Annotated in this window: 56 protein-coding genes and 2 tRNA genes; 43 read left to right on the top strand and 15 right to left on the bottom strand. The window is 43.3% G+C overall.

Features of this window, described 5'->3' with window-relative positions:
• Window positions 1–46 precede the first annotated feature (46 nt).
• The 7 genes from ftsY to L1271_RS11845 all read left to right on the top strand — a co-directional run bounded on the left by ftsY (window position 47) and on the right by L1271_RS11845 (window position 7,519).
• Window positions 47–1,846: a signal recognition particle-docking protein FtsY gene (ftsY, locus tag L1271_RS11875; RefSeq protein WP_235367940.1), complete on the top strand. Its 1,800-nt coding sequence runs from the start codon at window positions 47–49 to the stop codon at window positions 1,844–1,846.
• Between the two features lie 113 nt (window positions 1,847–1,959).
• The gene (ftsE, locus tag L1271_RS11870; RefSeq protein WP_017218471.1) at window positions 1,960–2,637 is read left to right on the top strand and encodes a cell division ATP-binding protein FtsE; all 678 of its coding nucleotides are present in this window, start codon (window positions 1,960–1,962) and stop codon (window positions 2,635–2,637) included.
• On the top strand, window positions 2,634–3,620 hold the full coding sequence (ftsX, locus tag L1271_RS11865; RefSeq protein WP_010607197.1) for a permease-like cell division protein FtsX: 987 nt from the start codon (window positions 2,634–2,636) through the stop codon (window positions 3,618–3,620). Before ftsE ends, ftsX begins: the two co-directional genes overlap by 4 nt.
• 298 nt (window positions 3,621–3,918) lie before the next feature.
• Window positions 3,919–4,776, top strand: a complete 858-nt coding sequence (gene rpoH, locus L1271_RS11860; protein WP_010374102.1) for an RNA polymerase sigma factor RpoH — start codon at window positions 3,919–3,921, stop codon at window positions 4,774–4,776.
• A 194-nt stretch (window positions 4,777–4,970) separates the two neighbouring features.
• Entirely contained in the window at window positions 4,971–5,684 is a 714-nt protein-coding gene (locus L1271_RS11855) for a 1-acylglycerol-3-phosphate O-acyltransferase (protein WP_235367939.1), read from the top strand.
• Window positions 5,684–6,019 (top strand): ribonuclease E inhibitor RraB, encoded by a 336-nt coding sequence (gene rraB, locus L1271_RS11850; RefSeq protein ID WP_010374098.1) that lies wholly within the window; start codon window positions 5,684–5,686, stop codon window positions 6,017–6,019. Before L1271_RS11855 ends, rraB begins: the two co-directional genes overlap by 1 nt.
• Before the next feature lie 225 nt (window positions 6,020–6,244).
• Entirely contained in the window at window positions 6,245–7,519 is a 1,275-nt protein-coding gene (locus tag L1271_RS11845; protein WP_211867054.1) for an HD-GYP domain-containing protein, read from the top strand.
• Here the strand turns inward: L1271_RS11845 and L1271_RS11840 are convergent.
• Window positions 7,516–7,833: a hypothetical protein gene (locus L1271_RS11840; protein ID WP_010374094.1), complete on the bottom strand. Its 318-nt coding sequence runs from the start codon at window positions 7,831–7,833 to the stop codon at window positions 7,516–7,518. The genes L1271_RS11845 and L1271_RS11840 overlap by 4 nt on opposite strands.
• Window positions 7,834–8,206: 373 nt before the next feature.
• On the opposite strand from L1271_RS11840, the gene L1271_RS11835 reads away from it, so the two are divergent.
• A complete protein-coding gene (locus tag L1271_RS11835; protein ID WP_102057547.1) occupies window positions 8,207–9,463 on the top strand; it encodes an outer membrane protein transport protein in 1,257 nt (418 codons plus the stop codon).
• 46 nt (window positions 9,464–9,509) lie between these two features.
• Here L1271_RS11835 and mutS read toward each other — a convergent pair whose 3' ends face one another.
• Window positions 9,510–12,101 carry a DNA mismatch repair protein MutS gene (gene mutS / locus L1271_RS11830; protein ID WP_206473685.1) on the bottom strand — a complete coding sequence of 864 codons (2,592 nt, stop codon included), beginning with the start codon at window positions 12,099–12,101 and terminating at the stop codon, window positions 9,510–9,512.
• Between the two features lie 24 nt (window positions 12,102–12,125).
• Here mutS and L1271_RS11825 point away from each other — a divergent pair, with 24 nt between their 5' ends.
• The 4 genes from L1271_RS11825 to L1271_RS11810 all read left to right on the top strand — a co-directional run bounded on the left by L1271_RS11825 (window position 12,126) and on the right by L1271_RS11810 (window position 16,276).
• Window positions 12,126–12,617, top strand: a complete 492-nt coding sequence (locus L1271_RS11825) for a CinA family protein (RefSeq protein ID WP_102057545.1) — start codon at window positions 12,126–12,128, stop codon at window positions 12,615–12,617.
• A gap of 66 nt (window positions 12,618–12,683) precedes the next feature.
• Window positions 12,684–13,739, top strand: coding sequence for a recombinase RecA (recA, locus tag L1271_RS11820; protein WP_095729681.1), 1,056 nt, complete (start codon window positions 12,684–12,686; stop codon window positions 13,737–13,739).
• 339 nt (window positions 13,740–14,078) lie between these two features.
• On the top strand, window positions 14,079–15,395 hold the full coding sequence (locus tag L1271_RS11815; RefSeq protein WP_010378944.1) for an adenylosuccinate synthase: 1,317 nt from the start codon (window positions 14,079–14,081) through the stop codon (window positions 15,393–15,395).
• 242 nt (window positions 15,396–15,637) lie between these two features.
• Window positions 15,638–16,276, top strand: a complete 639-nt coding sequence (locus tag L1271_RS11810; protein WP_010378945.1) for a tetratricopeptide repeat protein — start codon at window positions 15,638–15,640, stop codon at window positions 16,274–16,276.
• Window positions 16,277–16,625: 349 nt separating this feature from the next.
• On the opposite strand, the gene L1271_RS11805 is transcribed toward L1271_RS11810, so the two are convergent.
• Complete coding sequence (locus L1271_RS11805; RefSeq protein WP_235367938.1) at window positions 16,626–18,497, bottom strand: cation:proton antiporter; 1,872 nt, start codon at window positions 18,495–18,497, stop codon at window positions 16,626–16,628.
• A 565-nt stretch (window positions 18,498–19,062) separates the two neighbouring features.
• Between L1271_RS11805 and proB the strand changes: the two genes are divergently transcribed.
• Together proB and L1271_RS11795 are read left to right on the top strand one after the other, a co-directional pair.
• Complete coding sequence (proB, locus tag L1271_RS11800; RefSeq protein WP_026001031.1) at window positions 19,063–20,169, top strand: glutamate 5-kinase; 1,107 nt, start codon at window positions 19,063–19,065, stop codon at window positions 20,167–20,169.
• Window positions 20,170–20,172: 3 nt separating this feature from the next.
• On the top strand, window positions 20,173–21,420 hold the full coding sequence (locus L1271_RS11795) for a glutamate-5-semialdehyde dehydrogenase (protein ID WP_206473687.1): 1,248 nt from the start codon (window positions 20,173–20,175) through the stop codon (window positions 21,418–21,420).
• 152 nt (window positions 21,421–21,572) lie between these two features.
• Here the strand turns inward: L1271_RS11795 and L1271_RS11790 are convergent.
• Window positions 21,573–21,648 (bottom strand) — tRNA-Ala (locus L1271_RS11790).
• 129 nt (window positions 21,649–21,777) lie between these two features.
• On the opposite strand from L1271_RS11790, the gene L1271_RS11785 reads away from it, so the two are divergent.
• Together L1271_RS11785 and L1271_RS11780 are read left to right on the top strand one after the other, a co-directional pair.
• Entirely contained in the window at window positions 21,778–22,173 is a 396-nt protein-coding gene (locus tag L1271_RS11785) for a hypothetical protein (RefSeq protein WP_206473689.1), read from the top strand.
• Window positions 22,170–22,682: a prolyl-tRNA synthetase associated domain-containing protein gene (locus L1271_RS11780; RefSeq protein WP_235367937.1), complete on the top strand. Its 513-nt coding sequence runs from the start codon at window positions 22,170–22,172 to the stop codon at window positions 22,680–22,682. Before L1271_RS11785 ends, L1271_RS11780 begins: the two co-directional genes overlap by 4 nt.
• On the opposite strand, the gene L1271_RS11775 is transcribed toward L1271_RS11780, so the two are convergent.
• Window positions 22,641–23,774, bottom strand: a complete 1,134-nt coding sequence (locus L1271_RS11775; protein WP_102057540.1) for an MFS transporter — start codon at window positions 23,772–23,774, stop codon at window positions 22,641–22,643. The genes L1271_RS11780 and L1271_RS11775 overlap by 42 nt on opposite strands.
• A gap of 188 nt (window positions 23,775–23,962) precedes the next feature.
• Here L1271_RS11775 and L1271_RS11770 point away from each other — a divergent pair, with 188 nt between their 5' ends.
• The 4 genes from L1271_RS11770 (at window position 23,963) to L1271_RS11755 (ending at window position 26,968) form a co-directional block, all read left to right on the top strand.
• Window positions 23,963–24,499 (top strand): DUF2058 domain-containing protein, encoded by a 537-nt coding sequence (locus tag L1271_RS11770; protein ID WP_010378951.1) that lies wholly within the window; start codon window positions 23,963–23,965, stop codon window positions 24,497–24,499.
• A gap of 72 nt (window positions 24,500–24,571) precedes the next feature.
• Window positions 24,572–24,895, top strand: coding sequence for a c-type cytochrome (locus tag L1271_RS11765; protein ID WP_010607213.1), 324 nt, complete (start codon window positions 24,572–24,574; stop codon window positions 24,893–24,895).
• 121 nt (window positions 24,896–25,016) lie between these two features.
• Entirely contained in the window at window positions 25,017–25,784 is a 768-nt protein-coding gene (locus L1271_RS11760; RefSeq protein ID WP_102057539.1) for a class II aldolase/adducin family protein, read from the top strand.
• Window positions 25,785–25,792: 8 nt separating this feature from the next.
• Window positions 25,793–26,968, top strand: coding sequence for a mandelate racemase/muconate lactonizing enzyme family protein (locus tag L1271_RS11755; RefSeq protein ID WP_039493039.1), 1,176 nt, complete (start codon window positions 25,793–25,795; stop codon window positions 26,966–26,968).
• An 81-nt stretch (window positions 26,969–27,049) separates the two neighbouring features.
• On the opposite strand, the gene L1271_RS11750 is transcribed toward L1271_RS11755, so the two are convergent.
• Window positions 27,050–28,597 (bottom strand): hypothetical protein, encoded by a 1,548-nt coding sequence (locus L1271_RS11750; protein WP_235367936.1) that lies wholly within the window; start codon window positions 28,595–28,597, stop codon window positions 27,050–27,052.
• Between the two features lie 240 nt (window positions 28,598–28,837).
• Window positions 28,838–29,641, bottom strand: coding sequence for an inositol-1-monophosphatase (gene suhB, locus L1271_RS11745; RefSeq protein ID WP_010607217.1), 804 nt, complete (start codon window positions 29,639–29,641; stop codon window positions 28,838–28,840).
• 215 nt (window positions 29,642–29,856) lie between these two features.
• Between suhB and trmJ the strand changes: the two genes are divergently transcribed.
• The 16 genes from trmJ (at window position 29,857) to L1271_RS11665 (ending at window position 43,625) form a co-directional block, all read left to right on the top strand.
• Window positions 29,857–30,585 (top strand): tRNA (cytosine(32)/uridine(32)-2'-O)-methyltransferase TrmJ, encoded by a 729-nt coding sequence (gene trmJ, locus L1271_RS11740; protein WP_010607218.1) that lies wholly within the window; start codon window positions 29,857–29,859, stop codon window positions 30,583–30,585.
• Between the two features lie 291 nt (window positions 30,586–30,876).
• Window positions 30,877–31,368, top strand: coding sequence for a Fe-S cluster assembly transcriptional regulator IscR (gene iscR / locus L1271_RS11735; RefSeq protein WP_010378960.1), 492 nt, complete (start codon window positions 30,877–30,879; stop codon window positions 31,366–31,368).
• Window positions 31,369–31,391: 23 nt separating this feature from the next.
• On the top strand, window positions 31,392–32,606 hold the full coding sequence (locus tag L1271_RS11730; RefSeq protein ID WP_010378962.1) for an IscS subfamily cysteine desulfurase: 1,215 nt from the start codon (window positions 31,392–31,394) through the stop codon (window positions 32,604–32,606).
• Window positions 32,607–32,666: 60 nt separating this feature from the next.
• Window positions 32,667–33,050 (top strand): Fe-S cluster assembly scaffold IscU, encoded by a 384-nt coding sequence (iscU, locus tag L1271_RS11725; protein WP_010607219.1) that lies wholly within the window; start codon window positions 32,667–32,669, stop codon window positions 33,048–33,050.
• Window positions 33,051–33,059: 9 nt separating this feature from the next.
• Complete coding sequence (iscA, locus tag L1271_RS11720; protein WP_010378967.1) at window positions 33,060–33,383, top strand: iron-sulfur cluster assembly protein IscA; 324 nt, start codon at window positions 33,060–33,062, stop codon at window positions 33,381–33,383.
• Between the two features lie 60 nt (window positions 33,384–33,443).
• On the top strand, window positions 33,444–33,968 hold the full coding sequence (gene hscB / locus L1271_RS11715) for a co-chaperone HscB (RefSeq protein WP_235367935.1): 525 nt from the start codon (window positions 33,444–33,446) through the stop codon (window positions 33,966–33,968).
• Window positions 33,969–34,009: 41 nt separating this feature from the next.
• A complete protein-coding gene (hscA, locus tag L1271_RS11710) occupies window positions 34,010–35,872 on the top strand; it encodes a Fe-S protein assembly chaperone HscA (RefSeq protein ID WP_235367934.1) in 1,863 nt (620 codons plus the stop codon).
• A gap of 1 nt (window position 35,873) precedes the next feature.
• Window positions 35,874–36,212, top strand: a complete 339-nt coding sequence (gene fdx, locus L1271_RS11705) for an ISC system 2Fe-2S type ferredoxin (RefSeq protein WP_102057534.1) — start codon at window positions 35,874–35,876, stop codon at window positions 36,210–36,212.
• Between the two features lie 88 nt (window positions 36,213–36,300).
• Window positions 36,301–37,734, top strand: a complete 1,434-nt coding sequence (locus L1271_RS11700) for an NAD-dependent succinate-semialdehyde dehydrogenase (protein WP_235367933.1) — start codon at window positions 36,301–36,303, stop codon at window positions 37,732–37,734.
• A 99-nt stretch (window positions 37,735–37,833) separates the two neighbouring features.
• On the top strand, window positions 37,834–38,715 hold the full coding sequence (locus tag L1271_RS11695) for a nucleotidyltransferase family protein (protein ID WP_199539665.1): 882 nt from the start codon (window positions 37,834–37,836) through the stop codon (window positions 38,713–38,715).
• Between the two features lie 46 nt (window positions 38,716–38,761).
• Window positions 38,762–39,835 carry a phosphotransferase enzyme family protein gene (locus L1271_RS11690; protein ID WP_010607225.1) on the top strand — a complete coding sequence of 358 codons (1,074 nt, stop codon included), beginning with the start codon at window positions 38,762–38,764 and terminating at the stop codon, window positions 39,833–39,835.
• 141 nt (window positions 39,836–39,976) lie between these two features.
• Window positions 39,977–41,353, top strand: coding sequence for a Gfo/Idh/MocA family protein (locus L1271_RS11685; RefSeq protein WP_235367932.1), 1,377 nt, complete (start codon window positions 39,977–39,979; stop codon window positions 41,351–41,353).
• Between the two features lie 80 nt (window positions 41,354–41,433).
• Complete coding sequence (locus tag L1271_RS11680) at window positions 41,434–41,934, top strand: nuclear transport factor 2 family protein (RefSeq protein WP_235367931.1); 501 nt, start codon at window positions 41,434–41,436, stop codon at window positions 41,932–41,934.
• A 29-nt stretch (window positions 41,935–41,963) separates the two neighbouring features.
• Window positions 41,964–42,230 carry a YkoF family thiamine/hydroxymethylpyrimidine-binding protein gene (locus L1271_RS11675; protein ID WP_017218496.1) on the top strand — a complete coding sequence of 89 codons (267 nt, stop codon included), beginning with the start codon at window positions 41,964–41,966 and terminating at the stop codon, window positions 42,228–42,230.
• Window positions 42,230–42,850, top strand: a complete 621-nt coding sequence (pnuC, locus tag L1271_RS11670) for a nicotinamide riboside transporter PnuC (protein ID WP_039493061.1) — start codon at window positions 42,230–42,232, stop codon at window positions 42,848–42,850. The genes L1271_RS11675 and pnuC overlap by 1 nt, the downstream gene beginning before the upstream one ends.
• A complete protein-coding gene (locus L1271_RS11665; protein WP_235367930.1) occupies window positions 42,813–43,625 on the top strand; it encodes a phosphotransferase in 813 nt (270 codons plus the stop codon). Before pnuC ends, L1271_RS11665 begins: the two co-directional genes overlap by 38 nt.
• A gap of 66 nt (window positions 43,626–43,691) precedes the next feature.
• Here the strand turns inward: L1271_RS11665 and L1271_RS11660 are convergent, their stop codons facing one another.
• Window positions 43,692–43,874, bottom strand: coding sequence for a helix-turn-helix domain-containing protein (locus L1271_RS11660; protein WP_010607231.1), 183 nt, complete (start codon window positions 43,872–43,874; stop codon window positions 43,692–43,694).
• A 197-nt stretch (window positions 43,875–44,071) separates the two neighbouring features.
• On the opposite strand from L1271_RS11660, the gene L1271_RS11655 reads away from it, so the two are divergent.
• Window positions 44,072–44,146, top strand: a tRNA-Arg gene (locus tag L1271_RS11655).
• 14 nt (window positions 44,147–44,160) lie between these two features.
• Here L1271_RS11655 and L1271_RS11650 read toward each other — a convergent pair.
• Complete coding sequence (locus tag L1271_RS11650) at window positions 44,161–45,126, bottom strand: zinc transporter ZntB (protein WP_235367929.1); 966 nt, start codon at window positions 45,124–45,126, stop codon at window positions 44,161–44,163.
• Between the two features lie 283 nt (window positions 45,127–45,409).
• Here L1271_RS11650 and L1271_RS11645 point away from each other — a divergent pair, with 283 nt between their 5' ends.
• Genes L1271_RS11645 through L1271_RS11635 form a run of 3 tightly spaced genes read left to right on the top strand, consistent with a single transcriptional unit; the run spans window position 45,410 to window position 47,761 of the window.
• Window positions 45,410–45,844, top strand: a complete 435-nt coding sequence (locus tag L1271_RS11645) for an ATP-dependent zinc protease family protein (protein ID WP_235367928.1) — start codon at window positions 45,410–45,412, stop codon at window positions 45,842–45,844.
• Entirely contained in the window at window positions 45,841–46,746 is a 906-nt protein-coding gene (gene rimK, locus L1271_RS11640; RefSeq protein ID WP_010378991.1) for a 30S ribosomal protein S6--L-glutamate ligase, read from the top strand. The genes L1271_RS11645 and rimK overlap by 4 nt, the downstream gene beginning before the upstream one ends.
• On the top strand, window positions 46,733–47,761 hold the full coding sequence (locus L1271_RS11635; RefSeq protein ID WP_088531787.1) for a succinylglutamate desuccinylase/aspartoacylase family protein: 1,029 nt from the start codon (window positions 46,733–46,735) through the stop codon (window positions 47,759–47,761). Before rimK ends, L1271_RS11635 begins: the two co-directional genes overlap by 14 nt.
• On the opposite strand, the gene L1271_RS11630 is transcribed toward L1271_RS11635, so the two are convergent.
• From L1271_RS11630 to recQ, 4 genes are all read right to left on the bottom strand, one after another.
• Window positions 47,751–48,314 (bottom strand): mechanosensitive ion channel domain-containing protein, encoded by a 564-nt coding sequence (locus L1271_RS11630; RefSeq protein WP_010607234.1) that lies wholly within the window; start codon window positions 48,312–48,314, stop codon window positions 47,751–47,753. The genes L1271_RS11635 and L1271_RS11630 overlap by 11 nt on opposite strands.
• A 58-nt stretch (window positions 48,315–48,372) precedes the next feature.
• Window positions 48,373–50,040, bottom strand: coding sequence for a POTRA domain-containing protein (locus L1271_RS11625; protein ID WP_130127004.1), 1,668 nt, complete (start codon window positions 50,038–50,040; stop codon window positions 48,373–48,375).
• A gap of 151 nt (window positions 50,041–50,191) precedes the next feature.
• On the bottom strand, window positions 50,192–50,479 hold the full coding sequence (locus L1271_RS11620; protein WP_039493070.1) for a DUF3630 family protein: 288 nt from the start codon (window positions 50,477–50,479) through the stop codon (window positions 50,192–50,194).
• Window positions 50,479–52,302, bottom strand: a complete 1,824-nt coding sequence (gene recQ, locus L1271_RS11615; RefSeq protein ID WP_416348739.1) for a DNA helicase RecQ — start codon at window positions 52,300–52,302, stop codon at window positions 50,479–50,481. Before recQ ends, L1271_RS11620 begins: the two co-directional genes overlap by 1 nt.
• A gap of 184 nt (window positions 52,303–52,486) precedes the next feature.
• Between recQ and rarD the strand changes: the two genes are divergently transcribed.
• Complete coding sequence (gene rarD, locus L1271_RS11610; RefSeq protein WP_266070687.1) at window positions 52,487–53,377, top strand: EamA family transporter RarD; 891 nt, start codon at window positions 52,487–52,489, stop codon at window positions 53,375–53,377.
• Here rarD and L1271_RS11605 read toward each other — a convergent pair.
• Window positions 53,366–54,601: a GGDEF domain-containing response regulator gene (locus tag L1271_RS11605; protein ID WP_199539664.1), complete on the bottom strand. Its 1,236-nt coding sequence runs from the start codon at window positions 54,599–54,601 to the stop codon at window positions 53,366–53,368. The genes rarD and L1271_RS11605 overlap by 12 nt on opposite strands.
• 229 nt (window positions 54,602–54,830) lie before the next feature.
• Window positions 54,831–55,202 carry a DUF413 domain-containing protein gene (maoP, locus tag L1271_RS11600; RefSeq protein ID WP_010607241.1) on the bottom strand — a complete coding sequence of 124 codons (372 nt, stop codon included), beginning with the start codon at window positions 55,200–55,202 and terminating at the stop codon, window positions 54,831–54,833.
• Window positions 55,203–55,289: 87 nt separating this feature from the next.
• Here maoP and L1271_RS11595 point away from each other — a divergent pair, with 87 nt between their 5' ends.
• Both L1271_RS11595 and L1271_RS11590 read left to right on the top strand, forming a co-directional pair.
• Window positions 55,290–56,135, top strand: coding sequence for a LysR family transcriptional regulator (locus tag L1271_RS11595; RefSeq protein WP_010607242.1), 846 nt, complete (start codon window positions 55,290–55,292; stop codon window positions 56,133–56,135).
• Between the two features lie 148 nt (window positions 56,136–56,283).
• Entirely contained in the window at window positions 56,284–57,213 is a 930-nt protein-coding gene (locus L1271_RS11590) for a porin (RefSeq protein WP_010607243.1), read from the top strand.
• Window positions 57,214–57,671: the final 458 nt, after the last annotated feature.

The following is a 57,671-nucleotide window of genomic DNA, read 5'->3' as shown; positions in this document are numbered from 1 at the left end:
TTTGCTTTGGGTTTATGCAATTTATCTAACACGGTCATAAGTGAATATGGGAAAGAAAAACAAATTTTTATCTTGGTTGGGCTTTGGTAAATCCGATAAAGAGCAACAAGAAGCTGAGCGCCAAGAACAGTTAGCAAAAGAACAAGCTGAGCGTGAGGAAGCAGAACTTCAGGCACAACTTGCGAAAGAACAAGCTGAGCGTGAGGAAGCAGCACACCAAGAACAGTTAGCGAAAGAACAAGCTGAGCGTGAAGAAGCTGAACGTCAGGCACAATTAGCAAAAGAACAAACTGAACGTGAAGAGGCCGAACGTCAGGCGCAATTAGCGAAAGAACAAGCTGAACGTGAAGAAGCAGAGCGCCAGGCGCAACAAGCGAAAGAACAAGCTGAGCGTGAAGAGGCAGAACTTCAGGTACAACTTGCGAAAGAACAAGCTGAGCGTGAGGAAGCAGAACGTCAGGCGCAACAAGCAAAAGAACAAGCTGAGCGTGAGGAAGCAGCACGCCAAGAACAGTTAGCGAAAGAACAAGCCGAGCGAGAGGAAGCCGAACGTCAGGCACAATTAGCGAAAGAACAAGCCGAGCGTGAAGAGGCAGAACGTCAGGCACAATTAGCGAAAGAACAAGCTGAGCGTGAAGAAGCGGAACGTCAGGCGCAATTAGCGAAAGAACAAGCTGAGCGTGAAGAAGCGGAACGTCAGGCGCAATTAGCGAAAGAACAAGCTGAGCGTGAAGAAGCAGAGCATCAGGCACAATTAGCAAAAGAACAAGCTGAGCGTGAAGAGGCCGAACGTCAGGCACAATTAGCAAAAGAACAAGCCGAGCGTGAAGAATCAGAACGTCAGGCACAACTAGCAAAAGAACGAGCCGAGCGTGAAGAGGAAGAGCGTCAAGCACAATTAGCTCAAGAACAAGAAAAGCCGAAAAAAGAAGGTTTCTTCTCCCGCCTTAAAAAAGGCTTGTTGAAAACCAAGGCCAATATCGGCTCAGGCTTTGCTTCGGTATTCAAAGGCAAGAAAATCGATGATGAGCTGTTCGAAGATCTAGAAACGCAATTGCTAACGGCTGATATTGGTGTTGAAACCACGATGAAGCTAATAGATAACCTGACTGATGCCGCTGATAGAAAGCAGTTAAAAGACGGTGAAGCTTTATATGATCTAATGAAAAAAGAAATGTCAGAGATCTTAAAAACGGCTGAGCAACCGCTTGAGATCCCTACCGATAAGAAACCTTTTGTTATCTTAATGGTCGGCGTAAATGGCGTTGGTAAAACGACAACAATCGGTAAGCTTGCCAAACAGTTTCAAAGCGAAGGTAAATCTGTCATGTTGGCGGCTGGCGATACTTTCCGCGCGGCTGCGGTAGAGCAGTTGCAGGTATGGGGTGAAAGAAACAGTATCCCTGTTGTTGCCCAGCACACAGGTGCTGATTCTGCGTCGGTGGTATTTGATGCCTTCCAAGCCGCTAAAGCGAGAAATATCGATGTATTAATAGCGGATACAGCGGGTCGATTACAAAATAAAGATAACCTAATGCAAGAGCTTGAGAAGATAGCTCGAGTAATGAAAAAGTTAGACCCAGACGCGCCACATGAAGTGATGTTGACGATTGATGCCGGAACTGGTCAGAATGCGATTAGCCAGGTAAAACTGTTTAATCAAGCGGTTGGCTTAACTGGTATCACGTTAACTAAGCTTGATGGTACAGCCAAAGGTGGGGTTATCTTTGCTGTGGCGGATCAGTTTAAGGTGCCAATTCGATATATCGGTGTAGGTGAAGGCATTGATGACTTACGCACCTTTAAGAGTGATGATTTTATCGAGGCATTGTTCAGTCAAGAATAAATAGAGACATCAGTTGCAATAAAGCGGGCAAATTTGCCCGCTTTATTCGATTGCCGAATTGCTACAATGCCACGGACTGAGTGTCATGGTTAAAATAAGTATAAGAGGCCAACATGATTAAATTTGAGCAAGTGAGCAAAACTTATCCTGGTGGGCACAAAGCACTGGAAAAAGTGAGCTTTGAACTTGCAAATGGAGAACTCGCATTTTTAACCGGCCACAGTGGCGCTGGTAAAAGTACATTATTAAAGTTGGTTAGCGTGATGGAAAGGCCATCAGCAGGCCGTGTCTACATTAATGGTGTCGATCTCAATACGGTATCTAACCGGCAAGTTCCTTTTGTTCGCCGAGATATTGGGATTATTTTTCAAAACCACCGCCTACTCGAACGTTACAGCGTATTTGATAACGTCGCACTACCTTTAGTTATTGAAGGTACTCACCATAAACAGATCACCAAAAGAGTACATGCCGCTCTGGACAAGGTGGGTTTGCTTGATAAAGCAAAGTGCCATCCGAGTGTGTTATCTGGAGGTGAACAGCAACGTGTTGGCATAGCAAGAGCGATTGTTAACTCGCCGCCTTTGCTGCTTGCAGATGAACCTACGGGGAACTTAGACCCAGAACTATCGATGGAAATTCTGAACCTATTTGAAGAATTTAATCGCCGTGGTACATCCGTTCTTATCGCTACTCATGATTTGGGGTTAATAGCACGTATGAAATACCGTAGCTTCACGCTTAATCAAGGACGCATGCTACAAGATCCGCTAGCGGAGGACACGCTATGAGTTTGCTGTTTAAAGGACGGGGAAATCAGGCTGAACAGAGTAAAAAGTCGATATTTCATCATTTTTACTTTTTTTGTTTGATGATTATTCGTCAAGGTGTACAGAGCCTTGGGGAAATGTGGCGTACGCCAATGGCCTCTTTAATGACTATTCTAGTTTTGGGGCTCAGCCTGACATTGCCCGCGACGCTTTATGTGGTAGTGAAAAATGTACAGCAGGTAAGTAGCGGGTTTAAAGAGGCATCTGAAATATCATTGTTCGTTAAAGATGAAATGACTGAGGCACAGACACAAACTCTGGTGAAGCGACTTGCACTCTATCCAGAAATAGAAAAAGTAGTACTGATAAGTAAAAGCCAAGCTTTGGATGAATTTAAGTCAATGTCAGGCTTCGGTCAGGCGCTTAACTATTTAGAAGAAAACCCGCTGCCTAATGTTGTGCTGGTAACGCCTGTTAGTCGTTTTAGAAAACCACAAGCCGCAACAGAGCTTCTTACTAAACTTGAAAAAGAGCGCGAGGTCGAGTTTGGTAAGCTGGATATTGAATGGCTAGAGCGCCTAAATGCACTACTGGGGTTACTAAAAGAAAGTGTGATCACCGTGGGGTTTCTATTGCTTAGCGCCGTTATCTTGATTATTGGAAATACCATACGCTTATCCATCATGGACAAGAAAGAAGAAATTCAAGTGCTAAAACTGGTGGGAGCGACCAATACCTTTATTCAGGCTCCGTTTCTTTGGACTGGTGTATGGTATGGCATAGTCGGTGGTTTGGTTGCCTTTATCTGTGTTGGCCTTATGTTGTGGTGGCTGGAGTCAGCTGTATCTACAGTTGTTGGGGTATATCAAAGCAACTTTGTGCTTCAGGGAATGGCAGGGAATGAACTTTTAGTGCTACTTGGCACTGCAATTACTTTAGGGTTTGTAGGCTCTTTTCTTTCTGTACACCGTTATATCAAAGAGATTGAACCTGAAAAGGTATGATTTAACGCTACAAACACCAATCGACTGCTAAAGTGTAGCAGTCGGTTGCCAATTACTATCAGATTTTAGCACTCAAACAATCAGAACTAATTAAATTTAGCACTGTCATAAAAAAATAATATCGTAAAAAGAAGCCTAGTTAATTCAATATTTTTAATATTATTCAGTAGGTTATATTTTATTTTTGAAGTTCTTCTAAAAAGGTTGATTTTAAAAATCAGATAAAGTAGATTGCATTTAGCACTCTAGATGTTAGAGTGCTAAATATACACGAAACGGTTTATCACTGAGGTGAAACATGACTAAAGATTTATACGCATTAGCACTAACTGGGCAGCAAAGCGCAAGCGTTGAAGGTTACCTTCAATCTGTAAGCACAATACCTATGCTTGGCGCTGAGGAAGAGAAAAAACTTGCGACACGTCTTCAGGAAGAAGGGGATCTTAACGCGGCTAAGCAACTCATTATGTCTCATTTGAGATTTGTTGCTCACATCGCAAAAAGTTATTCGGGCTATGGCCTACCTCAGGCTGATTTAATCCAAGAAGGAAATATTGGGTTGATGAAAGCAGTAAAGCGTTTTGACCCAAGCGTGGGTGTGCGCCTTGTTTCTTTTGCGGTACATTGGATTAAAGCAGAAATCCATGAATATGTATTAAAGAACTGGCGTATTGTTAAAGTTGCGACGACAAAAGCGCAGCGTAAATTATTCTTCAATCTACGCAAAAATAAAAAGCGTTTAGGTTGGTTTAACCAAGACGAAGTGACAACGGTTGCAAACGAGCTTGGTGTAAGTGAGAAAGAAGTTCGCGAGATGGAGTCTCGTATGGCAGGCCAAGATATGGGCTTTGACCTATCTGCTGACGATGATGAAAGCCAAGCGGGTAACTTCTCTCCAGTACAGTATTTAACAGACACAAGTAGCGACCTTGCCGAAGAAGTTGAGCAAGAACAGTGGCAAGAGCAGTCACATAATCGCCTATTTGCAGCACTGAAAACGCTTGATGAACGCTCTCAAGATATCGTAAGTGCACGTTGGCTTGCTGACGAAAAAGCAACATTACAAGATCTTGCTGAGAAATATAGCGTGTCGGCAGAGCGTGTACGCCAGCTAGAAAAGTCAGCAATGAAAAAGCTGCAAAACGCAATGAGTTAAATTTTGCAAAAATGATAAATCGTGTGTCAAATGCCGCTACTCAGCGGCATTTTTATTTTCTATAAATAGATCAGTACCTTAACTATCATACTCTGAGATTCCTCTGGCAGCCTCTAAACTATCATCATTTTGAGCTTACAAGTGTTCGCTTATTTTACTATAATGCGCAAGATTTTAATTCTGGAGTGGTTAAATTGATTGCCATTATACGAATTCTCTTATTAACAGTGTTTATCATTGTTAGTGGTATTTGCGGATTGTTATTGTGCATTGTGCGCCCTTTTCATGCTAACAATGTGCACACGATAGCCAAATGGTATGGCTATATGTCAAAGTTGATAGGCGTTGAGTTGGTGATAACGCAGCATGAAAATGCCAAGCATGTTGTCCCCGCGATGTATGTTGCAAATCACCAAAATAATTATGATCTCTTTACGCTGCCGGCCGTGGTGCCAAAAAACACCGTCAGCATGGGGAAAAAAAGTTTAAAGTGGATCCCGTTTTTTGGACAAATGTATTGGCTATCTGGCAACATTTTGATTGATAGAGCCAATCGTTCTAAAGCCTTAGGAACACTGACCAAATCAGCAAAAAAAATCACCGAGTCAAAACTATCGGTTTGGATGTTCCCTGAAGGGACCAGAAGCTATGGTCGCGGTTTGTTGCCATTTAAAACCGGGGCATTTCACACCGCAATGAGCGCCAATGTGCCTATTATCCCAGTATGTATGAGTTCAACGCATGAGCAGATAAAGCTCAATCGTTGGAATAATGGTAAGGTTTATATCGACATGCTAGAACCGGAATATTTAGACTCTGAAGTGCCAGCAAGGGATCACGCTGCTCAGATCCATGCTAAAATGGCTCAAAGAATAGCTGAATTAGATGCAAAAGCGAGATTAAAATAATGGAAAACTGGCGTGAGATAAGTGAAGACATCGTTTCTTCATTGCTAGAAGACGGTTCAAACCCTGAAACGCTTTATGAAGTAGAACATCACTTTGTAAGTGAGGATTTTGACAAGCTGGAAGCAGCTGCATTAGCGGCATTTAAATTGGGCTATGATGTTGAAGAACCAGCAGAGCTTGAGCTCGAAGACGGCGGTAAAATTTGGGGCTTTGATGTTGTAGTAGAAGCCGAACTGGATACCGACGTTATCATGGAAGACGTAGACAAGTTAGAAAAGGTTGCACTAGACGCTGGCGTTGAATACGACGGCTGGGGAACTTATTTCCAAGAATAGCAACTGTATAAAACCCAGCATGTATATGGTGTTGGGTTTCCCCTTCTGCAACACTTCATAAATACCTCAAATTAAATCACTTAATTAAGTAAACTGGTATAACAAGCGTTTCTGAGTGGTTGTAATTTCACCATACCTTTGTGTGAATTTAATCTGAATAGATGGTGTTTCACCTCATTCAATGGTATTAATATTCATTGGCTAACTACGTAGTGTAAGCGATTCATGCAGATTGTCCTCCCCATTGAAGATCTTAGACCTGGCATGTTTGTGGATAATGTTCACAAGCATAAGTCTGACGCGGGTATTAAGATCAAATCTCGGGGAATGGTCAGAGATGAAGCCATCATTCAAAAGCTGATTGACAAAGGAGTACTTGAGCTCACTATAGACTTTACGCAGAGCGATATTCCTGTACCACAGAAATACCAGCAGCCAGCAGAACCGGTCACTGAAGCACCACAAGCCCCTGAAGAACCTGCCGCCAAAAATGGCATGGATGGCAGTCTTTCCACCGCTCGCAGCAAACCAAAATCCAAAGCCAAAACGGTGAGTAAAGAACAAACTTTGCAGCAAGAATTTGCGGTTGCGATGCAAAAGTTTGAAAAGAATAACCGTCAGATCCAAAGCCTCTATGGAGATGTAACATCGGGTTTGAAGGTCGATATGAGCCTCATCAATGAGGTAAGTAAAGACATCGTCGATTCGGTACTGCGTAATTCAAATGCGATGGCGATTTTAACTCGGATCAAAGACAAAGATGCCTACAATTGGCGTCATATGACCAACTGCGCAATTCTGATCACCGTATTTGCCAAGCACCTTGGTTTGCAACATCACATTATTGAACAGTTAGCCATGGGGGCGATGTTGCATGACATTGGTCACGCTAAGTTACCCCAGGGGTTGATCAATAAGCCGGGTAATTTTACCGATCTTGAGTATCGTGCGGTCAAAAAGCACGTGGCGCAGTCTTTAGGGTTGAGCAAAGGTGAGTCTGGGATCACGCCTATTATGCTGGACATGATCATCAACCATCATGAACGCTTAGATGGTACAGGTTATCCGAGAGGGATTAAAGACGACGCACTCAGCACCGCGGCAAGAATGATGGCGATTGTGGATGTATACGACGCCATAACCTCAGATCAGCACCACAAAGAGGCTGATGAACCAATTAATGCGTTACGTTTTTTACTGTCGAGTAAAAAGCAATTTGATCCTATTTTAGTGCAGCGTTTTATTAAGTGTATGGGAGTTCACCCCGTAGGAACTATTGTTAAACTGACCAACGAGCGATTAGGGTTGGTACTCGAGGGCAATAAACATGCACCCACGGCGCCTCTTGTACGAGTGTTTTACAATACCAAACATCTCCACCATGTTACGGCAAAAGATTTGGATTTAAGCGAGTCAGAGATAAAAGTGATCGCAAGTGTCAGGCCGCTTGATTATCAAATTAACCTCTCACGATTGCTAAGAGATCAATTACTGATTTAAGGTTTGGATTGCGCGACAGGGAAGAAAGCGTTTTTACAGCGTCTTTTGAGATTTTGCCATCTAGCAGAGAGCATCGCGCCAGTCATACAGCTTGCCATCATTAATATCCACAGTAATGTTCCCTTTTCCGAATGTAACGCCGCACAGCTTAACAGCAGTGATAGCAGCGCTGCAACAATAGCACCTAACCAGTATTGACTGACCGGGTTATCGCACTCTCCCGCGTGGCGACAGGCACAGTAGTTTGCTTTACACAGGCAATATACGCTGAGACCGCAAAATACCAATGCGCAAACGATTAATGCTATCGACATGTTGTTCTCCTTAGCACGATTAACACACTGAATGACTCATACTCAGATTGAAGAGTGTATATAAGGGATGAAGGTACGTCAATGATATTGGTAATTATTATCATTTGATAATTTATCTCATCCGATGAGTTTACAAAGTGCGTAATTTGTTCGTTATATGTTCACTTAATCAACGAAAAGTCGCAAAAAAGGAGATTTCTACTCCACTTTTAGGTAGGGTGTCATGAATTTATTATTCTGCCAATTTGGTGGGTGTGTGGCATAGCTGGATATTGGCTAGGTGAGCAAGGTCAAAGTGAGGCTGCGCAGTGTTACTCGAATTGGTTTTTTTAACCATTACTCAGGAAATGGTTAGTTCACAGGGGATTAGAGTATGAACAAAGTATTATTAGGTCTTATCGCATCAGGTGCGATTTTATCGTCATCACAAGCACTAGCTGCCGCCTTCCAACTTGCGGAACAAAACGTCTCTGGCCTTGGTCGTGCTTATGCGGGTGAAGCATCTGCAGCCGACGATGCGTCAGTGGTTGCACGTAATCCAGCATTGATGGGTAAGCTATCAGGCACGCAATTATCAGTAGCAGCTATGTATGTTCAACCGGACGTAAGCCTGACGGGAACAGGTACTAGCAATGGTATCCCTGCTTCAGCGTTAAATGACAACAGCATCGCACCAAGTGCTATTATTCCTGCTATTTATGCAACGCACAAATATAACGACCAATGGTCGATTGGTGCTGGTATCTATTCACAGTTTGGTCTATCTACAGAATTCGATAAGGATTATGTTGCAGGTCAAATCGCGGGTGAAACTGAAATTAAGACCGTTAACTTAGGTATTTCTGCTGCTTACCAAATTGATGAGCAATGGAGCGTAGCGTTTGGTATTAATGAAGTTTATGCCGATGCTAAAATCGTTCGTAACCTTGGTGCGACAACGACAGGTTTGCCAGCCAGTACTCAGGCGGTACACTTAGAAGGTGACGATTATGGCTTTGGTTGGAACCTAGGCGTTGCTTATCAAATCGATGAAAACAACCTAATCGGCTTCCATTACCGCAGTGAAACAGATATCACATTTGATGGTCACTTTAGTAACGACTTACCAGCAGCGATGGGCGGCTTGAATGGCGCGTCACTACCAGGTTCAGTGGATGTAACGTTACCTGCGATTGCTGAGATCTCAGGTTCTCATAAATTAAACCAAGAAACCTCACTACACTACAGCGTACTTTGGACAGGTTGGAATAGTTTTGATGAACTTGAAGCTGTAGTTGGTAACGCAGGTTCAGTATTCACTAAAGAAGAGAATTTCTCTAATTCATTACGTTTTGCAGTTGGCGCTGACTATCAGCTTAGTAATGCGGTGAAACTACGTGCAGGTATGGCATATGATGAGTCACCAGCGGATGAAAACCATCTATCTATCTCAATTCCTGATACAGACCGTACTTGGTACTCATTTGGTGCGGAGTATACACTTGCTAACCAAGCAACTGTAGATTTCGGGATCAGTGTTTTAAGAGGTAAAACACAAACTTTCACTGAAGCTGACAGATTCAGTGAGTGGGGCTATCGCTCTAAAGGCCATGCGATGATCTTTGGTCTTCAGTATAACCACAAGTTCTAATTATGAGAGAACATTAAAAAAGCGGCTTTTGGCCGCTTTTTACTTTCTATAGCATAGATTTAAGTTGATATAGCAAAGCATGAGCTTGCTTTGGTGTCATATCATCGGGATCCATATCTGCAAGTAGCGCTTCAACCTCAGAAGGCTCATTGGCAAGCATTAAGCTCTGCTGTACAGGTGCAGCTACATGAACAGGCTTATCGCCAACGACACTCTGATGTTGCTCTAACAAAGCGAGTTTCTGTTTCGCTAACTTAATCACTGCTTTTGGCACGCCGGCAAGACTTGCTACCTGTAAACCAAAACTCTTACTTGCAGCCCCTTCCATCACTGTGTGTTTGAAGGCAATAGTATCGTTATGTTCAACGGCATCCAAATGCACATTAACAAGGCCTGCTTGCTGCTCAGCCAATTCGGTTAACTCAAAATAATGAGTAGCAAACAGTGTTTTTGCTGCAATTTTGCTGGCGAGATAATCCGCTGTCGCATAAGCGAGTGATAAACCGTCATAGGTGCTTGTCCCACGACCAATTTCGTCCATTAGCACCAATGATTGGGCGGTTGCATTGTTTAAAATGGTTGCAGTTTCGGTCATTTCAACCATAAAGGTTGAGCGCCCAGAGGCAAGGTCATCACTGGCACCAATGCGAGTAAAAATACGATCGACAATTCCGATGGTGGCTGCGCTTGCCGGTACATAGCTGCCAATATGCGCCATCAACACAATTAACGCGGTTTGACGCATATAGGTCGATTTACCACCCATATTTGGTCCAGTAATAATGAGCATTTTACGTTCATCGTTGAGTTTTACTGGGTTGGCAATGAATGGTTCTTTACTTACTTGTTCTACGACTGGGTGGCGACCATCCACTAAATCAATTTCAGTGCCCTCGGTAAGCGTGGGCTTGCAATAGTCTAGTGTCTGAGCACGTTCGGCTAAGGTGTTTAATACGTCCAGATCGGCAAGCGCTGCAGCCATGACTTGCAATTGTTCAATATAAGGAGCGATGAGTTCAAAGAGCTCTTCATATAGGCGCTTTTCAAGTGCTAGTGCTTTCGATTGGCTACCAAGCACTTTGTCTTCATGTTCTTTTAGCTCAGGAATAATGTAGCGTTCGTTATTTTTCAGTGTTTGTCTGCGAATGTATTCCGCAGGCACTAAGTGCGAATTGGCCCGGCTGATCTCAATATAAAATCCGTGAACGCGGTTATACCCAATTTTTAATGTCGAGATCCCTGTGCGTTCGCGCTCTCTTTCTTCAAGTTTTTCTAAAACATCCGTGGCACCTGCGCTTAATGCGCGTAGCTCGTCAAGCTCTGCATTGTAGCCCTGTGCTATTACTCCACCATCACGAATGAGAACAGGGGGATTGTCGATAACCGCTCGTTCTAACAAATCTTGTAACTTAGGTAATGCAGGTGAATGGCTAATAATAGACTGAAGTCTCGTATCCGTCGCATCTTGTAAAATATCATGCAGTGGCGGTAACGCTTGTAATGCACTTCTTAAGCGCGTTAGATCACGCGGACGAGCGGTAAATAACGCTAACCGGGCTACGACTCGTTCAATATCGCCAATGTGTTTTAGTGCATCGTAAACTTCCATGCATAGTTGTTGTTCGATAAGGCTCGCAATCGCATTGAGTCGAGCATTGAGCTCTTTGCGTTCGCGCACGGGCGTATGAATGCGGCGTTTTAATAAGCGCGAACCCATGGCCGTTGAAGACTTATCTAAAATCTGCGCTAAGGTGTTTTCAACACCGCCAGAGAGGTTTAGAGTTAGCTCTAAGTTTTTGCGCGTCGCGGCATCTAAGATCACCGCGTGCTCATTCTTTTCGAGCGTGATCGCACGAATATGAGGTAATGCAGTGCGTTGCGTGTCTTTCACGTATTGCATGACACAACCCGCGGCGATTAAACCCATATTGGCATTGTCGACACCAAAACCGACTAAGTCGCGGGTTGCAAACTGCTGACAAAGTAAATGCTTTGCTGTGTCTAAATCAAACTCCCAATCTGGACGGCGACGACTGCCTTTAATGCTTTCTAGCACTAAAAGGTTCTGAAATGATTCTGGATATAACAATTCTGCGGGCTGCAAGCGCTGTAGCGTGGAATTAAGTGCTTCGTCAGTCTGTAGCTCTACGATATTAAATCGGCCCGAGTTAATATCAAGATAGGCAACGCCATAACCTAAGTTTTTTGGATGTTGGTAGACCGCCGCAAGTAAATTATCTTGGCGTTCTTGCAATAGTGCTTCGTCGGTGACGGTACCTGGAGTAACAATACGCACAACTTTACGTTCTACAGGACCTTTACTGGTCGCTGGGTCGCCAACTTGCTCACAAATAGCAACAGATTCACCCAGTTGTACCAAGCGAGCTAAGTAGTTTTCAACTGCATGATAGGGAACACCTGCCATTGGAATTGGATTGCCACCGGCTTTACCGCGATAGGTTTGAGATATATCGAGAAGCTGCGCCGCTCTGATAGCATCGTCAAAGAAGAGTTCATAAAAGTCGCCCATGCGATAGAACAGCAAGATTTCTTGATGCTGAGCTTTAATTCGCAGGTATTGCTGCATCATTGGGGTTTGTTGGTTTATAGTGTGTTCTGAATATAGATCTGACGACATTGTTGATACCTAAAAGGTTTTCCTATGGAGCACTACAAAGAGATAGCCGAATATGCGGCACAATTGGGCGCTATTCTAACGAATAACGGCGTAACAATCACTACCGCAGAGTCATGTACAGGTGGTGGGGTGAGTTATGCGTTAACAGATACGCCGGGGAGCTCTGCTTATATCGAACGTTGTTTTGTGACATACAGTAATCAAGCTAAGCACGAATTATTGGGAGTATCACAACAAACCCTAACGCAATTTGGTGCAGTGAGTGAGCAAACGGTTTTGGAGATGGTCAAAGGTGCTCAGCAGGCAGCTCATGCTGAAGTTGCCATTGCTGTGTCTGGTATCGCTGGACCAACTGGAGGCAGCGTTGATAAGCCCGTAGGTACTGTATGGTTTGCTATTGCGAATAGTGATAGAGTTCAGGCATTTCACCAAGTATTTACTGGGAATAGGGCCGAAATAAGACTTCAAGCCATTGAATTTGCATTAAAAAATGCTATAGCGATGGTAAAATCATAAAATTCTACTTGATACTGTAATTTCATACAGTATACTAGGTGTCATTACGCTGAATTGGAGAAGCAAATGAACGATAACAAGCAAAAGGCATTAGACGCAGCACTATCACAAATTGAGCGTCAGTTTGGTAAAGGCTCAATCATGAAACTGGGTGAGAACAAGGCGCTAGATATTGAAGCCATCTCAACGGGTTCATTAGGTCTGGATATTGCACTTGGTATCGGCGGCTTACCAACTGGTCGTATTGTTGAAATCTATGGTCCAGAATCATCAGGTAAAACAACGCTAACATTACAAGCGATTGCAGAAGCGCAAAAAATGGGAAAAACATGTGCGTTCGTTGATGCTGAACACGCACTCGATCCAATCTATGCCGAAAAGCTAGGCGTTAATGTTGATGAGTTATTAGTATCACAGCCTGACACCGGTGAACAAGCGCTTGAAATTTGTGACATGCTAGTTCGTTCTGGTGCGGTTGATTTGGTTGTTATTGACTCGGTAGCAGCACTTACCCCTAAAGCTGAAATCGAAGGCGATATGGGTGACTCACACGTTGGTTTGCAGGCTCGACTCATGTCACAAGCATTGCGTAAGCTTACAGCTAATATCAAACGCTCGAACACATTATGTATTTTCATCAACCAAATTCGTATGAAGATTGGTGTGATGTTTGGCAACCCTGAAACCACAACTGGTGGTAACGCACTTAAATTCTATGCATCTGTACGTCTTGATATTCGTCGTATCGGTTCAGTGAAAGAAGGTGATGAGGTTGTTGGTAACGAAACTCGTGTTAAGGTTGTGAAAAACAAAGTAGCACCACCATTTAAGCAAGCTGAGTTCATCATCATGTACGGTGAAGGTACGTCGAAACAAGGTGAGTTGATAGACTTAGGTGTGAAACACAAACTGGTTGATAAAGCGGGTGCTTGGTTTAGCTATAACGGCAGTAAAATTGGCCAAGGTAAAGCAAACTCAATTAAGTTCTTAAAAGAAAATGTTGAGATTGCCAATGAAATTGAAGGCAAGTTAAGAGAAATGCTCCTAGCGCAAGCGGTTATTATGCCTGAAGAGGGTGAAGATAAAGGCCTTGCTGAAGTTGAAGATGATTTAGAGCTATAGGCTAACCACTCAAGTTTAACGGCTCGCCAGCAAGCTTGAGCTATATTTTAAAAAGCCCAAAGGTTAACCTTTGGGCTTTTTACATTTTATAAAAGTTTACTTTTGATAACAAAGAGATAGTTATCGATTAATCCGAACAATACAGCTATTTTGATATAAAAATAAAATACGTTGTTTGATTTTCAGCTATTAACCCACCTTTTCAACAAGTTATGTAACTTGCCTTGATGCTTTACATCATCAATCTTATTGAAAGCAGAAAAATTAGGCAAATTGGGGTGATTTCGACTATGGTTTTCTGGTAAAATCTGCGCCTAATTTTTTCTAAGTGAATTTGCAATGGGTAAAAACGTCGTTGTATTAGGCACCCAATGGGGTGACGAAGGTAAAGGTAAAGTAGTTGACCTACTTACAGATAAGGCTTCTTTAGTTGTTCGCTACCAAGGCGGACACAATGCTGGCCATACACTAGTAATTAACGGTGAGAAAACGGTACTACACTTGATCCCATCAGGTGTACTACGCGAAGACGTTAAATGTGTAATTGGTAATGGTGTAGTACTTGCACCAGATGCACTAATGAAAGAAATCCACATGCTTGAAGCGCGTGGCGTTCCTGTACGTGAGCGTCTATTGATCAGCGAAGCATGTCCTTTGATCTTGCCTTACCACGTTGCACTAGACCAAGCGCGTGAACTAGCGCGTGGTGAAAAAGCCATTGGTACAACTGGCCGTGGTATTGGTCCTGCGTACGAAGATAAGGTTGCACGTCGTGGTTTACGTGTTGGCGATCTTTTCAACCCAGAGCAATTTGCTGCGAAGCTTAAAGAAGTACTAGAGTTCCACAACTTCGCCTTGGTTAACTACTACAAAGTAGATCCAGTAGACTTTCAGAAGACATACGATGATGCAATGGAAGTAGCAAAAGTACTTAAGTCAATGATTGTTGACGTTACTGAACTACTTGATCAAGCGCGTAATGCTGGCGACCATATTCTATTTGAAGGTGCGCAAGGTACATTACTTGATATTGACCACGGTACTTACCCGTACGTAACCTCATCAAACACGACGGCTGGTGGTGTTGCGACTGGTGCAGGTTTTGGTCCGCTACACTTAGATTACGTTTTAGGTATTGTTAAAGCTTACACAACTCGTGTTGGTTCAGGTCCTTTCCCTACAGAGCTTTACGATGGTCAAGACAAGCAAGACCCAGTTGGCAGACACTTAGGCGAGAAAGGCAACGAGTTTGGCGCAACAACTGGTCGTTTACGTCGTACCGGTTGGTTTGATGCAGTGGCAATGCGCCGTGCAGTTCAAATCAACAGCATCAGTGGTTTCTGCTTAACTAAACTAGACGTACTTGATGGTTTAGAAAAAGTGAAAATCTGTACTGGTTACCAATTAGAAGACGGCACTGTGACTAATGTGACTCCTCTTGCTGCTGAAGGCTATGAGAAAGTGACTCCAGTATATGAAGAAATGCCTGGTTGGAGCGAAAACACCTTTGGTGCAACTTCTGTTGAGCAGCTTCCAGAAGCCGCTATCAACTATATCAAGCGCCTAGAAGAAATCACTGGCGTGCCAATTGATATCATCTCAACAGGCCCTGACCGCGTTGAGACAATGATTGTTCGCAACCCTTTTGCTGAATAATCTTGCTGTCGATTGATAAAGAAAAAAGCTGCTACGGCAGCTTTTTTTGTGTCTATTACCCTACAAGTTTTTGTCTTCCTGCCGATAAGTAAGTGAATTTTTGCTCATATGATAAAATTAGACTTCGCTTTGGCGTAAATAATGCTTAATCAAATTTGAGTGTCGATGTTGCTGCAGAGCAAGTAATTTGCCTTTGCAGCCTGCTATAGTTAAACAATCAGCTTTACTTTGATGGGTCTTCGATGAATTACTTACTTCGTTATTTTGCAGCTTCAGCATTGAGTGTTTCCTTAAGTCTCAGTATACAGAGCAAAGTATCTGCCGAAGAGGCTATCGAAGCTGTGCCTTTGTATACACAGCAAGAGCTACTAGCGCTCATTGAAAAAAATCAACACCTTGCTCGGGTTAAAGCGGATGAGTGCCAGCTGGTTAAAGATATTGAAGCGCGTGCTGAGATCATGGCGCTGCCTTCGTATCAGTTTCTTTATGGTGACATGTTAGCTTATGCCGTGTGTGTAGACAGAGATGTTGAGCTCGGCCTTTATTATATGAAAAGGGCAGCAGAGCAGGGCCTTGCCGCGGCGCTTGAACAATTAGGTCGCTACTATGATGTTGGCCAGTTAGTGCAAGAAGATAAAGCGATGGCGGTAACCTATCTGAGAGAGGCTGCAGCACTTGGCAACTTAAACGCTCAATTAAGACTCGTAGATGTGTTTAATCAAGGCCACGGTAGCCCAAGAGATTATGAAGACGCCTATCGATGGCTGTTCCATTCCGCAGTTGCAGATAAAAAGCTACATAAGCGGATTCAGGTAGCACTAGGTCAACTGGCAAACAAAATGCCTGATAGCGTGGTCAAGCGCGCGAGATTGCCTATATAACCTGAACTCGGGATAACAACTTGTTCTCTAGCAGCTGTTATCCCTTACTACTGCGTTAAATTTGCTTGCAATAGGCCAGCTATTGGCGCACAAATTTGCCTTGTATTAAGAAATAACTTCTGGCTAGAGTGACACTACGCTTTTGAACTTAGTGATTTTAGTGGATTAACTTACTTCTTATCCCGAGTTCAGGTTGTATAACCTGAGGCTCAGGTTAACTCCGTTGGATCAATAGGTATTACTTTCAGCAGGTTTTGAGTGGAAAGTAAAAGCGGCGTAAGTGACGCCGCTTTTACTTATTTCTAAATAAAGCCCGTAAATCTAGCTTATTTCTTATCCAAATCTCAGGTTAAGTAATTTGCTGGCTGCTAAGCTTTGCACCAATTTGGCCTTCTTTATTCGTGTTTGGGTCTTTAAGCACCGTTAACTTAGGCGGTTGCAACGCCAATATGCGGTCGCCTTCTTCTGGAAGCTTTTTCATGTCAGAGGTAAATGGGCGGATCAAGATGGGTTCCTCATCTTTGTTCTGCTCTGTGAGTACAAACAGCGGGATTGCTTCACTGTTAACCTCTTTATACTGTTCCCATTTAAATTCTTCTGAGATCCGCGTTACGCTCACTTTGCCGCCCTTTGCCATCATGCTACTTAGCTTGGCGTAATTACCTTCGTCGCCAAACAAGATTTGGCGAGAAAGGAAAGTGGCGCTATCTTTGTTCGCCTTGGCGTGGTTAGTGGATGATTTGAGCGAATAAACACATTGATCACCAAGTAAATGAGAAAAGTATTGTACACCCAAAGCGTTGTGATGACGGTTAGGTGAAAGCGCTAGCACAGACTTTAAGCTGGTCAACGGGAGGTAACGCTCTGCATGTTCCGACTGTGGGTTACCATAGTAACAAGGCAATCCGTCCATTCTTGCCATCTTGCAGTTTTCCCATGCGGGATCGGAGAGATAAACATCAATATTTTGGTCTTTTAAGCCTTTAGCCACCGCTCTAGCTACATGGTTTGCACCAATGATAAGTAAGGTATTGGGCTTTGGTTGACGCACTCCTAAAAGACGTGCGAAAGGCGTTGCCGTTAGGCTTTGTAGTACCACGGTGACAATGATGACGGTGAAGATAAGCGGCACCATTTTATCCGCATCTGCTATCTGTGATTTGGTCATACTCAACGCAAAAACTGAGCCTACCGCTGCAGCAACAATACCTCGAGGAGCTATCCAACTTAACAGAATACGAGACTTTATCGGTAAGTCTGTATTGAACGTCGATAAGAATATCGACAGTGGTCGAGCAATAAATAATACTACAGCTAGAAAGATAAAGACGTCAGTGTCTAACAGCATTAAATCTTCTAACTTGAGTCGTGCCGCGAGTAAGATAAATAAGCTCGAAATCAGGATCATTGAGAGATCTTCTTTAAATTCTAACACTGAGTCTATTTCCAAGTCATCTTGGTTAGCGAGCCAAATACCAAAGATAGTCACGGCTAGTAAACCCGACTCATGGCTCAGATGATTCGATAGCGTAAAGCTAAACAACACTAGCGCTAAAATGGCGAACTTGTGAAGCTCGAAAGGAAGCCACTCTTTTCTTATTAGGTAAGTGGTAAGGTAACCTGATGCGACGCCAATACTTATCCCCACACCAAGTGTTGATACGAGCGCCCACAGGGTATGACTGAAGATACCTTCGCCACCAACTAAAGAGACGGCTTCAAATACGAGTACCGCAAAGAGTGCACCAATTGGGTCTATGACTATACCTTCCCAACGTAAAATACGGTCTATGTCTTTGTCTGGGCGCATGGCGTTCAGCATCGGGGCAATAACTGTTGGACCAGTCACGACAAGTACTGCGCCCAAAACGGCGGCAACTTGCCAGTTAAGCTCCAGCACAAAAATTGCGGTCGTTGCTATCACCGCAAAGGTTGCCAACATCCCGATAGAACAAAGATTCCGTACAACCTTACCAATTCCTTTGAGTTCTTTAAAATGCAGGGTTAGTGAACCTTCAAAGAGGATTACAGCAACGGAAAGTGAGACGACAGGAAAGAGTAAATCCCCGAGTAAGGCATCTGGGTCCAGCGTGCCACTAAATGGCCCCAAAGCAAGACCTATAAGAAGTAAAAACAAAATTGCTGGAACCTTAAAGGCCCAAGCAAGCCATTGTGCTATTACAGAACATACTGCAATACCTGCAATGTAGATTGCTGACATAGATTCTCCCCGGTTGGATTATCCCAACATTTTTATCAGTATAGCTAGCATCCAGTTATAACACAGCGCGAATGAGGGTAAAGTGAATAAATTACTGAAAATAAGGTATTATAAAATTGATTTATGGTGATCATAAATAATTAACATGGGATAGGGTTGCAATCTTACCCTTGCTTACGTTAAGGTAATAAACGTTCAAGGCGTGGAGTAAATCGCGCCGTCATTCACAATCTACTCATTACGCAATTATTCATTGCGGTACAGCCTTTCCGGCCGCACCAAACCATGGTGGCCCTGTTGGAAACGGCTCGACATCAAAGGTTAAGTACTTGATGTCACAATCAATCTTCTATTAGTGAAATGTCAGCCAGTTAACGATTGTTACTGCGTCTGGGTTTAGCATGTGTGGCGACATGATGGGACTAAGGTCTTCGCCGCCGCACGTCTGTTTGTTTTATCTATTTGCCGACTTTTTGGTCGATGCATTGCGCTTTCTGTTGTCTTCTAATAGGAGATATTTGGAGTACCAACTCGTGAGTGGGTGGTTAATTTAATGCAGGAATTTATGTCGATGAAACAGTCAAAACGTATAGTAATCAAGATCGGGAGTGCGTTGATCGCGCCAGAGCAAGATGGGTGTCGATCCCGCTATTTACTCAGCATCGCGCAATTCATCGTGCGTTGTCGAGCCCGAGGTATCGAGGTGATCCTCGTCTCTTCAGGTTCAGTCGCAGCAGGGTCGCACTTATTTCCTAATTCAGAGCAGCCGAGCATTGCGGTGAAAAAAGCGATGGCGGCAGCTGGCCAAACTGAGATGATGGCTACGTGGGACCGTTTCTTTGACTTCCCGTCGGCGCAGATATTGCTGACTCACGGCGACCTGCGTGACAGGGAAAGATATACCAGTATTCGTGAAACAATATTCACTTTACTCGATCATGGAATACTGCCTATTATCAATGAAAATGACACCGTGACCACAGACGATCTGAAGGTGGGTGATAACGATAATTTGTCTGCAATGGTAGCGGGGGCTGCAGATGCAGATGGGCTAATTATTTGCTCCGATGTCAGTGGTTTATATAACAAAAATCCTAATTTACATGCTGATGCAGAGCTGATCTCTGAGGTGACAGAGATCACTGAAGAAATCTACGATATGGCAGGTTGTCCAACGAGTAAGGTTGGTACCGGTGGTATGAAGACCAAAATTGAAGCTGCTGAAAAGGCGACGTCTCACGGTATAGATACCTATATTGTTAACGGCTTCGAAGAAACAACCTTTGAATTATTGTTGGCGGGAAAAAATCCAGGCACGGTATTTACAGCCTATGATAAACCGATGCAAGAAGCGGTGCATTGGATGACTCACACGGCATCAGAGCAAGGTGAGCTGGTCGTTGATAGCGATTATGGCTCAGGCGAAAATCAAGTGGTGGGTCAGTTAAGTGGCGATGAAATCACTGAAGTAAAAGGTGAGTTTTCTGTTGGAGATACCGTGCTCGTGAGGAGCAAAGATGGTAAGCGCTTAGCCAAAGCAACCACCAATTACAGTAGCTGCCTATTAAACTTTTTAACTGAACATGAAGAGAATCCGATCAGCGAAAGAATTCAAGATAGTATCGGACCCGTTATTTCAGAACAAGATATTGCATTATTGGAGAAGTCATAAGACATGAGTTTAATCACAGATATTTCATCACAGGCTGCAAAAGCAGCGAAACAGTTAGCATTATTATCTACAGAGCAAAAAAATGCGGTGTTAGCAGATATGGCAAAAGGGATCCGTGATAATAGCGATGCCATTATTAAAGCTAATGAAGCTGACTTGGCTGCTGCTCGTGATAACCAGCTTAGCGACGCCATGATAGATAGATTAACGCTTAACCAAGCGCGGATTGAAAGTATGGCTGAAGGTATCGAGACTATCATTCAACTGGACGATCCAGTGGGTGCACGTAGAGACATGGGTGTAAGACCAAATGGCATTAAAATCAGTAAAATGCGAGTGCCACTTGGTGTTGTCTGCATGATTTATGAGGCGCGCCCCAATGTCACCGCTGACGCCGGTGCACTATGTTTTAAATCAGGTAATGGTGTTATTTTGCGTGGTGGTAAAGAAGCGTTATCAAGTTCTTTAGAGATCGCAAAAGCGATGCATCAGGCGCTCGAAAAACATAATCTACCTGCCGCATTGGTTTCTGTTATTCCGGATCCAGACCGCGCGTTGCTAATGGAGCTGATGCAGCAAAAAGAATATATCGACCTTATCATCCCACGTGGCGGTGAGGGTCTAATCAATTTCGTTACTGAGAATAGTACGGTGCCAGTGATCCAGCATTTTAAGGGCGTGTGTCACTTGTATATAGATAAAGCGGCCGATCTCGATAAAGCAATGGCGCTTCTGTTAAACGGTAAAACGCAGCGTACTGGTGTATGTAATGCGCTTGAAGGGTTAATCGTTCATCAAGATATCGCTCCGACTTTTTTACCGAAAGTTGCTGCAGCACTAGCAGAAAGGGGTGTGAAAATTAATGCGTGTAAGCAAACCGTAGCTTATTTTGATAATGCAGTTGAGTTAAGCGATGACGAATTTGGCGAAGAATACTTGAGTCTTGAAATAGCGGTTCGTCAGGTTACTGATTTTAATGCAGCGCTTGCACATATTGATCGCTTTGGTAGTCACCATACCGAAGTTATCTGTACGGAAGACAAAGCAGCTGCTGATTTGTTCCAACGCGGTGTAGATGCTTCCGTCGTGATGGTTAACGCCTCTTCACGCTTTAGTGATGGTTCAGCGTTAGGTTTAGGTGCCGAGATTGGTATTGCTACCACCAAATTGCACGCTTACGGACCAATGGGCTTAGAGTCGCTAACAACCGAAAAGTTTTTAGTAAATGGTGAAGGCCAAATCAGAGAGTAATGAACAGATGCTGCTTGAGTAGATAGAAAAATCATACTCAGTGGTATACACAGAATGACATAAGTAACTGCAAAGCTCGGGTCGAAAGACTTGGGCTTTTTTCTTTTCGATTTAGGGGGGGGAGTTTTGTAAGAAGTAAGAAGAGCGGAAAGTGGTGGAGCTAAGCAGGATCGAACTGCTGACCTCCTGCGTGCAAGGCAGGCGCTCTCCCAGCTGAGCTATAGCCCCACATTCCGTCAGTGGACGAAGCGAAATTTAATCATTTTTTATATTCCCGTCAACCCCAGACAAAAAATTTCGCTATTTTTTTATAGTCTTTGTTACACTGAACTGAAAATAAAACGAATTAAGCGAATTATGGTTCTGCGTCATATCTTTTCTATTCTCATTATTGGGCTGCTAGCGAGTTGTGCATCACAGTCTGATGAGCCTGAACTTATTATCGAAAAACAATCTCTTCATAAGCGTCTTTCGCCAACTGGTGATAAAGAATTTGCTTTCATTGTAACGGTACAAGCAACACCTCGAATGGAGCTGGATGCAAGTAAGCCAATATCAAGAAGAGAGTTAAAACGTTTTGCCGAGTTTGAACGTATTGAAGATTCCCCCTCTCTAAAACTCAAGTTAGAAGAGCAAGCCGTCGCCTTATTAAAACCGGCTTTGATTGAAGCGGACTACTGCAACGCAGGTCATAAAATTACCGATGTATACTGGCGGCAGCGTAGCGTTCAGTTACGAGGTAAGTGTTTGTGATCAGAAACAATCCAAGTGCACTTGCAGAGCGGCTCGCTCAGCTAGATATCAACTATTTCAATTATGAGCATCCACCGTTACATACTTGTCTAGATGCTGACAACTTGGAGTTAGAGAGAAAAGGGACGCGACTGAAAAATCTCTTCCTCCGAGATAACTATGGAAAGCGACACTTTCTTTTTATTATTCCTGCAGATAAGCAAGTCGACCTAAAAGCGCTGTCTAAATCTCAAGGGGTGTCACGTTTAGGTTTTGCATCGACGGACAGACTAGCGAAGTATTTAGGAGTGGAACAAGGCTGTGTATCAGCACTCACATTGCATAACGACAGTGAGCAACAAGTCGAATTATGGCTTGATAGTGAACTGCAATCTGCGCACTTATGGCAGTGCCATCCCCTAGTGAATACTAAAACTTGGGTGTTAACGCTCGAAGATTTAAAGCGCTTTTGGCAAGTCACTGGGCACTCACCTCACTGGGTTGACTGTGTTTCTCAAACTCAGAGCTAAGCCGACTGTACAGACGGTAAAAAGCGACGCACAAAACCAAGTGATGCCAGCTTGCTCATAAATCAAACCCGGAAGATAAGATCCCAGCACGCCTCCGGAATAATAAAATGAAACATAAGCGCCATTGGTGACGGTTGCAGGTGCCTGACTAATACTGTTTGCTAAAGGCGCTGCGGTTGAATGGATCACAAACATACAGGCGCAGAATAGCGTAAATAAGACCACAAAAAAGAACACAGACGCCACGGGTAATAGCGCAATGGTTGTAGCATAGATGAAGAACATCACAGCTAAAAATCGCCAGGTAGAATGAAATTTACTTTGTAGCCAAGGTGTAACGATAGACCCTAAAGCACCAACTAAATAGCCTGTATAGACCCAGCCCACTTTACTGGGATCAGTTAAATTAAAGTCGTACTTGAGTATAAAAGGTAAAAAGTTGAGTAGCCCCGCGAAGCAGAAAAACATACAAAATACAGAGCTGTATAATCTCACTAGGCGCGATTGCTTGAGTGGTGCCAGGTAGTCTCTGATCCTTGTCGCGTGAATTATTGGTGGTTTGTTCTTGCTGGCTCGAATGCTAAATGCCAGCACAATCAATAACAATGCGTTTAGGTAATAGAAACTTTGCCACTCAAACCAGACAGTAAAGTTGGCCGCAAGTGTACGGCCAAAATAACCTCCGGCTATGGTACTTCCGATGTACAAGCTCATGTTTCTTTTCAACTGTGAGCCACTAAACTGTTGGCCGATATAACCCGTCATCGCAGTGAGTGCAGCAGGTAATAATAACCCTTGAATTAACCGAGTAAACAAGAGCCCTGAAAACGAAGTCATTGAAGCAAATGCTAAACTGCTGAGTGCCAAGAGCAGCATGGTCCATTTTAAAATGCGCAGCGGATTGGACTTTGCCAGCAATAACCCGTAGCAGATTGGCGCGATAGCCAGAGGTAGCATAGTTGCTGACATCAGCATGCCCGCATCTGACGCCGATACATTAAATTGCTCTGCAAACTCGGCCAGCAGCGGCTGCGGCGCGTAAAGCACAAAAAAAATGGTCACAGAGCAAAGCAATAGATGAATGACGGGCATTAAGCAATAAGGCGTTTAATTTCGATGAGTTAGCTTAAATTAAAGCAAACTAGATGACAATTTTTTGCGCTAAATCACGATGCGCAACAATAATTTTGGTAGTTTTACATTAGATTGACCGATTCCTCTCTGGTCAATCGAAATTGCTGAGTTAAAATAGTGAAAAGTCTATTTTACGGAGTTGCATGATGGGTTCACTGCAAGATCAGTTGCTAAAAGCAGGTCTAACAACTGAGCACAAAGCGAAAGTTGCAAAAACACAAAAGCGTAAACAGCAGAAGAAAAAGAAAAAAGGCGCAACGAGCGACCAAACAGACCTTCAAAAACATATTGAGCAGACAAAGCTTGAGCAGCAAAAGCGTGCCGAAGAGCTAAATAAAGCGAAGCAAGAAACGCTAAAAGATAAAGAGCAAATTGCTCGCGTGAAGCAGATCTTAGAACACCATAACCAAGATGAGATCCGCGGTAATGTGACCTTTAACTTCACATATCAAAATAAGGTGAAGGAGTTAGAAGTTAATTCCGAAACACAAAAAGCGCTATCAAAGGGGCGTTTAGCGATTTGTGTATTAGAAGAGCAGTTCTACGTACTACAAGATGAACCTGCTAGAAAGATTGCAGAGGTAGACGAGAAGTATATCGTTTTCCATGTTGAGGACAATCAGCAAGGTGATGAGGATGACCCTTACGCTGACTTTGAAGTCCCAGATGATTTGATGTGGTAGTGATTAGGCTTTAGGTCAAACTTTAGTCTACACTGACTTACAACGTTAACCGTCAATAAAAAGAGTAATGATATGAGCAAGATGAAAAAACTACTAGTAGGGACTACGGTGGCAATTTGCGCACTAGGTTCAGCAAGTTCAATGGCTGCAGATGGTAAAGCATTGTATACAGCAAAGATGTGCCAAACCTGTCATGGTGCAGAAGGTAAAGCACCGATCATGCCTCTGTATCCGAAGGTAAATGGTCAAAGCAAAGAGTATTTAGCGGCGCAAATGAAAGATATCAAATCAGGTAAACGTAATAACGGTATGACAGCAGCAATGAAAGCGATGGTCGCTAATGTCACTGACGCTGAAATCGATGCGATTGCAGAGTATCTATCTAAAGTTGAATAACATCAAAGTTAGATATCAAAGATGATAAAAAACCACCGTTCGCGGTGGTTTTTAGTTGAAGATATAATTAAGCTAATTTAGACTTCTATACATCCAAATGTGGAGTCAATAAGGGATCCCCATGTTCGAATTACCTCAGTTAAATTTAAAAGACAAAGTAAGCGCAGAAGAATGGCAGCTGCGTGTTGACCTTGCCGCTTGCTATCGACTGGTTGAGCACTTTCGCTGGGGAGATCTAATTTATACGCATATGTCGGCGCGTTTGCCGGGTACGGATCATTATTTAGTAAACGCCTTTGGCCTGACTTTTGATGAAGTCACCGCTTCTAATTTGGTGAAGGTCGATCTTGAAGGGAATATTCTTGATGATACGCCATTTGAGATTAATCCGGCGGGCTTTACTATTCACAGTGCGATCCATGAGGTGCGAGAAGATGCGCATTGCGTTATCCACCTCCATACCAAAGAGACGATCGCAGTCGCAAGTGTAGAATGTGGTTTATTGCCTTTGAGTCAGCATAGTATGTTCTCCTTACCATCACTGTCGTATCACGGCTATGAAGGCTTAGCAGTGAATATGGATGAAAAAAAGCGCTTGCAAGATGACTTAGGTACAACCAATCATATGCTGCTGGTGAACCATGGTGGTTTAACTGTTGGACCAACGGTAGGCGATGCCTTTATGCGTTTTTATGACTTACAGCGTGCATGCGAAATTCAAGTTGCGATTCAAGCAACGGGACAACAAGCCGTACCTGTACCACAACCCATTATTGATAACATATATAACCAAGCGAATGTCGTGCATAGCGGTAGCACCGGTGGTCAATTAGCATGGCCCGCAATGCTTCGTAAAGCTTACCGCCTAGACCCAAGCTTTGCTCAATAGGAGTCAACATGAAAGTTAATCGTGTCGAAGTTTTTGATATTCATTGTCCAGATAGACCTGCTTGGACACCCGTTTTTGTTCGTATTCACACCGATGAAGGCATTTCAGGGGTTGGTGAAGCTGGGCTTGCATACGACCTCGGCCACAGCGCTGCGGCCAGTATGATCAAAGAAATGGCTGAAGCTTTTTTAATTGGTCATGACCCTTTTCAAACCGAGCTGCTTTGGTCGCGTATGCTGAGAGAAAGCTTTTGGGGTTTAGGTGGCGGACCTGTGGTATATGCGGCGATGTCAGCAATAGATACCGCGCTTTGGGATATTAAAGGTAAAGCCTTAAACCTACCTGTTTATCAGTTGCTTGGTGGTAAAGTGAACCCTGAGCTTCGCACCTATGCCTCACAATTACAGTTTGATTGGGATAGCGAGTTTAAAGCACTAGTTCAACCACACGAATATGCTGAAGCGGCTCACAAAGCCATTGCAGAAGGGTACGATGCGGTTAAAGTTGACCCAATTCAGTACGATAAAGATGGCAACACCTATTACGATAGAACTAAGCTTATCTCGCGCGCGGAAATGAAATTATACCGTGCAAGAATGAAAGCAATACGTGAAGCGGTAGGTGATGAAGTCGACATTATTTTTGAATGCCACAGCTTACCAGGCGCGACATCAGCCATTCAAATTGCAGACATCGCTGAAGAATTTGATTGTATGTATTATGAAGAGCCTGTGAATTATCTTAACCACTCTTTACATGCAAAGGTAGCCAACAAGACCTCTGTGCCAATCGCTGGTGGGGAACGTTTATATAATCGCTGGGGTGTTCGCCCTTATTTTGAAGATCAAAGTATTGATGTACTGCAGCCAGATATTGGCCTATGTGGTGGCTTTACGGAAACTAAGAAGGTATGTGATTACGCCGATATCTTTGATATCCGTATTCAGGCGCATGTCTGTGGCGGCCCGGTAGCAACCGCAGCTTCATTACACTTGGAAACCGCGATCCCAAATTTCCTGATCCATGAGCACCATACTTACGCAATCAAAAAGTGGAACAGAGAGCTATGCTTGCAAGATCCACAGCCTAAGAACGGTATCTTTAGAGTGTCAGAAGAGCCGGGGCTTGGTATTGAGCTAAACGATGAAATCGTGATGCGCTCAGCCCGTGTGGAAATTAAGTAGGTCTGAACGCTCCTAAACCAGTGAAGCCGCTATCTTGGCTATAGCGGCTTCATTGTATTTCTAGCTAGCTAATCGGATGCTTTAATCACGCAAGGCATTTACCAAGTTATCTAATTCCAAATTAACATAGTTCAGTTTGCTGACAGGCAATAAGTTGTCAAGTACGCTAGCATTTCCTTCCAACATTTCTCCGTCAAAGCTCACTGTTTTAGAAATAGGGAGCTGATAAGTCAGTAATAAAGTTCCATTATCACCTGCTGGGTGCTCGCCTTCACCAGTGATAACATTAATTATCTTCCCTGTTTGAGTGATAAATAAGTAACCAGTTAATCTGGCATAGGCGCCGTCGGTAGCCGGCAATTGTCCAAAGGTTTTCGCATTTGCATACTGGCGTGTTCGCCAAATAAAATCATCACAAGAGCTAACGCATCCAGCATTGACTACGAGTTTTAAGGATTCGTACTTCATAGATGTAGAAGACGAGTCAATCATGCGAATGTCGCACTGGGCAGAGCCGCGGCAAAAGTCAGGCCGAGGAGGCAGAAAGTCGTCACGACTGGTGATGTCAGCGACAATATTTTGATACCAACGTTCGGCTCTTTTACTTTGGTAAAACGCGCTATCCCGTATCTCTTTATTTGCCAAAAGCGGTGTATTTCGATACTGGACCAAATTGTCTCTGAATCCATTTCGGGTCAAAGCGGCGATCCAAGGCGTATTTTCTGAACCACCTTTATTATTCTGGATATCTACGATTAGGGGCTTAGCCGGCGAGCGATGTGTAATTTGCTTTATTTCGTTGATATCGAAGCACATACCTGGTTCTTTAGCTTCGTCACAATAGATATCATTGCTGTGAGAACCCCATTTACCAAAGTAGAATATTTTAAGCACAAAGGTACCGTTGCTTTCATATAGGCATGACTGACTGCCATCGTAGAGCAAATTTAAGCCAAGCGGTAAATACATTTCTGAACATTTAGAAGAAGCTTGTTGCTTGTTTTTTTGTTGCCCCAGTTTTACAAAAACATCTGAACTGTTATCTGTGTAACTAACGACGAGTTTATCTAGGCCACCAGAGAAGAAGTAGCCCGATTTCATGTAGCTGGAGAACAGCCGCAGGCAACCTGATTTGTGTACGTCATTACAATAAAAGTTGAAAAACTCTTCAAACAAATCTTCTATGCTACGCTCGTTTATAAGTCTGATTGACTTTTGGTTTTTGGTAGAGAAAAAGCTAATTTGAGGCCATGTATAGCCTATTTCGAGCTTCGGCCACTTAGGGAAGTTCGTGACTTGTTGGCGTGCCTTTTCATCAACTATCAAATAGGAGTGACGATTTAAAATTCCATAGTGTAGGTTGTCTAGGGCACGGTATAGGGTATCCCAATTATTTGAGTTTACGATACGTTTACTTGCTATGGCTTTGTAGGTTTTCCAGTCTACACGTCTGGTTTTATTGCGCAGTGCTATTGTTATAGCATCGATGCTTTCTATTCCAGAAAATAGCTGTGTGGCAATCTCTGCTCGTTGTTTTTTATCAGGAAAGGGTAGCGCATTATTAATTGTTGGTTGCGAAAGTGCGATTGGGGTGAATACCGTAAATACAAAAATAATGAGTTTTACCATCACTTTTCCTTGCTTAAATGGTGAAGCTCTAGCATATGGTGCTTATGTACTGCTGGCAACAGCATTTAGCGATTCGGATATAAGAAGAAAAGAGCCATTTTTGTGGTAGTGACAGGCTGGCTCGTCGTAAGTTTTACGAAAGGAGGTGGAAACAAAAAGAGCCACCATAATGAAATAGTAGCTCTTTCTTTATTTACTAGCCTAAGGTAATACTTGGCTCTTTTGTCTAAGCCAGAGTTATTATTTTAGCAATGACTCAGTTAATACTGGACGAATTTCTTTTACAATCGCTTGGCAAAGCTTAGGCGCGCCACAGATGATGTTGCCGCTACGGTTAAAGTTAGCACCGCCTGCAAAATCAGTGACCATACCGCCTGCTTCTTTTACTAACAGCTCACCGGCTGCTGTATCCCAAGGCTTAAGGCCAATTTCAAAGAAGCCATCCATACGACCTGCAGCAACATATGCCATGTCTAAAGCTGCAGAGCCCGCACGGCGGATATCAGCTGTATGAATGAATAATGCTTTGAACGCTTCTAGGTAGGCATCCATGTGGTGCTTTTGCTTGAAAGGGAAACCTGTTGCAAGCACAGTGCCTTGTAATTCAATAGACTTAGATACACGAATACGTTTGTTGTTTAGCTGTGCGCCTTGGCCACGAGAAGCAGTAAATAATTCGTCGCGGATTGGATCGTATACAACAGCTTGCTCTACGCGACCTTTAACTCTTAGCGCGATAGAAACAGCATAATGAGGGATACCTTTAACGAAGTTAGTTGTACCGTCTAGAGGATCGATAACCCAAAGGTAGTCTGCATCTTTGCCTTCGTGATGACCAAATTCTTCACCAACAATAGCGTGATCAGGGTAAGATTTTAAAATTGTGTCACGAACGATTGATTCCGCATCTTTATCGATGTTAGTTACTAAATCATTTGTGCCTTTTTGAGTAGCTTCAACGCGCGATAAATCTTCACTTGCACGTAGGATAATCTTACCTGCGTTACGCGCAGCGCGTACCGCAATGTTCAACATTGGATGCATAGCATTACCTTTAGGTTGTAAAAGAACAGGATCATTTTGAGCCGGCGTATTCTAGCGGTTTTTTCTCTAAAGTAAATAACCAATTGTGAATTTCTCTGGTTGTTTTTTGTACTTCGTTGCTACATAAAGATTTTTAATTTCTGGTTGTGGAGCTTGGAAAAACGCAAATTAGATATGCTACACTGCGCCATTATTTTTGTTTGAGACTCGTGTAAATGGCTTTAGAAGATATTCGAATTGTATTAGTGAACACCTCACACTCTGGCAATATTGGCTCTGTTGCGAGAGCGATGAAGACGATGGGGTTATCTAAGCTTTACTTAGTTGACCCTGCATGTGAAGTGGACAGCCATGCAAGTGCATTGGCGGCTGGCGCAACAGACGTGTTGGGTGCAGCGACTAAAGTCGATACACTTCAAGAGGCGATTGCTGATTGCGCTTTAACTATTGGCACGAGTGCGCGCTCACGCACTTTGTCGTGGCCAATGGTAGACCCGCGTGAGTGTGCACAAAAATTGGTTGCTGAATCGGTGAATGGCCCAGTTGCATTGGTATTTGGTCGAGAAAACAGTGGCTTGTCGAACGAAGAGCTGCAGTTGTGCAACTATCACGTATGTATTCCGGCTAATCCTGAGTATAGCTCGCTTAATCTTGCGATGGCAGTGCAAACGTTGGCCTACGAAACGCGTATGACATACTTAGACACGCAACAAAAGCAGCCAGAAGAAGTGGATGAAACGATTTACCCATCATCAAAGCAGATGGAGTTATTCTACGAGCATCTTGAAAATACCCTGAATGACACTGGCTTTATCATCAAACAGCATCCGGGCATGGTAATGACCAAGCTAAAGCGTTTGTTCAACCGTGCTAGACCGGAAGATCAAGAACTTAATATTCTACGTGGGATCCTAAGTTCGATAGATAAATCTACTAACAAGTAAACCAAACAAGATAACAGTATTGGCCAACTCGGCGCGCCAATACTGTTATATTTCTACTGTCTAAATATCAACCATTCCTTTTGTGAAATCTTGCATAAATCTTCATCACTAATACTTGACTAAAATACTCAGGTAATTACAATATCCATAATACCTGATTAAATTACTCGGGTATTTTGGGTAGGCATACGAGGGTTGCAGATTTAAAGCCGTTATTATGCTTGGTTAATACTTGACTATCTTAGTCAAGTAATTAAAATTTGCAGCTTGGTAAATTAGCGGGGGTTATGCATGAAACTGACATCAAAAGGCAGATACGCCGTGACAGCAATGTTAGATGTTGCGTTACACGCAAGTATTGGCCCTGTTCCACTAGCCGATATCTCTGAACGACAAGAGATTTCGCTATCTTACCTTGAACAATTATTTGCCCGTCTACGTAAACATGGCTTAGTTAGCTCTGTACGTGGTCCAGGCGGCGGCTACTTATTAGGCCGTGATGCACACACAATTTCCGTTGGTGATGTGATCAATGCTGTTGACGAGTCCGTTGACGCAACACGTTGTCACGGCGAAGGCGGCGGCTGCCAAAGCGGTATGCGCTGTCTAACTCATTCATTGTGGTCTGATTTAAGTGTGCGAATTGAAGAATTTTTAAACAGTATTTCCCTAGCCGAGTTAGTCGCCGACGCGGATGTTCAATCCGTAGCAACGCGGCAAGATAAGCACGTTAAACGTGTTATCGAGCAATTAGACAATATTCAAGTGAGCTGTCAACTCTAGGTTGACGTCAAGCGGAGAGATAAATGAAATTACCGATATATCTAGATTATGCAGCAACCGCTCCGGTTGATCAGCGTGTTGCAGACGAGATGATGCAGTGCCTGACAATGGATGGTAACTTTGGTAATCCAGCTTCTCGTTCACACCGTTTCGGTTGGCAAGCAGAAGAACTGGTTGATCAGGCGCGTAATGATATCGCTGATTTAATCAACGCTGATCCGCGTGAAATCGTTTTCACATCTGGTGCAACTGAGTCAAACAACCTTGCAATCAAAGGTGCTGCACAGTTCTATAAAAAGAAAGGTAAGCACATCATCACCGTTCGTACTGAACATAAAGCAGTACTAGACACCTGTCGTGAGCTTGAGCGTCAAGGCTTTGAAGTGACGTATATGGATGTTGAAGACAACGGCTTACTTGACTTGAAAAAGCTTGAAGCAACGATGCGCGAAGACACTGTTTTAGTGAGCGTAATGCACGTTAATAACGAGCTAGGTGTTATTCAAGATATCGCGACTATCGGTGAGATGTGTCGTGAGCGCAAGATCATGTTCCATGTTGATGCGGCGCAAAGTGCTGGCAAGGTACTAATCGACCTACAAACATTGAAAGTAGACTTTATGTCATTTTCGGGCCACAAAGTTTATGGCCCTAAAGGTATCGGTGCGTTGTACGTACGCCGTAAGCCACGTGCGCGTTTAGAAGCACAAATGCACGGTGGTGGTCATGAGCGCGGTATGCGTTCTGGTACTCTTGCTACTCATCAAATCGTGGGTATGGGCACAGCATTTAGAATTGCTAAGCAAGACTTTGAAAAAGACCATGCACACATCAGTGCGCTTCGTCAGCGTCTATTGGACGGCCTAATGGATATGGACGAAGTTTATTTTAATGGTGCTATCGACCAATCAGTACCTGGCATTGTAAACATCAGCTTCAACTTTGTTGAAGGTGAAAGTCTACTAATGGCAGTTAAAGACATTGCGGTTTCTTCAGGTTCTGCATGTACATCGGCGAGCTTAGAGCCATCTTATGTACTGCGTGCTCTAGGTCGTAATGACGAATTAGCACACAGCTCAATCCGTTTTAGTATTGGTCGTTTTACGACAGAAGAAGAGATCGATTACACCGTCAATCTTCTTAAGAATTCTATTGGTCGCTTACGTGAGATGTCACCGCTTTGGGAAATGCACCAAGATGGCATCGACTTAGATAGCGTTGAATGGGCACACCATTAAGCAAGTTTTAGCCGCTGGCTGGATACTATCCAGCCGCAAGCAGGTAGTGAGGAAATAGTTATGGCTTACAGTGATAAAGTTATCGACCACGTTGAGAATCCACGTAACGTAGGTTCTTTAGACAAGAACGATCCAAGCGTAGCAACGGGCATGGTGGGGGCACCTGCATGTGGCGACGTAATGAAACTACAAATTAAAGTGTCAAAAGAAGGCATCATCGAAGATGCGAAATTCAAGACATATGGTTGTGGTAGCGCGATTGCATCATCATCCCTTGTGACTGAGTGGGTGAAAGGTAAATCGTTAGAAGAAGCTTCCACTATCAAAAACACTGATATCAGCGCTGAGCTTGAGTTGCCACCAGTGAAAATCCACTGCTCAATTTTGGCAGAAGATGCGATTCAAGCTGCGATTGCAGATTATAAGAGTAAACAAGCGAAGTAAGAGACTATTATGGCAGTGACGTTAACAGATGCAGCCGCTAATCGCGTATTAGCCTTTTTGAGTAACCGTGGAAAAGGCATAGGGCTGCGCGTTGGTATTAAAACCACGGGCTGTTCAGGTCTTGCTTATGTTCTCGAATTTGTCGACGATTTAGATGAAGGCGACGAAGTATTTGAAGACAAAGATGTCAAAATCATCGTTGATGCAAAAAGTTTAGTTTATATCGACGGCACAGAGCTTGATTACACAAAAGAAGGTCTGAATGAAGGGTTTAAATTCAATAACCCAAATCAGAAAGACGAATGTGGCTGTGGCGAAAGCTTCACCGTATAGTTTGCAACAGTGAATAGCTTAAAGCCCTGCCTTGGTGGGGCTTTGCTGTATTAGGTGCGTATGCGTTATTTTGAATTATTTGATTTACCTGTTGATTATCACGTTGATTTAAACAAACTAAATCAAGGTTATTTAGAGCTACAGCGTGCAGTTCACCCAGATAGATTTGCTGGTAAAAGTGAGCGTGAGAAGTTGCTCGCGGTACAGAAAACCGCAGAGATCAATGACGCGCTAGCGGTACTTAAACACCCAGTTAAACGCGCCGAGTATATGCTAAGCGAAAAGGGTGTAGACATACGTGCAGAGCAACAAACGTTGCAAGATCCGATGTTTTTAATGCAACAGATGGAGCTGCGCGAAGCATTAGAAGAATTACCTGATGCGGCGGATCCTGACGGCGCGATTGCAGAGCTCGAAACACAGATTAAAGCGTTAGATACAGAGTTTAGCGCCTCCCTTGCCGAGCAGCTTCAAAGCGATGACGTGAGCACATTAGAAGCCGCAGCAGACAATATTCGTAAGCTAAAGTTTGTCTACAAGTTACGCGACGAATTAGCACGTATCGAAGATGAATTATTCGATTGATGATGTATAACATCAACAAACGTTAAAGTGAAAAGAGCATTATGGCATTATTGCAAATTGCTGAGCCGGGGCAGAGCGCGGCACCTCATGAGCATAAATTAGCGATTGGTATTGACTTAGGTACCACGAACTCTCTTGTGGCAACAGTACAAAGTGGCGAAACGAAGACTCTTAGCGATTTTATGGGTAAACCTATGCTGCCGTCGGTAGTAAGGTACACCGACTCAGAGGTTATTGTTGGTGAACAAGCCCAAGCTGCTTCTGCTGAAGACCCGACTAATACGCTTATTTCTGTAAAACGTTTTTTAGGTAAAACGCAATCTGAAATAGAACAAAGCTATGGTCAGTTGCCTTATAATTTTGTCGATAATAACGGTTCGCTTGCTATTGAAACCGTAGCTGGCGCTGTAAGCCCAGTGCAAGCCTCCGCTGAAATTTTAAAAACATTACACCAACGTGCTATTGATAGCTTTGCTGGTGAGGATGTAATGGGCGCGGTGATCACTGTACCTGCATATTTTGATGATGCACAAAGGCAAAGTACAAAAGACGCAGCCGAGCTTGCTGGTCTAAAAGTATTAAGACTTCTCAATGAGCCGACTGCAGCTGCGGTAGCTTACGGCCTAGACTCCGGTCAAGAAGGCGTGATCGCGGTTTATGACCTTGGTGGTGGTACGTTTGATATTTCTATCTTACGCTTAAACCAAGGAGTGTTTGAGGTATTATCAACCGGTGGTGATTCTAGCCTTGGTGGTGATGACTTTGATTCACTGTTGGTCGATTTCTTCAAACAGCAAACGCAGCTATTTGATTTAAACCCAAAAGAGCTACGCTTGTTTATCAATAAGGCAAGAGCCTGTAAAGAAGCGCTTTCAAGCTATGAAACGGTAAACGTAGAGCTACCAGTTCGCGAGCAAAAGTTGGTTGTTACGATCACGCGTCAAGCATTTGCTGAAATGGCAATGCCTTTAGTTAAAAAGACTTTACGCTCTTGTCGCCGCGCGTTAAAAGACGCCGGTGTCACAGCAGAAGAAGTCTTGCAGGTTGTGATGGTCGGTGGTTCGACTCGTATGCCAGTGGTGCGTGAAGAAGTCGGGAGTTTCTTTGCCAAAGAGCCGCTAACATCAATCGATCCAGACCGTGTGGTGGCATTAGGTGCTGCTATCCAAGCTGATATTTTAGTGGGTAACAAGCCTGACTCTGATATGTTACTGCTTGATGTATTGCCATTGTCTTTAGGCCTAGAAACTATGGGTGGATTGGTTGAAAAAATCATTCCGCGCAATACCACTATTCCTGTTGCACGTGCACAAGAGTTTACCACTTTTAAAGATGGTCAAACCGCTATGTCATTGCATGTATTGCAAGGTGAGCGTGAACTCGTTGATGATTGTCGTAGCTTAGCTAAATTTAGTCTAAAAGGCATTCCACCAATGGCGGCAGGCGCTGCGCATATTCGAGTCACTTTTAGAGTTGACGCTGATGGTCTATTGAGTGTTTCGGCTGAAGAAAAGTCGACAGGCGTGCAGGCTGAGATCCAGGTAAAACCGTCGTTTGGTTTGAGCGATGACCAAGTAGCGCAAATGCTAAAAGATTCGATGAGCAATGCCAAAGAAGACATGAGCGCTCGTATGCTTAAAGAGCAGCAGGTTGAAGCGCTGCGTGTGTTAGAAGCGTTAGAGGCATCGCTTGCAACGGATGGTCATCTGTTGGCAGAAGATGAGCTCAATACACTGCGTGGTGCAATGACTGAACTTGCACAAATTCGCGAAAGTGCAGACAATCCAGAGCAGATTAAAAAGGCGATCGAAGAAGTCGATCAGGCGAGTAGTGATTTTGCTTCACGCCGTATGGATGAATCAATTAAAAAGGCACTGCAAGGGCAGTCGGTAGACGAGGTGTAATATGCCACAAATTATCTTTTTACCCCATGAAGAGTTATGTCCGGAAGGTGCTGCAATCGACGCGAAAACGGGTGAAACTGTACTCGATGTGGCGTTGAAAAACGGAATTAGTATTCCACATGCCTGTGAAAAGTCATGTGCATGTACTACGTGCCATATCGTTGTTCGTGAAGGTTTTGACTCGCTGGAAGAAAGCGATGAGTTAGAAGATGACATGCTAGATAAAGCATGGGGTCTTGAAGCTGAGTCGCGTTTAGGTTGCCAAGCGATAATTAGTGATGAAGACTTAGTGGTTGAAATTCCAAAGTACAATCTCAATATCGTTAATGAAGACCATTAAGTGCTGCTAACAACCTAGGTTGTTACTGACAAATTTAATAAAGCCGTAGTCTGATACTACGGCTTTTTGCTTTTCTAGGAGGAACGCTATGTCACTCATCAGTAACCCCGAATTTTCACTTATCAATGGCCAAGCACATCATAGTAAAACGCATGTCGATGTGGTTAATCCTGCAACTGGAGAGCACCTTGCTCAGGTTTCGGAGGCGGATAATCAGGCTGCCGATAAAGCGCTGCAAGCAGCGGCTGAAACCTTCGAAAAACTCGCTAGCACGACAGCACATGCCCGTAGTCAAGTACTTAGAAAATGGTACGAATTGGTAATAGAGCATCGCCAGGCCTTGGCTGAAATCGTCACTAAGGAACAAGGCAAACCGCTTAAGGAGGCACTTGCCGAGGCGGATTATGCTGCAGGATTTATTGAATGGTATAGCGAAGAAGCCAAGCGCGCCTATGGTCAGGTTATTCCCAGTCATTCTCAATCACATGAGCTAACTACAATCAAGCAAGGGGTTGGTGTTGTACTTGGGATCACACCGTGGAATTTTCCACTGGCGATGATCACCAGAAAAGTAGCACCAGCTTATGCTGCAGGCTGTAGTTTTATTTTAAAGCCCTCTGAGAAAACTCCTCTTGCGGCCATCGCCCTTGCAAAGCTGGCTATTCAGGCTGGAATGGAAGTTGGCGCTTTTCAGGTGTTAGTGACTAACGACTCTAAAGGGTTAGTAGCACACCTTACTGAGTCACCACAAGTGCGAAAACTCACGTTTACGGGATCAACACAAGTGGGGAGTGCGTTGTTAAAGCAATGTGCCGACACAGTGAAAAGAACGTCAATGGAGCTTGGTGGTAATGCACCATTTATTGTTTTCGACAGCGCTGATGTTGAGCAAGCGGTAAGTGGTTTGATGGCAGCGAAGTTCAGAAATGCAGGACAAACTTGTGTGGCCGCAAATCGTGTGTTTGTCGCGAAAGGTATCTCGGCAGAACTACTCAATACACTCACTCAGCAGGTTAGCACGCTCACCTTGGGAAATGGTCTAGAGCAGGGTATTGATATTGGTCCACTCATTTCACTTGAAGCCAAACAAAAAGCACAGCAGCTGTTAGAAGATGCGTTAGCTAAAGGTGCGAGCATCGCTTATCAAGGTGATAAACAAAGCGGCCAATTTATGGCACCGGTAGTTATCACGGGTGTAAATAGCACCATGCGGATCTTCCATGAAGAAATTTTTGCACCGATTGTCAGCATTATTGATTTTGAGAGTGAAGATGAAGTGGTAAGAATGGCAAACTCTGTGCCAGAAGGGCTTGCTGCTTATTTTTATTCGAATGATGGCAATCAAATAAGGCGAGTAAGTCATGCGCTTGAGTATGGCATGGTTGGGATTAATGAAGGGATCATATCCAATCCAGTAGCGCCTTTTGGTGGTGTGAAGTTTTCAGGTCTTGGTCGAGAAGGAGCACAGGAAGGATTGCTTGAATACCAAGAAATAAAGTACTTATGTCAAAAGTTTAGCTAGTTCACACTAATAGCGAGGACGTCTTTCCTCGCAATTGCTTTTATTCTGCGCAAAAGCTCAGTACACTTACCCGCTTATTTGAGTTTTGATATTTTTTCAATGATAGGAATCGAACAACCCCCTAAGCTGATCATTTTGGCAGGTGGATTAGGAAGCCGCTTTGGTGGTAATAAGCAGGTTGCTGAGCTGCCAAGTATCGATAAAAGCATTATGGAATTGAGCATAATTGACGCGCATCATGCTGGTGTGCAAGATGTTATTTTGATCATCAATGACAAAGTGCGAAGCCTAATCGAAAATGTGATATTGCCACGATTGCCGAAGGCGCTGAACATTACTTTAGTGCAGCAGCGGCTTAGCGATATTCCGAATGAATTTATCGACTGTTTGGCAGGGCGAGAAAAACCATGGGGCACAGGACATGCGCTGCTGTGTGCAAAACCATACGTTGATAAGCCTGCGATAGTTATTACGGCGGATGATTATTACGGGCCAGATGCATTTGAGCAGCTTGTTGAACATTTTCAGCATCATAGCAATATGGCGATGGTCGCATACCCAATTATAAATACCTTATCAGATCAGGGTGGAGTAAACCGTGGCGTTTGTCAGGTACAAGCGCAACAACTACACTCGGTTGAAGAGGCATTAGATATTCGCTTTGAAAACGGCGAGTTGTCAGGTGATATTGCAGGTAAGCGGTGTAAGATAGCACACTCTGCGCTGGCTTCGATGACCTGCTGGGGTGTGACACCGTCACTTTTTGATTCATTAGAAGCCGGGTTTAATGCATTTTTAAGGAATTATGACAACGGTGTCAAAAAAGAGTATTATTTGCCAGATTGTATCCAACACAGTATCAATAAGGGCCGACAAACCGTGTCGGTCTACCAAGCTAAATCACATTGGTACGGTATAACTTATAAGAGCGAACTAGACATTGTCGCGAGAAAGATTTATGAAGCACGTCAGGGAAGATAATCATCTCCACACAACTACATCCGACTTAACTCCTTTTGAGGTGAATATGGAGTATCAAGCCGTTGCGCAACAACTTGCTGATGAATACGGTCTCATTAGTGAAGAAGCTAAAATGAAGCCGATCGGTAGTGGTCATATCAACACGACTATGCTGTTGCAGGACAACCACAAAACCATGGTGGTACAAAAGCTAAATACCACGGTATTTCCAAACCCTTTGCATCTTGTTGAAAATGCGCGAGCGATTGAACAGCACTTAACAGCAAAAGCCTTAAATGGTGAATATAGTCTCGCTATCATAAAGCATCTAGCGACGAGTTCAGGCCAATATTTAGTCGATATTAATGATGAAGTTTGGCGTGCGCTTGCATTTATTGGCCGCAGTTATAGCGAAGACGTAGTGGCAAACGAACAGCAAGCATTAACCGCTGCAAACGCTTTTGGGCAGTTTGCACATGCGCTAAATGATTTTGATGCGGCGCAGTTACATCATGTCATTCCAAATTTTCATAACTTGGCGATGCGTATTGATGCATTTAACCAAGTGCTAGCGAAAGATGAGCATGGTCGCGCGGACAAGTGCAGTGATGTTATCGCTGCTTTTCAGCAGCAATTTGCGCTTGCAGAAGAGCTGCAGCAGGCACAAAAACAAGTGCCACTTAGAGCTTGCCACAACGATACCAAAATCAACAACATGCTGTTTTCAACACAGAGTGATGCAGCGCGAGCCGTTATTGACTTAGATACTTGTATGCCAGGTAACTGGTTATTTGATTTTGGCGATATGGTGCGTACCTTCTGTTCGCCAGAAGCTGAAGACTCAACGAACTTGAGTAATGTGCAGGTAAGAGAAAATATCTTTGCTGCGCTGGCGCAAGGGTATATTGAACCGTTACAAGACAGTGTGACTGAAGCAGAAAAAGACAGTTTTATTCTTGGCGCCAAAGTGATGCCATTCATGATAGGTCTGAGATTTTTAACAGATCACTTAGATGGAGATAATTATTTTGCAACCCACAGAGCCAATCATAATCTCGACCGTGCGAAGAACCAGTTTGCGTTGTATTCCAGTGTGCTAGAAAAAGAGGATTGTCTGAATAATATTATCAGGGCAATTTAACGGTTTAATATATTTTAAGAAAAAGCGCTTCAAGCGCTTTTTTTGCGGCTTTATCGCAATGTTTTGAACCTAAGATTGGGATAGGTTAGCTTGATAGCGAGCAGTATTAGTGCTGTTGAGAAGTATCGTTTAGGAGTAAGAATGAAAAATATAAACCGCCGCGACTTTTTAAAAGCCGCAGGAGCGGCAGCGGCTGCGAGTGTAGTAGCTGGGTGCGCAAGCTCGAATCAAAATAATAGCATTGTACCTAAGCAACAAGGCCGCTCTGTCATTGGGCTCGTAGCACCAAAAATGGACGTGGTTCGGGTAGGTTTTATTGGGGTTGGCCAACGAGGCTATGGTCATGTAAAGCGCATGAGTCACATCGATGGTGCACGTATTGTCGCGATTTGTGATACCCATGATGAAGTGCTTGAAAAATCGGCTGACTATCTTGTGCGCGAGCGAGGCTTGCCGAAACCTGCGCTGTATCGTGGTGGTGACTTAGCTTATCAAGAAATGCTTAACCGGGATGATATTGACATCGTTATCATTTCAACACCCTGGAAATGGCACGCGCCGATGGCAATTGATACCATGAATAGCGGTAAGCACGCGTTTGTTGAAGTGCCTTTAGCGTTGACCGTTGAAGAAATGTGGCAGATAGTCGACACCGCAGAGCGCACGCAAAAGAACTGTATGATGATGGAAAATGTCAATTACGGTCGCGATGAGTTGATGGTACTGAATATGGTTCGTCAAGGTGTATTCGGTGAGTTATTGCATGGTGAAGCTGCATATATTCATGAGCTACGTTGGCAGATGAAGGAAATTGAGCACAAGACCGGCTCATGGCGTACACACTGGCATACTAAGCGAGATGGTAACCTATATCCAACTCATGGTTTAGGTCCAGTATCTCAGTACATGAATATTAACCGCGGTGATCGTTTTGATTACTTAACTTCTATGAGTTCTCCCGCCCTAGGTCGTGCAGCCTATGCAAAACGCGAATTTCCGGCAGATCATGAACGCAATCAACTACATTATATTGCGGGTGATATGAATACCACGATGATAAAGACCATCAAAGGACGCAGTATCATGGTACAACATGATACGACCACGCCTAGGCCTTATTCTCGTCACAATCTAATTCAAGGAACTAATGGGGTCTTTGCTGGTTTCCCTAATCGTATCGCGTTAGAGCAAGGTGGTACTAAGAGCTTCCATGAATGGGATTACGAAATGGATTCATGGTATAAACAATACGACCATCCGCTTTGGACTAAAATGGGTGAAGAAGCACAGCGCAACGGCGGTCATGGTGGTATGGACTTTTTAATGTTCTGGCGGATGATCTATTGCCTGCGCAATGGTGAGGCGCTAGATCAAGACGTATACGACGGTGCCGCTTGGTCGGTAATTTCTCCATTATCGGCTCAATCAGTCGCTAATCGCAGTGAATCATTGAGTATTCCAGACTTTACCCGTGGAGCGTGGAAAACCGCTAAACCATTGGGTATAGTAACAGTATAAAAATACACACTTTATCATCGTCGAATTAAGCGCTACAGGCGCTTTTTTTATACTCGATTAATACGGCTTTTGGAGTGGCTATGATGCGCTATCGGTTCTTATTATTCTTTATATTAATACTGAGTGGTTGTAGTAACTCGGTTAATATCAGTAAGAAAAATACATTCATCAGCCATGCCGATGCTTACTTTAATACCTATGCTCAGCGGCAGAACTTTACCCAGTTTATCGAGTTCTATGCAGAAGATTCCGTGCTGGAAGATATGGTTTTTGGCCATAAGGCACAAGGTAAAGATCAAATTACGGCTTTTTTTAATTGGTCTGCTGGGAATTTTGCTGTGCTGGATGAGCAACCCGTCTTAGTGGTAGAAGATAAGATAGTCGATACCACGGCTAGAACTGTGGTTGCTAGAGGCGTTTTTAATCGCTTTAATTATGCGTCACGCGAGTTAGGGCCTTGGCGATTTCTGATAGTGCTAAAGTTTGACGAAAAAGGTAAAATTATCTATCAGCAAGATTGGATTAACTATACCCCAAAATCGGATTTTACCGGTGGGGAAAATCTAAACCAGCAATATTAATAATCGGCTGCCATTTGTAAGGAGCGCCCATGCAAGTTTCTGTTGAAATAAGCAAGTACCCACTGCACCAAGACTATATCCCTTTTATTAAAGGTTTTATTGATAGGCTGAATGAGCATGAAGGGATCAAGGTGATCACAAACACGATGTCAACTCAGGTCTTTGGTGAATTTGATTTAGTGACTTCAGTATTGAATCAAGAAATGAAACACTCATTTGAAGCTTACGGAAAATGTATTTTTGTTTGTAAGTTTATCTCAGGCGATTTATCTCCAGCTGATAGTGCCTGCGATTAATGGACTGGTTTACTGAAACCTTTGCAGGGTTCACAGCGATGTCGAGTTGGGAGTATATCGCTGTGGTGCTGGCTGTAGCTTATTTACTGCTGGCAATTCGAGAGAATATTTGGTGTTGGCCAGTGGCCTTTATTAATACCTTCATCTATACCGTGCTGTACTGGAACGGAGCACTAGTGATGGAATCACTGCTGCACTTTTACTATATGGTCATGGCCGTTGTTGGCTGGTGGATGTGGCGTCAGGGTGACAAAAACAAGCCCAGTGATATTGTTTCTTGGTCGTTATCAAAACATCTTTCAATCATTGTTATTACTTCAGTGGTTTCCGTTGTGCTCGGGTATTTCACCAAGCATTATATGGCAGCAGATCTCGCCTATTTAGATAGCTTTACCACGTGCTTTGCGGTGGTGACGACCTATTTAGTGGCTAAGAAAATTCTTGAAAACTGGTTATATTGGGTCGTGATTGATGCAGCCTCCATCTACCTTTATTACCTTAAAGGTTTCTATCCTACGCTGGTACTATTTATTTTCTACACCTTGATGGCGTGTTGGGGCTACAAGCGTTGGTACGAAGAATATGAAGCTAAGCAAGGAAAGACGCTTGCAGCACTCTGAGCTTGAAAAATTAAAAGTAAAGGTGGATACCGTATTCAAGGTTTCAGCTGAGCGATTAGAAAAGCTAACTAAGGGTGTGAGTAACAATAATTACCTGATGGTGAGTAAGGGCGAAAGCTACCTATTAAAATGCTATAGCCATGGTATTCCTACTGAGGCATTAAAGGCACAGAATGAGTTAGCACAGCAAGGCATTACTTCTAAAGTACTGCAGTACGACCTACGCACTCGTATGGCACTATTCACCTTTATGCCAGAAGTGTGTGCTGAGCCAAAGTTAAATACTGCGTTGTTAGCACAAGTTATTCAGGTGCATAGCTTAGAGCTTGAAGTATACGAGGTGCTGGACCTAGTCGGTTATGTTCAGGCTATTGATGAGAAATTGCGTCACTTAGTTGATATCGAATGGCTTATCGAAAGCTTAGCTTCTTTACCCGTGGATCAGGCGTTTTGCCATAATGACTTAGTCATGAGCAATATTATTCAAAGCCCAGAGGGGGTTCGGTTAATCGACTTTGAGTATGCTTGTCATAGTGACATATTTTTTGATTTAGCAGCGCTGGTGTGTAGTTTTAGCTGTGGTGTTGAAGCAGCACTTACGATAGTTGAGTCTTACTTTTCTCTAAAGCGGCAAGCAATGCCTTCATACGCTGAAGCTAAACTGACGGTATTTTGCCAAATTTATTTGATTGTTAGTATTCAATGGTACGAGCAGCGCGGCGTAATGATAGAAGCCGAAAAGCTTAGGCAGTTACTGAAGCAGTGGATATTGTAGCTACAAGCTGAGCCAGTAGTATGTGATATTCCTTGATCACATTACTGGCCATCACTATTGGGTAGTTTAAATCCCACCCAGTCGCTGTGCTAGCTCTTTGTATTTTTCAACATCGGCTTTGTCAAAGATAGGTTCGCCATTGGCATCTGTGTCTTTGGCGACTAGCAAGTTTTCTCGTGCGAGGCGTCTTACGCGCTCAACCTTTACGTCAAGAAACTCTGCAACTTGCTCTGTTGTCATCGGTGTCATATTTGGGATCCTCAATGATGTATCGCGATATTTCTGAACGGGCAGCAATATCAGTCTATTTTATTATTTTCAAAGCATAGTTGAATAACTGGTTTTTTGCCCAAAGTACAGCTTTTTTTAAAAAATAGGTTACTAATTAGTCATATAGCAAACATTGTCTGGCAATTGTCTGCACTTAGCATTATTATGTTGGCGACGCTCTCGTGGTGAAATGGATATCACGTAGCCCTCCGGAGGCTGAGTTCTAGGTTCGATCCCTAGCGAGAGCGCCAATGATTACTCCTACTTACAACCAGCCTTTGCGTTTAAAGTACACGCCAATACCGCCAGTTAGTACCACCAACATAATAACAAACAAGGCAAATGCGCCACCCCATTCTGTGCCTGGAATACCGCCAATATTCACTCCCAACAAACCTGTTAAAAACCCAAGTGGTAAGAATAACGCTGCAACGACGGACATCACGTACATTCTTTGGTTTAACTGTTCATTTTGATGGTTGGTGATCGCATTTTGGATCACTTGTGCACGTTCAATCGCAGCCTCTAATTCTTCGATATATCGACTTAAGGCATTGCTCGCCTCTTCAATCATGTGTCGATGATCTTCATCTAGCCAAGCAATCTTTGCCAATAGCAGTTCGCTAATAGCAAGCTTTTGTGGCTTAAGATAGCGTTTTAAACCAATGGTTTGTCTTCTTAATGTTGAAAGTTGCTGATAGTTTGGCAGCTGCTCACAGCTTTCCATCGCGTCTTCAAACTCGTCAAGCTGCTCTTCTATTTGCCAGATGATGTCTTGCATTCGCACAGAAAGTCGCATCACCAATGTAGACAGTAACTCACCGATACTTTTTGCGCCTTGACCCTTTTTAAGCGATGCCAGCATATCTTGGGCAGACATAATATGGCGCTTACGACAGGTGATAAGTAGTTTATCGTTTGCAAAACAGCGAATAGAAACCATGTCTTCAGGGCTTTGCTTGGGGTTAAGGTTCACGCCACGCAAGAAAACTAGCAAACCTTCATCGCCATTAGCCGTTCTCGGACGGGTTTCATCTGCGGTTAGCGCTTCTCTTTCCCAGTCATCCAAAAACGTTTGTTGCTTCAGCCATTCAGTCGTTTCGTCGAAGCTGTAGTCAAAATGGAGCCAAAGTGGCTCCTTGTGAATTACGGATTTTACTTCACTCAGATCGCAAAGTAGCCGACCGCCACCTTGACCGTCGAGTACAAACGCATGGAGTAATCCAGTCATAGCTAATTCCTATTAAAAAGTTCGTCCCAAGACTGACATAGATAATTTAATTTTCAAATTCATTTAGGTCCTAAAATCTTGGCGATGAAATAAATTGTTTGAATACTCTATTTTACTTTAGCTCAGTATAGGGCTCTACCTTGAAAAATGTGTAAGTGGTGTTACTGTAAGTTAAGGTGCTTGGCTTAACAGAGCGTTTTTATCTTTAGGATAAATTTATTTTGTTTTTCAAGTGACTTGAATCAGCGTATAAGTCCGAACTCATTTTGTACGAGAGCATAATATGATCACAGTTGGTTGGAGAGAGTGGCTTTCCTTACCCGATTTAGGTATCGAAAAAATCAAAGCGAAAGTAGATACTGGAGCAAGAACATCATGTCTGCACGCCTTTAAGATTGAGCCTTTCAAAACAGAACAAGATGAACTTTGGGTAAGGTTTTGGATCCATCCCAAACAAGACAATACTGACTATGAAGTCTGTAGTGAAGCAAAAGTAGTAGATGAGCGCGTTGTTACCGATTCGGGCGGTCATAAAGAACTACGTTATGTAATAGAAACAAATTTAACTATCGGCAATCAGGCTTGGCCAATTGAAATCACGCTAAGCGATAGAGAAACAATGAAATTTAGAATGTTACTGGGTCGTACGGCGATGCGAGGCCGCATCCTTGTTGATCCAGAACAGTCATATTTAAGTAATAAAACGGATAAATCATGAAAATTGGCATTCTTTCAAGGAATCAATCTTTATATTCAACACGTCGTTTAATTGAAGCGGCAGAGCAGCGTGGGCACGAAGTAGAGGTTATTGACGCGCTACGTTGTTATATGAATATCAATAGTAGTGAGCCTGAAATTCACTTTAAGGGTCAGCAGTTGAGCGGCTTTGATGCGATTGTTCCGCGAATTGGTGCCTCTGTGACATTTTATGGTTGTGCGGTACTCAGACAGTTTGAAATGATGGGGGTGTACCCATTGAATGAGTCTGTTGCAATCACTCGCTCAAGAGATAAGTTGCGTTCATTACAGCTACTGTCAAGAAAAGGCGTAGGCATGCCAATCACAGGCTTTGCCAGTAAGCCTGATGACGTTAAAGACTTACTGGAAATGGTTGGTGGCACACCGGTTGTGATCAAGCTACTAGAAGGCACACAAGGTATTGGCGTGGTGTTAGCTGAGACACGTAAAGCGGCAGAAAGCGTTATCGAAGCATTTATGGGCTTAAAAGCCAATATTATGGTGCAAGAATATATTAAAGAAGCTGGTGGTGCAGACATTCGCTGTTTCGTTATCGGCGACCGTGTCATTGCCGCGATGAAGCGTCAAGCGCAAGAGGGTGAATTCCGTTCAAATCTGCATCGTGGTGGTTCTGCGACCTTGGTAAAAATCACTCCGGAAGAGCGCCGTACTGCAATTGCTGCAGCAAAGGCCATGGGCCTAAATGTTGCCGGTGTAGATTTATTGCGTTCAGAGCGTGGTCCTTTGGTGATGGAAGTGAACTCATCTCCGGGCCTTGAGGGCATTGAAAAGGCAACAGGTAAAGACATAGCTAGCTTGATCATCTCCTTTATCGAGAAGAATGCAGCGGCGAAAAGGACTGCTACACGTGGCAAAGGTTAAAATCAACCAACCCTTTACGTTATTAGATACACGAGTGGGTGTTGCTGAAAGGCAGACTGTCCAGTTGGAAGTGGCCAAGCTCTACACCCACACACCAATGACTATTCCGATTGAAGTCGTTAATGGCGCAGAGGCCGGACCGGTACTTTTGGTCTGTGCCGCAATTCATGGTGATGAATTAAATGGCGTCGAGGTCGTGCGCCAGCTATTAAGTAAAGTCGATGCGGCAACGCTACGTGGCACCTTGATAGCGGTGCCTATCGTAAATATCTTTGGCTTTATTCATAAGTCTCGCTATTTACCTGATAGACGAGACCTAAACCGCTGTTTTCCAGGTTCTGAGCAAGGCTCGTTAGGGGCTCGAATGGCATCTATGTTTTTCGATTTGGTGGTAAAAAAATGCACCCATATTATCGATTTACATACCGGCGCGATTCATCGCTCTAATTTACCGCAGATCCGTGGTGACTTGTCCTGCGAAATGACCAAAGAAATGGCGATGGCGTTTGGTACGCCGGTTGCGATAGATGCGCGACTGCGTAACGGCTCGTTGCGAAGTGAAGCGGCGGGATTGGACATTCCTGTTATCACCTATGAGGCGGGAGAAGCGTTGCGGTTTGACTCATTGGCCATTGCTGCTGGATTGCAAGGGGTTGAAAATGTCATGCGTAAACTCAGAATGTTGCGTGGACGTCGCAGGAAGCAACGTCATGACGCAGTTATCGCGGCTGCAACAAGTTGGGTGCGTGCAGACGTTGATGGTATTGTTCGAGCACAAGTTAACTTGGGGGAACGCGTATCAAAAGGTCAAATCTTGGCTTATATAGACAGTCCATTAGGTCAAAGCGAAGAAGCAGTTATCGCACCTCGTAGTGGGATAGTGATTGGCCAACAAATGCTACCTTTGGTGAATGAGGGAGATGCAGTTTTTCACTTAGCTTACTTTGCACATGCAAATAGTATTGTTGAGCAACAGCTAGAAACCTTTATTGACGATATAGGCCCTATTTCTTAGGGCCTAATGTTCTTCTTGGTGTTGTAACCTGTTTAGGTTTAGTCGGTTCTTGACTAAGCACCATAACGGGGCGAGTGACAAACAAGTTATTAGGATATACGACCTTATGGCCGTCAACATGGCGCAGCACTACACTCATCAACCCCATCTCTACAATACAGCCTTCCACAAAGTTTGCACCGTCAACAATTCTTACCCAATTCCCAACGCGATAATCGTTTTGAATAAACATAAGTAAAAATGAAGTCAGATTGGAAAGTAATGACCAACCGGCAAACATGGCAACACCAAGCATCGCAAATAACGATGAACCAAGCACCAGTAAACCACGAAGTTCTATGCCCCAGAATACAAGCATAAAGCAGACGAATACAAAGGCAACAAGTACACGAACGAGTAAGTCGGCACGTTGTTTACGATGAGAGTCTATTTTTCCGCGTGTTACTTTTTCTAAGAGTTTGCAACATGCCTTCATTAATAGTGGGAAGGATAATAGCGCCACCAAAGTTACAATTAGCTTGTATTGACTGAGTGCGAAATCTAACAAATGCAAAACCGTATCCTAAGAAATTTTTTCTGCTTTATATCATGTTTATTGTTGTGCGACACCGTTAAAAGCGATTTTTTACCGTTAATAGCCACTGTACGCTATCGACGTTATCCGGGCCATTAATTGGTGCGGCTAAATCAATATGAACCATGATATCTGAATTGGCTCGGCTAGGTGCTAAACGCAAGCCAATACCGACATTTTTTAGGACTGATTCATCAGCTTCAATCGGCAGGTGAGAGTGGTACGCGCGCCCTACATCAAAAAAAGCTGCACCACCAATTTTGAATAAGCGCAGTAAGTCATATTCCCAGTAATAGCGTTTTTCGATATTGAGTAGCATACTGCGACTACCTTGCTGATATTTTATTGGGTATCCGCGAAGCCCGGTTTCGCCCCCTAACGTAATTTGATTATCAAAGGTCAGGTTATTCCCATAGGTATAGCTTGCGTTGATAAACCAAGACTCATACAAGCTGGTATTTAAATAGTATTGAAAGGTCGTTTTCGCTATTAGGTTTTCGGTTTTATCTGTGTCTTTGTTCCAGTTGCCACTGACATCAAAATAAAAACGCCACAAGCTGTGATCTGAGGTGTAGTGTGCCGTATTGGCAGAAAATGAATAGACAAGACGTTCAGTATCGTCACTCCAAGATTCGGCTGAATAGCCAAATAGAGCATTAATATTCCAACCTAAATTAAGATCCTCTGTACGATAAATCGAGTCGAAGTTGCGTACTTTTACATAGGAATCTTCAAACCACTGAGCTTGAACATAAGGGTAGGTGAGCGTTCTATCTTGTGCAATGGGTAAAGTGGTATCTGCTATCTCACGGAAGGTATGTTGCTCATGTCTAACGCCCGCGATGAGACGGCGAGTCCAACTGCCCGATAGCGCTTTTGAGTGTCCGAAGTAGACTTGCGTGACATCCGTGGATTGACTGAACTCTGAGATTGTTTCACCTTCAGAATATATGGGTTCTTCGCGTTTGTCGGAATAACTCGTAAAACCATAACTATATGGAGTATCGGTTGCAAAAAATGGATAGCTCACATCGATATAGTGGCGCTCACCATCGTCATTATCTGAATATTCTACGCGACCACGATATCTTGAGTTTAAAATATTAGGGTCATCATACACAAACTGATAACCAGAGCGGTCGACCTCTTGTATGTGGGTAAAAGAAAGGCGCTTTCCCCAGCCAAATAAATTACTTTCTCTAAACCCAATTCGAGAAGTGTTTTCCCCACCACTACGACTAAAACTTAAATCGGGCAATAGTGTCCAAAGATCCCGCGTTACAACCGTAACTAAAATATCACCATCACAGTTTTCTACGGCATAGATACGTGCATCATATAGGTATGACTGATTGCGAAGGAGTCGTTCGGATTCACTGAGTTTTCTTGGGTTGTAAGCATCCCCTTCCTGAAATAGGAGCACGCTTTTTAATACTTCGGGCTTGGTTTGAATATGATAACGGTTGGCAAATCGGAATAGGGCATTGTCTTCTTCAGGTTTATCGGTATCGAAAACATTAAGTTGTTTTAGAGTGATAGCGACGACCTTTTTACCCTCTGCGGGCTCAGGATAGGCTTGTTTGCTGTCTAGCTGGCGTGAAAGATTCTGGTCGCTTTGTGCTTCAACTCGGTTATTACCACAGCTATTAGCAAAATCAACAGCAGGCACTTTTTCAGCTTGCGCAGCTGCATTTAGGCTACACATTAGCACAATACTATTACACGAAATCCTCTTTACATTCATCACAGAGCCTTTAAGTCTAATATTCCTTTAGTATGGATTATATTGTTGCAGCTTGCTTTAGTTCTGCAACAAAAGTAATAATATTTATAGACTTAAAGAGCTTTATGTGGACTTAACGAGAAAGTTGTTGGCGTAGGAAAGGTAGGAGTTCTAAGGCATCAACGCCATCAGGAGCTATCCACACACTCTCACTGTAATGTTCAAAATTTAAATTAAAATTACAGCTTTTATATGAAAAACGCCACTGATGTCTATCCGCTCCAGCAGAGAATTCAATTAATTGAATCTCATCTTGATGTAAGAATATTTGCCCCCAAAGTTCAAATTCATCGTCTTGAGGTGTAATTTCACAGCTGACGATAATCACCTCGTGTGAATTATCCAAAGTGAGTGTAGTCATTATTCTCTTTCCAAATAATTGCGAATGAGCTGCATGAAAGGGGCACCGTACTTGCTGAGCTTAGTAAAACCGACACCAGATACTTGCAAAAACTCACTATCAGTTGTTGGCGTTCTTTGTGCCATTTCAGCCAACGTTCGGTCGTTAAATACAACATACGGTGGTACATCATCTTCATCTGCGAGCTGCTTTCTGAGTGCACGAAGCTTAGCAAATAGTTTCTTATCGTAATTAAACTGAGCCAGTTTATCTTGATAGACATGCTTTGCTACAAGTCTTGGTTCTGCGAGTTGTAGCACATATTCGCCGCGAAGTACGGCGCGGGCGGCTTCTGTTAATCTAAGCGTTGCGCCTTGAGTAATATCTTGACTCAATAAACCATGATGGATCAATTGACGTAAGATACTCAGCCAAAATTCATTGCTGTGCTCTTTCCCGATCCCATAGGTTGAGAGGGTATGGTGATTTTGTTCTCTGATCCTTGCGGTATTTGCCCCACGCAAAATATCCACAATGTAACCAATGCCAAAGCGTTGTTCTGCGCGGTATACGCACGATAACGCTTGTTGGGCAACTAATGTGCCATCAAATTGTTTCGGTGGGTTAAGGCAAATATCACAGTTTCCGCATGCTTCACGTTGATATTCGCTGAAGTAATTGAGCAAAATTTGACGACGACAGGTTTGTGCTTCAGCGAAGCTCGACATCGCCTGAAACCGTTGTTCTTCAACCTTACGACGTTGCTCGTCTGGAATATCTTCAAAAAAGCGCCTAACGCGGGGAATATCCGCAGGATCAAAGTACATAATGGCTTCAGCTGCTAAGCTATCTCGCCCTGCACGGCCGGTTTCTTGATAATACGCTTCTACACTTTTAGGAATATCATAGTGAACCACAAATCGCACGTTGGGTTTATTGATCCCCATCCCAAAAGCAACGGTTGCAACTACGATTTGAATGTCATCTCGGGCGAAGCGGTTTTGTACAAACTGGCGCTGATCATTATCTAGACCTGCGTGATAACCTGCAGCATTGAACCCAGCATCAATCAGCTTTTCGGCAATATCATCAACACGTTTACGGCTACCACAGTAGATTATGCCACTTTGCCCCTTTTGCTCTTTTAAATAGCGGATCAACTGCGACAGGGGTTTGAACTTTTCTTCGATGGTGTAACGAATATTGGGTCTGTCAAAGCTACCGGTATAGATAAATGGTGCTTGCATACCTAATTGCTGGACAATATCTTTTCGTGTCGCTAAATCGGCCGTTGCGGTTAATGCCATCATCGGAACGGATGGAAAATGTTGACGTAATTCTTTTAAACGAAAATAGTGCGGTCTAAAGTCATGTCCCCAATGAGATACACAATGGGCTTCATCAATGGCAAACAAACTGATGTTACAGTTGGATATGCGTTCAATAAAGTCTCGTTGTAAGGCCTTTTCTGGTGCAACGTACAGCAGCTTTAAACGGCCTTGGAAAAGCGCGTCATAGGTATCTCTTTGCTGCTCCCAAGCGACGCTGTTGTTGATATATTCAGCGGCTATGCCTTGTGCTTTTAACTGCGCGACCTGATCTTGCATTAATGAGATAAGTGGCGATATAACAATTGTCACGCCTGCAAATAATACTGCTGGGACTTGGTAACAGAGTGATTTACCGCCGCCGGTAGGCAGTAGTACAAGCGTATCCTGACCAGCTAAGCTAGACTGAATAATATCAAGCTGACCATCTCTAAACGTACTGTAGCCAAACACATCTTTCAGTACTGAATGAGGGTCGTTAATTGGGGTGCTTACGAGGGTATCCATCGGTGTCATTTTAGAGCTTTTTTTGAACCTTGTCTTTGCTTTTTATCTAATCTTAAGAGACTTGAATAAGTTTTGAGCACTTGTAGGCTTTAAACTTTGTGATTGTGAATTCATCGAACTTTCATCGCCGTGATTAGTAAAAATGAGTATAATGATTGACCTCTTAGTTGATCCCTCCAAAGGTTAAACGCCCGTGATTGAAGAACAAAAGAAAGGCCACTTACTCGCTGTACTCGCCTTTTTTATGTGGGGACTTGCACCCATCTATTTTAAGCAACTCGTCCATGTTGACGCGATTGAGATACTCATTCATCGCGTTGTGTGGTCTGTCTTTTTTATTGCACTAATTGTGCTGGCAAAGCAGCAATGGCCCAAAATTAAGGCCATATTGGCTAATCCTAAATTGCTGGCGATGTTGACAATCACTGCGTTGCTGTTGGGTTTTAACTGGGGTTTATTCATTTGGTCTGTGAATAACGGCTTTATGCTAGATGCGAGTTTGGGTTATTACATCAACCCATTACTTAACGTGCTATTGGGAATGCTGTTCTTATCGGAAAGGTTGAGAACGGCGCAAAAGTTTGCTGTGTTATTAGCGATAGTGGGTGTGGTGTTACAGTTAATCAGTTTCGGCTCATTCCCAGTCATTGCGTTTTCACTGGCGGGATCGTTTGCAATATATGGATTGTTGCGTAAGACCTTAGCGGTTGAGTCACTTCCTGGATTGCTGGTGGAAGCCCTTATTCTCACCCCAATTGCACTGGCTTATTGGTGGTGGGTTGAGCCCAGTGCCACAAGCAACCTTTGGAATAATGATTGGTACACCAACACGCTTTTGATAAGTGCGGGTGTGGTGACAACTTTGCCTTTGTTATGCTTTACCGCAGCAGCAAAACGGATACCCTACACGACACTTGGCTTTTTTCAATATATCGGGCCGAGCTTAATGTTCATATTGGCGGTACTCTTTTATGGGGAAGCCTTTGATGCAGAACGAGCAATAACGTTTGCCTTTATTTGGGGAGCGCTGGTGATGTTTAGCTTTGATTCTTATCGAGATAAAAGAAAGCGCTTAGTGAACTAAGCGGTTTCTTCCCGAAGCTTTCGCCTGATATAAACGCTCATCGGCTCGTTTTATCAGGCTTTCTATGTCCGTAGTCACCTGAGCGGCAAGTCCCATTGAAACGGTAAATGAGATCTGCTGTTCAGTCAGTTCGTTACTACTTTGCTCTAAATATTCCCTAAAGCACTCCAGTCTTTCTTTGCAATGATCAGCCACCGTATCTTTAAAATATATCGCAAACTCTTCGCCGCCTAATCGAGCGACTAAATCATTGGGAAAGTATTGAGCAAACGCTTGGCCAATTGACTCAAGCACTGCATCGCCGCCTTCATGGCCATATTTGTCATTTACTTGCTTAAAATGATCTATATCTATCATAGCGATCAGCCCGTAGAGCTCCTTTTTATGTCTTGCTTTTAGGCTTTTCTTTACGGTATCGAAAAAGTAGCGTCGATTTGGCAAGCTGGTTAGATAGTCTGTATTTGCTTGTCGGCGTATCGTTTGAATATGTTCTAGCATATCGACGTTCTGGCTAAGGCGGCAGTAAAACTCTTCAGCGTTAAAGGGCTTTCTGAGGTAGTCATTAGCACCATTTTTCAAAAATCGTGTAGATAAATTTTCGGTTTCAACTCCAGATATACCAATTATCGCTTTATCATCATCAGTGTAGAGTCGCCTAATTTCGATACATAGCTCTTCGCCTCGCATATTTGGCATTTCATTGTCGGTAATGATCACTGAAATATCTGGATTGTCTTTTAATACCGCGAGTGCCTCTATGCCATCACAGGCTTCTAGTACCTGATATTTATGGCGAGTGAGGAGTGCTGAGACATAGTGTCTCGACGAAATAGAGTCGTCCACAACCAGTACTCTGACATTTTCATTTCTTGGCAGGCGTTCTAATTGGCGACGTAAATAATGATAGGCTTGTTTATTTTCCTTGGTGATATAGTCGATGATGGGGTATTGCTCAACGATTGAGCGAGTCTGACTTTCAAGATTACCAGTCATCACTATGGTAGGTATATCAGCTTTAACCGTGCAAGGAATAGCTTCTCCAAGCGGCGCATCAGGTAACACAAAATCTACCACGGCACAAAAATAGTCGTGCTGTGATAATAATGCTTTGGCTTCAGCCAAAGACTCTGCAATATCTACATGATATCCCACAGTGGTTGCAATATGCTTTTGCACCTTCGCAATGGTGGGGGTGTCTTCAATGATTAAGATTTTCCGTAACACAACCTTCGCCAATCATTTCCTGTTTTACTAATTCTTAACCTAACTGCGCTTAATTGCAATGCTTGTGCTAATAAACAGATAACGACTAAGAACAAAATACGAGAAAGATAGGGGGTGATGAGGTAATCGAGATTGAAATGGGATTGATAATAGAAGTGCTTAGACACCAACGACAGAAATAAGGTTACTCTGTTGGCGTCTAAACTTGATAGGATTTAGATGATTTTGCTTATAGCTCGTCGTCAATATCTACCGGGATCACCACGCTACCATCGTTTTGAACTTTAGAGCGTCCAAATAGCGTGTGAAACTTTGTCTTACACGTAGTATGCTTCAAATATTTGGTCCAAGCTTTTTCTACAGCGTTAGTTGGAGGAATTAACCCTTCCATTACCTGAACAAACTGGGATTGGAAACTGTTTTGAGGTTCTTCTGCTTTGCTGTATAAGCTTCTTAATGTGGCACCACAGCGTTCAAGAATTTCGGCTTCTTGTAGCGTGAAGTGACCACTGCGTCCGAATCCTCTAGGGAAGTTGGCGTCATCATAAAAGGCTCTGGGGCTTGCAAATGCATTTTTCAAAGTCGCTAAATTATGATCCATAACTGAGTCCTCTAAGATTATCTGGCTGGAGTATGGACCAAGTTTTATAATTTTTTAAACGAGTAATTTTTATCGTCAGGAAGAAAAATGGACATAGATCTATTAAAAACTTTTGTCGAAGTTGTCAAAACCCGTCACTTTGGTCGAGCGGCAGAAAATTTATACATCACTCAGTCAGCTGTAAGTTTTAGGATCCGCCAGCTTGAGCAAAGTTTAGGGGTGAATCTTTTTATTCGCCAGCGTAACAATATTCAGTTAACTGCGCCAGGTGAAAGGTTGTTACCACACGCCAAAATGATCTTAACTGGGATGCAGCGCGCCAAAGTCGATGTTGCGCTTGCAAACAATATGCACAAACAATTGTCATTGAGCGGCACGGCTAATATTTGGGACGCATTTTTACAATTCGGGATTAACCATATTGTATCCGCTATGCCCGGAGTATCGCTTGTTGCTGAAGTGAAAGCACAGCAAGAAAGCACGCGACTATTATTAGAGCGAACACTGGATCTCGCTGTTCTGTTCGATCCGCCAAAAGTGGATGAACTGGTTGTTAAGCCAATCAGCGATCTTGCTATTATTCCTGTAAGCACTTTTGATAACGCAACAAAGGAAGACTTTTTTGACAACCAGTATGTTTATGTTGATTGGGGAACTGCTTTTTCTCTATGGCATGCAAAACAGTTTACTGGCGCAACCCCTCCTTATTTTAGAACCAGCACCGGCAGAATAGCGCTTGATCTTATTCTTCAGTGTGGTGGCTCTGCATTTGTGCCAGAAGCGTTAGCGTTAGAGTCCATTGAGGCTGGAAGGTTGACTCAAGTTGATGAAGTAGAAAGTAACTCAAGAGAGATATTTGTGGCATATCACAAAGACAACGACCAATTAGAGCAAATAGAAACCATCGTAAATTTACTGGGGGCGGTGAAGTAATTCTTATAATGAACCTTTTGTGACGTATTTCTTAATCTTGAGTGTCATTTTATTTTCAGAAATATTTTATGTGTAATATTTTTGTCATTTACCAGTGTCAAACTGCGCGTGTTTTGAAAATACGTGTTGCGATATTGAGGAAATACACATGAAACTAACTAAGACTGCTTTAGCGCTATCATTACTAAGTGCATTCACTTTTCAAGCAAACGCTGAAGTAGATGTTTATGGTAAAGCGAATGTATCGGTACAATCTTCTGACGATGGTGCAGGTTCAGTTACTGAAATTAAAAGTAACGCCTCTCGCTTTGGTTTCAAAGGTTCTGAGAAATTAGACTCTGGTTTAGAAGTTATTTATAAGCTTGAGTTCCAAGTAGATGTCTCTGACGCTGATTCAAAAGGTGATAAAGATAATATTACTGCACGTAATCAGTACGTGGGTTTAAAAGGTAACTTCGGTGAAGTTGTTATCGGCCGTAATGACACCGCATTAAAACAGTCTCAAGGTAAGTTAGACCAGTTCAACGACCTTGAGGGTGACATTAAGGTACTCTTTAAAGGCGAAAACCGCTTAGGTGATTCAATTTCCTACAAGTCGCCAAGCTTTAATGGCTTTAGAGTACTAGGAAGCTTTATTGCTGAAGACAGCGAAGAAGGTGAAAACGGTTTCTCTACTGCGCTAACATACGGCGATGCTGGATTGAAAGAGTCAGCTGTCTATGCAGCGATTGCGGCAGATAGCGAAGTAAATGGCTATGATACGGTTCGTTTCACTGTTCAAGGTAAGGTAGCTGACTTCAAACTTGGTGCAATGTACCAGACACAAGAAAAGGTGGATGGAAGTGCAGAGGCCGATGGGTACTTGCTAAATGCAGCGTACAAATTGGGCAATGCGACATTGAAAGCACAGTATCAAGTTATTGACTTCGATGCCGGTGACAAAGTAGATGGTGTTTCTGTCGGTGTTGATTACAAGCTTGCTAAAAACGCGAAGGTTTATGGTTTCTACTCAACATTCGATGCAGACAACCAAGTAGAAAAGGATTATCTAGGCTTAGGTATCGAGTATAAGTTTTAATTTATAGACTCTATCCAAGCTTAAATGTAGTAAAACACCCGCCTAATGCGGGTGTTTTTGTTTGTTTTATATCCGGATTGTTTTCTTTTTGCTCGAACAAACGTTTTTTCGCAATTTTCTTTAAAAAAGGGTTGCACTAAAATCGGATCGCCCTATAATGCGACCCCACTGACACGGAGCGCTACGCTGAAAAGCAAAGCAGCAACGAGTTAGCGTCAAGTAAAACTTAAGTTCGAAACTTCTTCTCAAGAAATTCAAAATTAAGTGTTGACAAAAAAATGGGAGTGCTTAGAATGCACACCCCTCGAAACAATGAAATGTTTCGAAATGTTCTTTAAAAATATGAAGCAATCATCTGTGTGGGCACTCGTACAGATTGAGTTCTAACAGCAGATTCTAGTTCGCTAGATGACGCAAACAAATTTAGAGTCTCAATTGTAACTGAGTGACTATATAGT

This window comes from Pseudoalteromonas sp. OF5H-5 (assembly GCF_021530695.1).
In the GTDB taxonomy this organism is placed as follows: Bacteria; Pseudomonadota; Gammaproteobacteria; order Enterobacterales; family Alteromonadaceae; genus Pseudoalteromonas.
This window is presented reverse-complemented; position numbering and strand designations above follow the sequence as displayed.

Excerpts from the sequence above, each read along its gene's own strand:
- maoP (WP_010607241.1), bottom strand. The coding sequence starts at position 55,202 with ATGGATCATAATTTAGCGACTTTGAAAAATGCATTTGCAAGCCCCAGA.
- L1271_RS11590 (WP_010607243.1), top strand. The coding sequence starts at position 56,284 with ATGAAACTAACTAAGACTGCTTTAGCGCTATCATTACTAAGTGCATTC.
- suhB (WP_010607217.1), bottom strand. The coding sequence starts at position 29,641 with ATGCATCCAATGTTGAACATTGCGGTACGCGCTGCGCGTAACGCAGGT.
- fdx (WP_102057534.1), top strand. The coding sequence starts at position 35,874 with ATGCCACAAATTATCTTTTTACCCCATGAAGAGTTATGTCCGGAAGGT.
- L1271_RS11645 (WP_235367928.1), top strand. The coding sequence starts at position 45,410 with ATGATCACAGTTGGTTGGAGAGAGTGGCTTTCCTTACCCGATTTAGGT.
- L1271_RS11695 (WP_199539665.1), top strand. The coding sequence starts at position 37,834 with ATGATAGGAATCGAACAACCCCCTAAGCTGATCATTTTGGCAGGTGGA.
- L1271_RS11785 (WP_206473689.1), top strand. The coding sequence starts at position 21,778 with ATGGTTCTGCGTCATATCTTTTCTATTCTCATTATTGGGCTGCTAGCG.
- L1271_RS11620 (WP_039493070.1), bottom strand. The coding sequence starts at position 50,479 with ATGACTACACTCACTTTGGATAATTCACACGAGGTGATTATCGTCAGC.
- ftsY (WP_235367940.1), top strand. The coding sequence starts at position 47 with ATGGGAAAGAAAAACAAATTTTTATCTTGGTTGGGCTTTGGTAAATCC.
- L1271_RS11840 (WP_010374094.1), bottom strand. The coding sequence starts at position 7,833 with ATGTCGATAGCATTAATCGTTTGCGCATTGGTATTTTGCGGTCTCAGC.
- L1271_RS11775 (WP_102057540.1), bottom strand. The coding sequence starts at position 23,774 with ATGCCCGTCATTCATCTATTGCTTTGCTCTGTGACCATTTTTTTTGTG.
- trmJ (WP_010607218.1), top strand. The coding sequence starts at position 29,857 with ATGGCTTTAGAAGATATTCGAATTGTATTAGTGAACACCTCACACTCT.
- L1271_RS11805 (WP_235367938.1), bottom strand. The coding sequence starts at position 18,497 with ATGTCAGCAATCTACATTGCAGGTATTGCAGTATGTTCTGTAATAGCA.
- rpoH (WP_010374102.1), top strand. The coding sequence starts at position 3,919 with ATGACTAAAGATTTATACGCATTAGCACTAACTGGGCAGCAAAGCGCA.
- L1271_RS11700 (WP_235367933.1), top strand. The coding sequence starts at position 36,301 with ATGTCACTCATCAGTAACCCCGAATTTTCACTTATCAATGGCCAAGCA.
- L1271_RS11795 (WP_206473687.1), top strand. The coding sequence starts at position 20,173 with ATGAGTTTAATCACAGATATTTCATCACAGGCTGCAAAAGCAGCGAAA.
- L1271_RS11665 (WP_235367930.1), top strand. The coding sequence starts at position 42,813 with ATGAAGCTAAGCAAGGAAAGACGCTTGCAGCACTCTGAGCTTGAAAAA.
- L1271_RS11595 (WP_010607242.1), top strand. The coding sequence starts at position 55,290 with ATGGACATAGATCTATTAAAAACTTTTGTCGAAGTTGTCAAAACCCGT.
- pnuC (WP_039493061.1), top strand. The coding sequence starts at position 42,230 with ATGGACTGGTTTACTGAAACCTTTGCAGGGTTCACAGCGATGTCGAGT.
- mutS (WP_206473685.1), bottom strand. The coding sequence starts at position 12,101 with ATGTCGTCAGATCTATATTCAGAACACACTATAAACCAACAAACCCCA.
- L1271_RS11680 (WP_235367931.1), top strand. The coding sequence starts at position 41,434 with ATGATGCGCTATCGGTTCTTATTATTCTTTATATTAATACTGAGTGGT.
- ftsX (WP_010607197.1), top strand. The coding sequence starts at position 2,634 with ATGAGTTTGCTGTTTAAAGGACGGGGAAATCAGGCTGAACAGAGTAAA.
- L1271_RS11650 (WP_235367929.1), bottom strand. The coding sequence starts at position 45,126 with ATGACTGGATTACTCCATGCGTTTGTACTCGACGGTCAAGGTGGCGGT.
- L1271_RS11730 (WP_010378962.1), top strand. The coding sequence starts at position 31,392 with ATGAAATTACCGATATATCTAGATTATGCAGCAACCGCTCCGGTTGAT.
- L1271_RS11750 (WP_235367936.1), bottom strand. The coding sequence starts at position 28,597 with ATGGTAAAACTCATTATTTTTGTATTTACGGTATTCACCCCAATCGCA.
- L1271_RS11755 (WP_039493039.1), top strand. The coding sequence starts at position 25,793 with ATGAAAGTTAATCGTGTCGAAGTTTTTGATATTCATTGTCCAGATAGA.
- L1271_RS11765 (WP_010607213.1), top strand. The coding sequence starts at position 24,572 with ATGAGCAAGATGAAAAAACTACTAGTAGGGACTACGGTGGCAATTTGC.
- ftsE (WP_017218471.1), top strand. The coding sequence starts at position 1,960 with ATGATTAAATTTGAGCAAGTGAGCAAAACTTATCCTGGTGGGCACAAA.
- recQ (WP_416348739.1), bottom strand. The coding sequence starts at position 52,302 with ATGACACCGATGGATACCCTCGTAAGCACCCCAATTAACGACCCTCAT.
- iscR (WP_010378960.1), top strand. The coding sequence starts at position 30,877 with ATGAAACTGACATCAAAAGGCAGATACGCCGTGACAGCAATGTTAGAT.
- L1271_RS11675 (WP_017218496.1), top strand. The coding sequence starts at position 41,964 with ATGCAAGTTTCTGTTGAAATAAGCAAGTACCCACTGCACCAAGACTAT.
- recA (WP_095729681.1), top strand. The coding sequence starts at position 12,684 with ATGAACGATAACAAGCAAAAGGCATTAGACGCAGCACTATCACAAATT.
- rraB (WP_010374098.1), top strand. The coding sequence starts at position 5,684 with ATGGAAAACTGGCGTGAGATAAGTGAAGACATCGTTTCTTCATTGCTA.
- L1271_RS11660 (WP_010607231.1), bottom strand. The coding sequence starts at position 43,874 with ATGACACCGATGACAACAGAGCAAGTTGCAGAGTTTCTTGACGTAAAG.
- L1271_RS11685 (WP_235367932.1), top strand. The coding sequence starts at position 39,977 with ATGAAAAATATAAACCGCCGCGACTTTTTAAAAGCCGCAGGAGCGGCA.
- hscA (WP_235367934.1), top strand. The coding sequence starts at position 34,010 with ATGGCATTATTGCAAATTGCTGAGCCGGGGCAGAGCGCGGCACCTCAT.
- L1271_RS11625 (WP_130127004.1), bottom strand. The coding sequence starts at position 50,040 with ATGTGTAGCCTAAATGCAGCTGCGCAAGCTGAAAAAGTGCCTGCTGTT.
- L1271_RS11760 (WP_102057539.1), top strand. The coding sequence starts at position 25,017 with ATGTTCGAATTACCTCAGTTAAATTTAAAAGACAAAGTAAGCGCAGAA.
- hscB (WP_235367935.1), top strand. The coding sequence starts at position 33,444 with ATGCGTTATTTTGAATTATTTGATTTACCTGTTGATTATCACGTTGAT.
- L1271_RS11825 (WP_102057545.1), top strand. The coding sequence starts at position 12,126 with ATGGAGCACTACAAAGAGATAGCCGAATATGCGGCACAATTGGGCGCT.
- L1271_RS11815 (WP_010378944.1), top strand. The coding sequence starts at position 14,079 with ATGGGTAAAAACGTCGTTGTATTAGGCACCCAATGGGGTGACGAAGGT.
- L1271_RS11845 (WP_211867054.1), top strand. The coding sequence starts at position 6,245 with ATGCAGATTGTCCTCCCCATTGAAGATCTTAGACCTGGCATGTTTGTG.
- L1271_RS11770 (WP_010378951.1), top strand. The coding sequence starts at position 23,963 with ATGGGTTCACTGCAAGATCAGTTGCTAAAAGCAGGTCTAACAACTGAG.
- L1271_RS11690 (WP_010607225.1), top strand. The coding sequence starts at position 38,762 with ATGGAGTATCAAGCCGTTGCGCAACAACTTGCTGATGAATACGGTCTC.
- iscU (WP_010607219.1), top strand. The coding sequence starts at position 32,667 with ATGGCTTACAGTGATAAAGTTATCGACCACGTTGAGAATCCACGTAAC.
- L1271_RS11810 (WP_010378945.1), top strand. The coding sequence starts at position 15,638 with ATGAATTACTTACTTCGTTATTTTGCAGCTTCAGCATTGAGTGTTTCC.
- rimK (WP_010378991.1), top strand. The coding sequence starts at position 45,841 with ATGAAAATTGGCATTCTTTCAAGGAATCAATCTTTATATTCAACACGT.
- L1271_RS11835 (WP_102057547.1), top strand. The coding sequence starts at position 8,207 with ATGAACAAAGTATTATTAGGTCTTATCGCATCAGGTGCGATTTTATCG.
- proB (WP_026001031.1), top strand. The coding sequence starts at position 19,063 with ATGTCGATGAAACAGTCAAAACGTATAGTAATCAAGATCGGGAGTGCG.
- iscA (WP_010378967.1), top strand. The coding sequence starts at position 33,060 with ATGGCAGTGACGTTAACAGATGCAGCCGCTAATCGCGTATTAGCCTTT.